This window comes from Corynebacterium lipophiloflavum DSM 44291 (genome assembly GCF_000159635.1).
GTDB classification, from domain to species: Bacteria; Actinomycetota; Actinomycetes; order Mycobacteriales; family Mycobacteriaceae; genus Corynebacterium; species Corynebacterium lipophiloflavum.
On sequence record NZ_GG667191.1, the window covers coordinates 1 to 51159 of the forward strand.

General features: G+C 64.8%; 48 protein-coding genes and 2 tRNA genes. 31 read left to right on the forward strand and 19 right to left on the reverse strand.

From position 1 onward, the window contains the following. On the forward strand, nucleotides 1-257 hold a 257-nt coding region (locus HMPREF0298_RS12535; protein ID WP_211205407.1), incomplete at its 5' end, for a hypothetical protein. 1183 nt (nucleotides 258-1440) lie between these two features. On the opposite strand, the gene HMPREF0298_RS00010 is transcribed toward HMPREF0298_RS12535, so the two are convergent. The 4 genes from HMPREF0298_RS00010 to HMPREF0298_RS11455 all read right to left on the reverse strand — a co-directional run bounded on the left by HMPREF0298_RS00010 (nucleotide 1441) and on the right by HMPREF0298_RS11455 (nucleotide 5965). Continuing rightward, a complete protein-coding gene (locus HMPREF0298_RS00010) occupies nucleotides 1441-1650 on the reverse strand; it encodes a hypothetical protein (RefSeq protein WP_006839002.1) in 210 nt (69 codons plus the stop codon). Between the two features lie 735 nt (nucleotides 1651-2385). Next, complete coding sequence (locus HMPREF0298_RS00020) at nucleotides 2386-3819, reverse strand: DUF5129 domain-containing protein (RefSeq protein WP_006839004.1); 1434 nt, start codon at nucleotides 3817-3819, stop codon at nucleotides 2386-2388. Between the two features lie 20 nt (nucleotides 3820-3839). Continuing rightward, nucleotides 3840-5174, reverse strand: coding sequence for a hypothetical protein (locus HMPREF0298_RS00025; RefSeq protein ID WP_040422066.1), 1335 nt, complete (start codon nucleotides 5172-5174; stop codon nucleotides 3840-3842). Nucleotides 5175-5254: 80 nt separating this feature from the next. Then, nucleotides 5255-5965 (reverse strand): hypothetical protein, encoded by a 711-nt coding sequence (locus tag HMPREF0298_RS11455; protein WP_006839007.1) that lies wholly within the window; start codon nucleotides 5963-5965, stop codon nucleotides 5255-5257. A gap of 113 nt (nucleotides 5966-6078) precedes the next feature. Between HMPREF0298_RS11455 and HMPREF0298_RS00035 the strand changes: the two genes are divergently transcribed. Next, nucleotides 6079-7200, forward strand: coding sequence for an ABC transporter ATP-binding protein (locus HMPREF0298_RS00035; protein ID WP_006839008.1), 1122 nt, complete (start codon nucleotides 6079-6081; stop codon nucleotides 7198-7200). A 57-nt stretch (nucleotides 7201-7257) separates the two neighbouring features. On the opposite strand, the gene HMPREF0298_RS00040 is transcribed toward HMPREF0298_RS00035, so the two are convergent. Further along, entirely contained in the window at nucleotides 7258-8502 is a 1245-nt protein-coding gene (locus tag HMPREF0298_RS00040; RefSeq protein WP_006839009.1) for a dicarboxylate/amino acid:cation symporter, read from the reverse strand. A gap of 66 nt (nucleotides 8503-8568) precedes the next feature. Between HMPREF0298_RS00040 and HMPREF0298_RS00045 the strand changes: the two genes are divergently transcribed. From HMPREF0298_RS00045 to HMPREF0298_RS00090, 10 genes are all read left to right on the forward strand, one after another. After that, entirely contained in the window at nucleotides 8569-9018 is a 450-nt protein-coding gene (locus tag HMPREF0298_RS00045; RefSeq protein ID WP_006839010.1) for an SdpI family protein, read from the forward strand. A gap of 207 nt (nucleotides 9019-9225) precedes the next feature. After that, nucleotides 9226-10782, forward strand: coding sequence for an anthranilate synthase component 1 (locus HMPREF0298_RS00050; protein ID WP_006839011.1), 1557 nt, complete (start codon nucleotides 9226-9228; stop codon nucleotides 10780-10782). Then, the gene (locus HMPREF0298_RS00055; RefSeq protein ID WP_006839012.1) at nucleotides 10779-11393 is read left to right on the forward strand and encodes a glutamine amidotransferase-related protein; all 615 of its coding nucleotides are present in this window, start codon (nucleotides 10779-10781) and stop codon (nucleotides 11391-11393) included. The genes HMPREF0298_RS00050 and HMPREF0298_RS00055 overlap by 4 nt, the downstream gene beginning before the upstream one ends. 4 nt (nucleotides 11394-11397) lie before the next feature. After that, a complete protein-coding gene (trpD, locus tag HMPREF0298_RS00060; RefSeq protein WP_006839013.1) occupies nucleotides 11398-12423 on the forward strand; it encodes an anthranilate phosphoribosyltransferase in 1026 nt (341 codons plus the stop codon). Between the two features lies 1 nt (nucleotide 12424). Continuing rightward, nucleotides 12425-13828 (forward strand): bifunctional indole-3-glycerol-phosphate synthase TrpC/phosphoribosylanthranilate isomerase TrpF, encoded by a 1404-nt coding sequence (gene trpCF, locus HMPREF0298_RS00065; protein WP_006839014.1) that lies wholly within the window; start codon nucleotides 12425-12427, stop codon nucleotides 13826-13828. A gap of 10 nt (nucleotides 13829-13838) precedes the next feature. Then, the gene (gene trpB, locus HMPREF0298_RS00070) at nucleotides 13839-15089 is read left to right on the forward strand and encodes a tryptophan synthase subunit beta (RefSeq protein WP_006839015.1); all 1251 of its coding nucleotides are present in this window, start codon (nucleotides 13839-13841) and stop codon (nucleotides 15087-15089) included. Between the two features lie 2 nt (nucleotides 15090-15091). Continuing rightward, nucleotides 15092-15934 carry a tryptophan synthase subunit alpha gene (gene trpA, locus HMPREF0298_RS00075; RefSeq protein ID WP_006839016.1) on the forward strand — a complete coding sequence of 281 codons (843 nt, stop codon included), beginning with the start codon at nucleotides 15092-15094 and terminating at the stop codon, nucleotides 15932-15934. Continuing rightward, nucleotides 15931-16305, forward strand: coding sequence for a Rieske (2Fe-2S) protein (locus tag HMPREF0298_RS00080; protein WP_006839017.1), 375 nt, complete (start codon nucleotides 15931-15933; stop codon nucleotides 16303-16305). Before trpA ends, HMPREF0298_RS00080 begins: the two co-directional genes overlap by 4 nt. A 24-nt stretch (nucleotides 16306-16329) precedes the next feature. Continuing rightward, the gene (locus tag HMPREF0298_RS00085; protein ID WP_006839019.1) at nucleotides 16330-17289 is read left to right on the forward strand and encodes a bile acid:sodium symporter family protein; all 960 of its coding nucleotides are present in this window, start codon (nucleotides 16330-16332) and stop codon (nucleotides 17287-17289) included. A gap of 11 nt (nucleotides 17290-17300) precedes the next feature. Next, nucleotides 17301-17606, forward strand: a complete 306-nt coding sequence (locus HMPREF0298_RS00090; RefSeq protein WP_006839020.1) for a hypothetical protein — start codon at nucleotides 17301-17303, stop codon at nucleotides 17604-17606. Between the two features lie 26 nt (nucleotides 17607-17632). Here HMPREF0298_RS00090 and HMPREF0298_RS00095 read toward each other — a convergent pair whose 3' ends face one another. Together HMPREF0298_RS00095 and HMPREF0298_RS00100 are read right to left on the reverse strand one after the other, a co-directional pair. Next, the gene (locus tag HMPREF0298_RS00095; protein WP_006839021.1) at nucleotides 17633-18241 is read right to left on the reverse strand and encodes a YqgE/AlgH family protein; all 609 of its coding nucleotides are present in this window, start codon (nucleotides 18239-18241) and stop codon (nucleotides 17633-17635) included. Continuing rightward, complete coding sequence (locus HMPREF0298_RS00100; protein WP_040422233.1) at nucleotides 18234-19691, reverse strand: CCA tRNA nucleotidyltransferase; 1458 nt, start codon at nucleotides 19689-19691, stop codon at nucleotides 18234-18236. The genes HMPREF0298_RS00095 and HMPREF0298_RS00100 overlap by 8 nt, the downstream gene beginning before the upstream one ends. 111 nt (nucleotides 19692-19802) lie before the next feature. On the opposite strand from HMPREF0298_RS00100, the gene HMPREF0298_RS00105 reads away from it, so the two are divergent. The 9 genes from HMPREF0298_RS00105 to HMPREF0298_RS00145 all read left to right on the forward strand — a co-directional run bounded on the left by HMPREF0298_RS00105 (nucleotide 19803) and on the right by HMPREF0298_RS00145 (nucleotide 31814). After that, nucleotides 19803-20744: an NUDIX hydrolase gene (locus tag HMPREF0298_RS00105; RefSeq protein WP_040422070.1), complete on the forward strand. Its 942-nt coding sequence runs from the start codon at nucleotides 19803-19805 to the stop codon at nucleotides 20742-20744. Next, nucleotides 20741-23281: a hypothetical protein gene (locus tag HMPREF0298_RS00110; protein WP_006839024.1), complete on the forward strand. Its 2541-nt coding sequence runs from the start codon at nucleotides 20741-20743 to the stop codon at nucleotides 23279-23281. Before HMPREF0298_RS00105 ends, HMPREF0298_RS00110 begins: the two co-directional genes overlap by 4 nt. Before the next feature lie 30 nt (nucleotides 23282-23311). Further along, nucleotides 23312-26743: a murein biosynthesis integral membrane protein MurJ gene (locus tag HMPREF0298_RS00115; RefSeq protein ID WP_006839025.1), complete on the forward strand. Its 3432-nt coding sequence runs from the start codon at nucleotides 23312-23314 to the stop codon at nucleotides 26741-26743. A 123-nt stretch (nucleotides 26744-26866) separates the two neighbouring features. Beyond that, complete coding sequence (locus HMPREF0298_RS00120; RefSeq protein ID WP_006839026.1) at nucleotides 26867-27430, forward strand: sigma-70 family RNA polymerase sigma factor; 564 nt, start codon at nucleotides 26867-26869, stop codon at nucleotides 27428-27430. Between the two features lie 171 nt (nucleotides 27431-27601). After that, the gene (locus HMPREF0298_RS00125; protein ID WP_006839027.1) at nucleotides 27602-28732 is read left to right on the forward strand and encodes a hypothetical protein; all 1131 of its coding nucleotides are present in this window, start codon (nucleotides 27602-27604) and stop codon (nucleotides 28730-28732) included. Then, complete coding sequence (locus tag HMPREF0298_RS00130; protein WP_006839028.1) at nucleotides 28726-28983, forward strand: hypothetical protein; 258 nt, start codon at nucleotides 28726-28728, stop codon at nucleotides 28981-28983. Before HMPREF0298_RS00125 ends, HMPREF0298_RS00130 begins: the two co-directional genes overlap by 7 nt. A gap of 225 nt (nucleotides 28984-29208) precedes the next feature. Then, on the forward strand, nucleotides 29209-30231 hold the full coding sequence (gene trxB / locus HMPREF0298_RS00135; RefSeq protein ID WP_006839029.1) for a thioredoxin-disulfide reductase: 1023 nt from the start codon (nucleotides 29209-29211) through the stop codon (nucleotides 30229-30231). Between the two features lie 5 nt (nucleotides 30232-30236). Then, complete coding sequence (gene trxA, locus HMPREF0298_RS00140) at nucleotides 30237-30560, forward strand: thioredoxin (protein ID WP_006839030.1); 324 nt, start codon at nucleotides 30237-30239, stop codon at nucleotides 30558-30560. A gap of 69 nt (nucleotides 30561-30629) precedes the next feature. Continuing rightward, nucleotides 30630-31814 carry an N-acetylmuramoyl-L-alanine amidase gene (locus HMPREF0298_RS00145; protein WP_040422072.1) on the forward strand — a complete coding sequence of 395 codons (1185 nt, stop codon included), beginning with the start codon at nucleotides 30630-30632 and terminating at the stop codon, nucleotides 31812-31814. A 7-nt stretch (nucleotides 31815-31821) separates the two neighbouring features. Here HMPREF0298_RS00145 and HMPREF0298_RS00150 read toward each other — a convergent pair whose 3' ends face one another. The 8 genes from HMPREF0298_RS00150 to rpmH form a co-directional block, all read right to left on the reverse strand. Continuing rightward, nucleotides 31822-32448: a hypothetical protein gene (locus HMPREF0298_RS00150; protein WP_006839032.1), complete on the reverse strand. Its 627-nt coding sequence runs from the start codon at nucleotides 32446-32448 to the stop codon at nucleotides 31822-31824. Between the two features lie 39 nt (nucleotides 32449-32487). Further along, nucleotides 32488-33567, reverse strand: a complete 1080-nt coding sequence (locus HMPREF0298_RS00155) for a ParB/RepB/Spo0J family partition protein (RefSeq protein ID WP_040422076.1) — start codon at nucleotides 33565-33567, stop codon at nucleotides 32488-32490. Between the two features lie 4 nt (nucleotides 33568-33571). Next, nucleotides 33572-34579: a ParA family protein gene (locus tag HMPREF0298_RS00160; RefSeq protein ID WP_006839034.1), complete on the reverse strand. Its 1008-nt coding sequence runs from the start codon at nucleotides 34577-34579 to the stop codon at nucleotides 33572-33574. 7 nt (nucleotides 34580-34586) lie between these two features. Next, nucleotides 34587-35225, reverse strand: coding sequence for a 16S rRNA (guanine(527)-N(7))-methyltransferase RsmG (gene rsmG / locus HMPREF0298_RS00165; RefSeq protein WP_040422078.1), 639 nt, complete (start codon nucleotides 35223-35225; stop codon nucleotides 34587-34589). A gap of 82 nt (nucleotides 35226-35307) precedes the next feature. Continuing rightward, on the reverse strand, nucleotides 35308-36285 hold the full coding sequence (gene yidC, locus HMPREF0298_RS00170; RefSeq protein ID WP_006839036.1) for a membrane protein insertase YidC: 978 nt from the start codon (nucleotides 36283-36285) through the stop codon (nucleotides 35308-35310). A 15-nt stretch (nucleotides 36286-36300) separates the two neighbouring features. Continuing rightward, on the reverse strand, nucleotides 36301-36597 hold the full coding sequence (gene yidD, locus HMPREF0298_RS00175) for a membrane protein insertion efficiency factor YidD (protein ID WP_006839037.1): 297 nt from the start codon (nucleotides 36595-36597) through the stop codon (nucleotides 36301-36303). After that, complete coding sequence (rnpA, locus tag HMPREF0298_RS00180) at nucleotides 36597-36962, reverse strand: ribonuclease P protein component (RefSeq protein ID WP_006839038.1); 366 nt, start codon at nucleotides 36960-36962, stop codon at nucleotides 36597-36599. The genes yidD and rnpA overlap by 1 nt, the downstream gene beginning before the upstream one ends. 26 nt (nucleotides 36963-36988) lie before the next feature. Next, on the reverse strand, nucleotides 36989-37126 hold the full coding sequence (gene rpmH / locus HMPREF0298_RS00185) for a 50S ribosomal protein L34 (protein ID WP_006839039.1): 138 nt from the start codon (nucleotides 37124-37126) through the stop codon (nucleotides 36989-36991). 799 nt (nucleotides 37127-37925) lie between these two features. Here rpmH and dnaA point away from each other — a divergent pair. The 6 genes from dnaA to HMPREF0298_RS00215 all read left to right on the forward strand — a co-directional run bounded on the left by dnaA (nucleotide 37926) and on the right by HMPREF0298_RS00215 (nucleotide 46196). After that, the gene (gene dnaA, locus HMPREF0298_RS00190; RefSeq protein ID WP_006839040.1) at nucleotides 37926-39530 is read left to right on the forward strand and encodes a chromosomal replication initiator protein DnaA; all 1605 of its coding nucleotides are present in this window, start codon (nucleotides 37926-37928) and stop codon (nucleotides 39528-39530) included. 506 nt (nucleotides 39531-40036) lie between these two features. Then, nucleotides 40037-41257 carry a DNA polymerase III subunit beta gene (dnaN, locus tag HMPREF0298_RS00195; protein ID WP_006839041.1) on the forward strand — a complete coding sequence of 407 codons (1221 nt, stop codon included), beginning with the start codon at nucleotides 40037-40039 and terminating at the stop codon, nucleotides 41255-41257. Nucleotides 41258-41273: 16 nt separating this feature from the next. Continuing rightward, nucleotides 41274-42458 (forward strand): DNA replication/repair protein RecF, encoded by a 1185-nt coding sequence (gene recF, locus HMPREF0298_RS00200; RefSeq protein ID WP_006839042.1) that lies wholly within the window; start codon nucleotides 41274-41276, stop codon nucleotides 42456-42458. Beyond that, nucleotides 42451-43056, forward strand: a complete 606-nt coding sequence (locus tag HMPREF0298_RS00205; RefSeq protein ID WP_006839043.1) for a DciA family protein — start codon at nucleotides 42451-42453, stop codon at nucleotides 43054-43056. Before recF ends, HMPREF0298_RS00205 begins: the two co-directional genes overlap by 8 nt. Before the next feature lie 132 nt (nucleotides 43057-43188). Further along, the gene (gene gyrB, locus HMPREF0298_RS00210; protein WP_040422081.1) at nucleotides 43189-45258 is read left to right on the forward strand and encodes a DNA topoisomerase (ATP-hydrolyzing) subunit B; all 2070 of its coding nucleotides are present in this window, start codon (nucleotides 43189-43191) and stop codon (nucleotides 45256-45258) included. Between the two features lie 80 nt (nucleotides 45259-45338). After that, on the forward strand, nucleotides 45339-46196 hold the full coding sequence (locus tag HMPREF0298_RS00215; RefSeq protein WP_006839045.1) for an alpha/beta fold hydrolase: 858 nt from the start codon (nucleotides 45339-45341) through the stop codon (nucleotides 46194-46196). Between the two features lie 3 nt (nucleotides 46197-46199). On the opposite strand, the gene HMPREF0298_RS00220 is transcribed toward HMPREF0298_RS00215, so the two are convergent. From HMPREF0298_RS00220 to HMPREF0298_RS00235, 4 genes are all read right to left on the reverse strand, one after another. Next, on the reverse strand, nucleotides 46200-46637 hold the full coding sequence (locus HMPREF0298_RS00220; protein ID WP_040422248.1) for a DUF6918 family protein: 438 nt from the start codon (nucleotides 46635-46637) through the stop codon (nucleotides 46200-46202). Between the two features lie 59 nt (nucleotides 46638-46696). Continuing rightward, entirely contained in the window at nucleotides 46697-47008 is a 312-nt protein-coding gene (locus HMPREF0298_RS00225) for a hypothetical protein (RefSeq protein ID WP_040422083.1), read from the reverse strand. A gap of 259 nt (nucleotides 47009-47267) precedes the next feature. After that, nucleotides 47268-47537, reverse strand: a complete 270-nt coding sequence (locus tag HMPREF0298_RS00230; protein ID WP_006839047.1) for a hypothetical protein — start codon at nucleotides 47535-47537, stop codon at nucleotides 47268-47270. Next, nucleotides 47524-47748 (reverse strand): hypothetical protein, encoded by a 225-nt coding sequence (locus tag HMPREF0298_RS00235; RefSeq protein WP_006839048.1) that lies wholly within the window; start codon nucleotides 47746-47748, stop codon nucleotides 47524-47526. The genes HMPREF0298_RS00230 and HMPREF0298_RS00235 overlap by 14 nt, the downstream gene beginning before the upstream one ends. An 82-nt stretch (nucleotides 47749-47830) precedes the next feature. Here HMPREF0298_RS00235 and gyrA point away from each other — a divergent pair, with 82 nt between their 5' ends. From gyrA to HMPREF0298_RS00255, 4 genes are all read left to right on the forward strand, one after another. After that, nucleotides 47831-50437, forward strand: coding sequence for a DNA gyrase subunit A (gyrA, locus tag HMPREF0298_RS00240; protein ID WP_006839049.1), 2607 nt, complete (start codon nucleotides 47831-47833; stop codon nucleotides 50435-50437). Nucleotides 50438-50440: 3 nt separating this feature from the next. After that, complete coding sequence (locus HMPREF0298_RS00245; protein ID WP_006839050.1) at nucleotides 50441-50779, forward strand: DUF3566 domain-containing protein; 339 nt, start codon at nucleotides 50441-50443, stop codon at nucleotides 50777-50779. A gap of 124 nt (nucleotides 50780-50903) precedes the next feature. Then, nucleotides 50904-50977 (forward strand) — tRNA-Ile (locus tag HMPREF0298_RS00250). A 13-nt stretch (nucleotides 50978-50990) separates the two neighbouring features. Next, nucleotides 50991-51063, forward strand: a tRNA-Ala gene (locus HMPREF0298_RS00255). Nucleotides 51064-51159: the final 96 nt, after the last annotated feature.

The window sequence follows — 51159 nt, forward strand, 5'->3', positions numbered from 1 at the left end:
AGGAACCATCAGAGGAGTTAGCACCCAGCGGGGAGGAGAGTTCCGGAATCAGTTTCGAAGAACCAAGAAGGCTATCACTGGATTCTCCGACTGAACCGAGGTATGTAGAGCTGAGGTCGGCCGAGCCGGCATGGGAAGAGGCATCTACGACAGAGCTGAGAGAGCTCAGACCGCCGGTAGAGCCATGGACCGGAAAGAGAGGGGTGCTACCGGGACTAGAGCTCAGAGCGATCAATGGGAGAGCACTAGTGGCGTGAGCGTTAGTAGGAACGGCAGTTGCTGCACCGGCGAGGGCTAGAGAGACGACACCAGCTTTGAGGGTGCGGCCCGTCTTGTTCGGGGTAGAGTGACGCGGTTCGTACGAGTGCGCCGAAGGATTTTTTGTCATGTTGTACCTCTCGCAATAACTGAAGTCATGCTGGTTGGAAGGGTCTTATCGTTGACGAAAGTATGGTCGCCCCCAGCCATTAATATAGGTATTCGGGGCAAAATTGTTTTTTCTGCACTATTTTCCTCTGAGATTACCCCATATTGGGGGTAATTCCATTAGCTATCTTGCATTACATCTCCAATGGTGATATTACTCACGGAGCCCTAACATGGACCTGGGATTTACAGTGAGGGATGAGTTACGAACGTCCGCAGATGAGGCTTTCCCGCAGGCGGGAAGCTCACGAAGTCAAAAGCGACGACGAGAGTTCGCCGACTATTACGGGTAGCATCTCCGATTCCAAGCCATGGTCGCACTCATGGGTATACACCTCCAAAGCCTCCGAGTTCTGCGCCGGCGATCGCCTTTCATGACAGGCCAGGGCTGTGGAGAAACCAATCGCGTAGACCTGCATCCTCGAGCTCGTAAACAACCCGTTGACCGGTTCGACGCCCCAGAATCAATGACGGAGCTGGCCTAGGATCTTGAGTTGCCTTGCAATTAGTGTGTCACCGTCTAAATTCGGGACTGGCGGTGCGGTGGTGGCGAGGCACTCATAGTCAAGCGGACTGGCCTCCCCATCCAGTCAGAGGAACCGGCACCCTAAGGCGCGGTAGGTCAACCTCGGTTCGAACTGCACCTGATCGCCTGAACGTCCCCTCGATCCTAACCCTTAAATTCGAGACCTGTTGGCGGTTGCCGGATGGCCCGATCCACCTTTGTCATCCGCCAGGGGTTACATCACCAGCCCGACAAGCGTGCTCAGATTAAGGGGGTTCAACAGTGCGAAGTTCACCGAACAAAGGCGCCGCTTCGGCTACCGGCACATCCGAATACTGATGCGAGCAAAAGGCTGAATCGTGCCCAACTAGCTGTAGTACTTTACGCTCACGACAAACGGGACTGAAAACCAAGTTTCATCCAGCGCGAAGGTCCTAGTCCAACCTCGGCAGCGCCAACCACATTGCCACCATTGTCGTGGACCGAGGCACCGAAGTAGTCGCGGCCAATCACGCGTGGAACATTGATGCCACCGAGCTCAGGGTCACGGGCAGGAAGATTTGCCCATTTTCGACCATGGACCTGATCGACCGCTCGGTCATCTCCCATGCCGTGTCTCGGTCACCGTCGTCGGCGTTGACCGCGACATCATCGTCCGACGCGCTAGCCTTGGGCGAGTGCTGCTGGTCTGCACCGATCAGGTGTCCCAGTACCAGCACGCCACGAGGCGCGAGTTCATTCTGGCTGAACCAGCATGCAGGCCATGCCACTCAATAGCAGCTGTTACGACTCTTTCACGACGATGCGGTAAGGGAAACAATTGCTTCTGGATCGTACAGTCCGCAATGCTCCACCGCGAGTGCTTCACCGGTGGGGAATATTTCAACTAGAATACCACGAAACGAGTTCAACAACGGCTCACGAGCCCGCGTCTGATGCAATACCGAAAATAGATCCTCGGAACCACACCCGCAGTGGAGCCAGCTGGTCCACATTCGAGGGGCGGGTTCACTTGCTCAGGTCGTGCGCCGAGGAGTGGCCCGGCTGTACGCCGACGCTGACGATCGCACCATGGTGCGCAATTCCCACGCCAGGCCGGGGACTGTTCCATAGTTCTTTCCGCGGATCGCGCGGAGTTCGTGAGCCACCGCGGCTACCGAGGAAAGCGCGTCCCCACCGAAAAAGGCGACCGGAGTGATGTTGCCGAGCAAGAGTATGAACGAAAGGGTCAGCAAGGTGCCGAAGACCCCATGCTTAGACCGGCCCCCCGTACTTTGCCCGGCCGTCACGGTGATACCCCAGAACACCGCCATGCGCGCACCCTAGACTCAATCCCAATCTCGGCCACAGCGAGCCAAGGAAACCACCTGCCAGAATCGGGTAACGGCGCACTCTGCACACCCGGCAAGGGGAGCGGGGGCCAATGGGAGAACCCTGCCCCGAGCACAGCCGCGTTAGTAGCTGCTCGAGCCGCCGGACGCGGAGAACCCCGAGCTAAATGACGTATTCGTCCCCGACGACGAACCTTGTGCGGCCTGCGCAGCCTCAACGTTGGAGGTGTGCCAGCTATTGAGCGCCATGTAAGGAACATAGTTGGAGTAGAAGTAGTTCGGCTCGTAGATCGCGGGCTGCACCAGTGGATTGCGCTCCTTGACGTCGCTGAACTGCTTTGTCTTTACGGCATCGAGAATCACCCGGTATTCACCGAGCACGCGGACGAACTTGTCCAAGAACTCCGGGTCGTCTGGGTTGCGGTCGAGCTCCTCGACGCGGGACTTCAGCACTTCGAGCTCCGCCTTGAGCCCCTTGTCCTTCACCCTGAGGCGGGCCTCGTTGATGTCATCGAGGATGGAGGTGAGGTCTGAGCGCCGGGCTGCGGCATCACCGTTTTCGATCTTGAACAGGCGGTTGATGTTGTCCTCGGCGTTGGAGGTGTGGCGGACGGTCTCCGCGGCGTCGCCAAGTTTGACGCGGTTTTGCCAGACCTGCTTGTCGTCGTTGATGTCGATGCCGCCGATGCCGCCCGCACCGGACACGCTGTCGTGCATCCTGAGGAAGCGATCGCGCACTTCAGCCCACTGCTTGCGCATCTCGTTGTCCGCAAACGCGCTGGTTAGAGAGTTCGCACGGATGTCAATCTCTCCGAGTCGTTGGCCGAGTTCGGCGTACTCCGTGGTGACGAGCTCGTAGTCCTCGCGACCCTGTTCAATGGCCTTTCTGCGTCTGTTGGTGGCCATCACTGCGGCCGCGCTGTCTCCGAAACCCACACCACCGGCGACGAGGCCACCCGCGATGCCGGCCCCTGTCCGGTTGTCCTGAGCTTCTTCGAGGATGTAGTTCTCAACGGCAGCAGTATCCATCGCTGCCCTCGCTCCCGCGAACATCGCAGCCGGGATGTTTCCGTCTCTCATCCCCGGTTTGATTTCCTCGTTAACCTCTTCCAGACGCTCTCCGGTGCGAAGCTTCAGCTGCTCGGCGACGTCCTCGCCGGCAAACGTCGCGACCTTCCGCTGTTCGGTCCCGGCCGCGACAATGAGAACACCGTCGGCGAACTTGTCGGTACCGATTTGCTCCGGGTAGTTGTCGCGCATGAACTCCTCGATGGTGTCGTTGAAGTTCTCGTGGGACTGGTTGAACACCATCCAGTGCAGGACACGCACGGTGTCCGGGGCGGCAAGGTTCGCGGAGTCGCGCAGCAGGCGTGACTCGTCGTCAGGCGAAAGCAGGTCGTGAGGGTCATCACTGACAACCGACGGCGCGCCGACGGTGCGGATGGAGACAGATTCCGGGGCGGGCACATCGACTTGAGCGACCCCGAATAGTCCTCCGCCGACGCTGAGAAGTGCGGTGATGGCCGCGACCGCGCCGATGTGACCTAAGTTCGCCATATTTCTTGATGGTACAGGGGTTAGGACTGCTCAACCTGTGCGATTACCTCGCCGCTTGCGGCTGTGATGTCCAGGCCGGAGAGATCGACCCCCTCCCCGTGCAGGTGCACGCCGTCCGAGCCCATACCTTCGGCGCGGACGCCTCCGTCGACGCTGAGCGCATTGATCTTGCCCGCCACTTCCAGCGTCGCAACGTTGTCGCCCGTGGTCACGAGAGCGCCGCCGATGCGCAACGTTTCTACGGCGCCAGACTCCTTGACGCTCAAGGCAATTGCCTTCAGTGTTACTTGTTCACCGCGCACCAGGCTGGTTCCTTCTCCGCCGGAGGTGGTCACATCGCCGTGCACCTCCAGGTGAGGCAGCGGCTTGGACACCTGGATGCCCAAGGACCCGTCGCCGGTGGTGGCGATGCTGTGGAACACAGCGGAGTTCAGGGAGCCGTCGTACAGGTTGAAACCGCGGGCGTCGTCGCCGGTCGTGGTGATGGGGGCGTCGACAACGAGAGAGTCGATGTCGCCGAAGTTGACAAACCCGATGCCACTTGCGCCGTGCGAGGTCACCGCCTCACGTGCCGTCCATTGCTTCACCGCGCCCCAGTTGTCCAGCACCATGTCGTTTTGGCCGTAGGTGGTCACCTGGCCGAGGTTATCCACTTCATCCACGTTCGCACCGGAGATGACGAAGACGCCGCCCGAGATCAGGTCCGCGGCCCCCTCGGAGATACCGCCGTCGGTATGTATTTCCCCGGTAGACAGCCGCTGAACTGAGACGGTTCCGCCGTCAGGTTGGCCTTCAGAATCGCCGTGGCCACCAACGAAGATTCCGGAACCTCGTACGGGCTCCTTTTCCGAACCGGCGGAAAGGTTCACGAGCTCGGCGGAGAGCCGGACAGCCTCGTCGGGCTGGCGGTTCCACAACGTAAAGGCGCCTTGGAGAGCGTCGACGCCGAAACCGTGGGGCCGGTGGTAGCGTCCCCGCACATCGGCGGCCTCGACACGAACGTTCTCGGCTCGCACATGGCCGGCCCGCACGTTGTCCTCCGCGATTATGGCGATCTGCCCGCGGGTGGTCACGTCCTTGAGCGTCAGCGTGCCGAAATCAGCTACGGAGGTGTCCAAGAGGATCGCGGTCTCCGTCACGGGGACCCTGATGGTTACTCCGTCAAGGGTGTTGTTCTTGGTCAGGCGCACCCCGCGAGCCCCAAACACGAGGGTGCCGCCGCGAAGGGTGGTTCCCTCCGGGAGGGTAATCATGGGTGATCCCGAGATCTCGCTGATAATCTCGATGACCTCGGCTGCGTCCTCGATGGCCTGCTTCAGTTCCTGTGGGTCTTTGACTTGCGCGATTTTACTCATAATGCCCGTTATCATCCGCCTGCGCTGCGCCGCAACCGTCTTGTCCCGGGCCCCGCACCCGGAAATTCGGGTGCGCGCCCCTAAAATTCCTCCGCTACGGCTCGTCCAATGACAACCATGCCGGGCTCGATGATATCGGTCAGGTTCGCCTCGACTGTTTCGATTGTGTCCGCGGTGAGGAACCACCCGACCCACGCCTCCTTGCCGGGGGAGAAGACCCGGTCCCCGGTGCCGATGAGGTTCAAGGTGGCATCGCGCACCCAGAGCGGACCGACGAGCGAGGCGTGCTCGGTGCCCTCCAGGAGTGCAAGCTCCGGTTGGTAGGCGACGACGTGGGAGCGCGTAATGAGGGCGTCGAAAAGTACGTGCACGTGCGGGGCCGCGGCCTCGGCGCCAAGGTAGGCGACGGTGACCAGCCGCAGGGGCGAGGCGCCGATGGGATCGCGCAACTCCAGACCCGTCAGCCCGCCGAGCGTCGAAGGATAGCGGGCGATGACGAAAGAGTTATCCATGAAGAAGGCCTCGATGCGGGAGTCACGGTCGAGGCCGGCGAAATCGACCAGGGCGTTGAGTTCGAAAAGCTGCTTGGCACCTGGGTCGCGGAGGTTGCCGTAGGCGGCTTCGGTGCGCAGATCCCAAAGAATGAATTCATCGTCGACGGGACGCGGGGCGGGGGAGAGGGCCAACACCTCCACCCCGCTAGCCTCGACGCGCTCGTGCCAGACGAAGTAGGCGCCACCGAGGTCACCGCGGTGCGCGATGAAATGGGTGGTGACGATCTCGGCGACCATGCGCCCAAGGATAGCGCGGCATGTTTCACGTGAAACATCGCGTGTAGGTTGGTGAGGACACCTACCACTTAAGGAGCGTTCGGCACGTACCTGCCGATGGAGGAGAATTTCCCATGGCCACCGTCAACTTCGACAACGCAACACGCGTCTACCCCGGGGCGAATAAGCCCTCGGTCGACGCGCTGAACCTCGAGATCGCGGACGGGGAGTTCCTCGTCCTCGTCGGCCCGTCCGGCTCGGGCAAGTCCACCGCGCTGCGCATGCTCGCTGGCCTGGAGGAAACCAACAGCGGCCGCATCCTGATCGGGGGCAAAGACGTCACGGCGCTGGAACCCCGCGACCGCGACATCGCCATGGTGTTCCAGAACTACGCCCTCTACCCGCACATGTCCGTGCGCGAGAACATGGGGTTTGCGCTGAAGCTAGCAGGCATGGACAAATCGCAGATGAACGAGCGCGTCGAGGAGGCCGCCCGCACCCTCGACCTCACCGAATACCTCGACCGCAAGCCGAAGGCCCTGTCGGGCGGACAGCGGCAGCGCGTGGCAATGGGCCGAGCCATCGTCCGCCAGCCGCAGGTCTTCCTCATGGACGAGCCGCTGAGCAACCTCGACGCCAAGCTGCGCGTGCAGACCCGCACGCAGATCGCCAGCCTGCAGCGCCGCATGGGCGTGACCACCCTGTATGTCACCCACGATCAGACCGAGGCGCTGACCATGGGCGATCGCATCGCCGTGCTCAACTTCGGTGTCCTGCAGCAGGTGGGCACCCCGCGCGAGCTTTACGACGCCCCCCGCAACGTGTTCGTCGCTGGCTTCATCGGTTCCCCGGCCATGAACCTGGCCACCTTCGCCGTCGATCGGCCCTCGCGCACCGCCCGCGCCGGCGCCGCGAGCATTCTTCTTGACGACGCCCACCTCAGCGCCCTCACCGCCGGCGAGGACACCATCGTGCTCGGGTTCCGTCCAGAGGCCGTCGAACTCGTCGGGTCGAGCGGGACCGGCACCCTGCCGATCCGGATCGACTTCGTCGAGGAGCTCGGTTCCGATTCCTACCTCTACGGCCACCTAGACGGAGGCGGCTGGATCGCACAGGGTCAGGCCGACGACGCCACCGGAAGCATCGTCGTGCGTACCCCGCCGCGCACCGACGTGCGCGAGGGCGAGCTCATCCACGCCCGAGTGTCCCCGGGCGGCCTGCACGCATTCAGCGCGACGACGGGGGAGCGGATCTAGGCCTCGATACGAAAACGCCCGATGTTTTACGTGAAACATCGGGCGTTTTTCCTTGCGCTACTTCAGTGTGGCGCGCCCGCCGTCAGAGGGGGCGTCGGCAAGCTCGTGCTCCTCGTCGAGCATGTAGCCCTCGATGCGACCGGCCGCGAAACGGTTGACGATGAGCGCGATCGCGCCATCGCCCGTGACGTTTGCCGCGGTACCGAAGGAATCGACCACGATGTAGGCGGCGATCATCAAGGAGACCGCAGACTCATCGAACCCGAGGTTGGCCTGCAGGAGACCGACGGCTGCCATGATCGCACCGCCCGGCACCCCCGGCGCGGCGACCATCATGATGCCGAGCAGAAGGAGGAACCCGAGGATCTGCGCGGGCGCGATATCCATCTGCCCCATGTAGACGATCGCGAGGGCGTACAACGTGATCTTCATCATCGACCCCGACAGGTGGATCGTCGCTCCCAGCGGGATAACGAAGCCGGCGACGTTCTCGTCCACCTTGTTCTTCAACGCCGAGGCGTAGGTCACCGGAATGGTCGCCGCCGACGAGGAGGTGCCCAGCGCCGTGAAGTAGGCGGGCAGCATATTGCCCAGCGCAGTCAGCGGGTTACGGCCGGCGACAACGCCCGCGACAACGTAGAGCAGCAGGATGATCACGATGGTCATCACCACGGACAGCACCAGCACGGTGCCGAAGGCTGCCATGGTGGAGCCAAGGTTGTCGTTCATGCCCAGGTTGAGGAAGGTGCCGAAGATGTAGATCGGCAGCAGCGGGATCACGAACGAGGTCACCACCTTCATAATCACCGACTGCAGCTCATCGAGCACGCGGTACAGGGTGGTGGACTTCACCGATGTCATGGCGATGCCGATGACAAACGCGAGCAGCAGCGCCGACATCACGGCCAGCGGCGCGGCCATTTCCACCTCGAAGTACGGCGCGAGTCCGCCGGCCTCGGGGTCGGCGACATCGGTGTTCAGTGTGCGGTTGCCCAGCAGGGTGGGGTAGAGGACCGAGGCGGTGCCCCAGGCGATGAGCCCGGAGACCAACGTCGACGCATACGCGATGCCGGCGGTGACCCCCAGCCACTTGCCCGCGCCTTTGCCCAGACCCGCGATGGCCGGGGCGATGAGCGCGAAGATGAGCACGGGCACGAAGAACCCGATGAAGTTGGCGAACAACCCGTTGAAGGTGACAAAGACCCGAGCGAGCCATTCGGGGAAGAAGAGGCTGCACACGATGCCCAGGAGGATCGCGACAACGATCCAGAACAGCAGCGAGCCGAGGATTTTTGATTTCATGCCAGCAATTGTCGCTGATGGCTTTGGCACACCACAACTAACGGGGCCGGGGTTTATGCTGGTTGCATGACAGCAAACCTAGTCGTTGGCATCATCTATCTCGTTCTCGCCGTGGTCCTCGTCGTCGTCGGTGCGATGTCGGTGGCGGGCAAGCTGCCCGGTAATCCCATCTTCGGGCTGCGCATCGCAGCGGTGCGCAAGGACAAAGCCATCTGGGACCAGGCGCACAAGGTCGCGGGCCCCTTCGTGCTCTTCGCTGGGGTTGCGCTGGCGTTCGGCGCGGCGTTCGCATTCATCGCCGCGGGCTGGATGTGGGTAGCGCCCGTTGTTGCCCTCGCCATCGCGGTGGTAGCCCTATCCGTCGCGGGGAACTTCGGCGCGCGAGCCGCGACACTTGTCGACGCCGCCCGCAACGACACCTCATCCCAGGGGCAGGAGCCCCAGGCTGCGCCGCAGGTTAACCTCGATGCGCTGCGCAACGCGGCAGCGAAGGCGGACGGGGGCAAGGACGCGTGAAAAACGGTTGCACCGTTCCACAGCTTGGACTAACATTCCATTGCATGACATCGACGAACTCCTCCACCCAGTGGTGGTGGCGCGCGTAACCGGCGTGCCAGATGCGTAGTTGTACCCTTTCGGCCCGCCGGCTTGGATAACCCAAGCACCGCGGGTCTTTTGCTACCAGTACCCTCGGTGCAGAGAACCCGAACCAAGGATGAACTGATGAGCAACCCCCCACCCGAGGTCGCGCGCGTGGACGTGAAGTACCACGCCAACGCCTCAGCGCTGTTCGCCTACCTCGACGGCACGTCGGCGACCGACTCCGTGCTTTTGGAGTCCGCGGATATTTCCACCAAGTCGGGGTTGCAGTCCGTGGCGGTGCTGCGGGCGTCGTTACGCGTGACCTGCAACGGCACCCGCGTCCACGCCGAGCCCCTGACCGCCTCGGGCGAGGTGCTGGCCGAGCGGCTGCGCGTCCAGCTTGGTGATTACTACGTCGGCAACGGCGTGTTCGACTTTCCCCCCTCCAACGCCGCAGACGAGCGCGACAGATTGACCGCCGTGTCGAACGCGGAGGTGCTGCGCGCGCTTTCCACCGGCGCGGGGTACAATAGCGGCGACTTCCCCTTCCTCGCCGGGGGGATGGCGTTCGACTACCTCGATACCTTCGAGCTGCTGCCCGAGGTCGCGGACTCCGCAAACGCGTACCCCGACTACCAGTTCGTCGTCGCGGAGACCTTGCTTCGCGTCGACCACGAGTCCGGCACCGCCTATCTCACGGGCATCACCCACGACGGGTCGGCCCCGCAGCTCGACGAGCTCGCTGAGCGCATCCGCGTGGCTGACCCCGACGACGAACACGCCTACGAGCCGGCGGAGCACCCGGGGGAGACGCTGACGGTCACGGCGGATATTACGGACGAAAATTTTCGCGCGGACGTCGACAAGCTCAAGGGCGACATTTACAACGGCGACATCTACCAGGTTGTCCCGGCCAGGACATTCAGCACCACCTGCGTTGACGCCTTCGCTGCGTATCGCATGCTGCGGGAGACCAACCCCTCGCCGTACATGTTTTACGTGCGAGGCATCGGCCGAAACGGCCAGCCCTACGAACTCTTCGGTGCCTCACCCGAATCGAATCTGAAGTTCAACGCGGCGACGAGGGAGATCCAGCTCTACCCGATCGCGGGCACCCGCCCGCGCGGGCTCAACCCCAACGGCAGCGTCAACTACGAGCTGGACACGCGCATGGAGCTGCAACTACGCACCGACTCAAAAGAGGTCGCAGAGCACACCATGCTCGTCGACCTCGCGCGCAACGATCTCGCCCGCGTCGCCGAGCCGGGCAGCCGCCGCGTCGCGGAACTGCTCCAGGTCGACCGCTACTCGCGCGTGATGCACCTGGTCTCCCGCGTCACGGCGACCCTGGCAACAGACCTCGATGCGCTCGACGCGTACCGGGCGTGCATGAACATGGGCACGCTGACCGGCGCCCCGAAGCTGCGCGCCACCGAGCTGTTGCGCCAGCTCGAGGGCTCCCGGCGCGGGTCCTACGGCGGGGCGATCGGATACCTCACCGGCACCGGCGACATGGATAACTGTATTGTCATCCGCAGTGCCTACGTTTCCGGCGGCGTCGCTGCGGTGCAGGCCGGCGCGGGCGTCGTGCGCGACTCAAACCCGCAGGCCGAGGCCGATGAAACCCTGCACAAGGCGTACGCGGTACTCAACGCCATCGCCCTGGCGGCGGGAGCCAAGCTGGAGGTAGTGAAATGAGCGGGGTTGTACTCCTCGACAACCAGGACTCCTTTGTTTACAACCTGGTTGACGCGATGCGCCAATTCGACGCCACCGTCTATCGAAACACGGTGCCCACCGAACTCATCATGGCGGCGGAGCCCGACCTCATCGTGCTCTCGCCCGGCCCCGGTTACCCGGTCGAGGCGGGCTCCATGATGGAGCTCATCGCCGCCGCCCAGGGCCGCGTCCCGATCTTCGGCATCTGCCTCGGCTTCCAGGCGCTCGTCGAACACTTCGGCGGCCGGGTGCAGCCCTGCGGGCCCGTCCACGGCCAGCAGATCGGCATGCAGCTTGCCGACGCCGGCGTGGCCAGCGGGCTTTTCGACGGCCTGACCAGCGACGATACCCCCGATAGCCCAGGGCGAACGGTGCCTGTCGCGCGCTACCACTCGCTCGGCACCGTGGAGCTTCCCGAAGGGATGCACGCGCTGGCCCGCACCCACACCCAGCTCGGCGACGTCGTCATGGCCGCGCGCAGCGACGACGGCATGTCCATCGGTTTGCAGTACCACCCCGAATCCATCCTCACCCCCGCAGGTCCGATCATGATTGAGCGCTGCGTGGCCGAACTCATGAAAGGACGCTAGACACATGGCGAGCGACAAATCCCTCGACATCTTAAGAAGGTTCCTAGACAACAGGGCCCCTACCCTCGAGGAGGCGATCGAGGCGTTTACCCCTCTGACCGTGGGTGATTACGACGACGTTCACATCGCGGCGTTGCTGGCCACGGTGCGCACGCGCGGGGAAACCTTCGCAGATGTCGCGGGAGCGGCGCGAGCCTTCCTCGCGGCGGGCCGGCCGTTTCCCGTTACTGGTAAGGGCATCATGGACTCCGCTGGCACCGGGGGCGACGGGGCGAACACCATCAACATCTCTACCGCTGCCTCCCTGACGGCCGCGGCCGGGGGAGTGAAGATGATCAAATGCGGCAACCGCTCGGTGTCCTCGAAGTCCGGCTCGGCGGATGTGCTCGAGGCGCTCAACATCCCGCTCGACCTCGATCCGGAGCGCGCGGTGCGCCAGTTTGAGGTGTCGAACTTCACCTTCTTGTTCGCGCCCGCGTACAACCCGGCGATCGCGCACGTCCAGCCGGTGCGCAAGTCCCTCGGAGTGTCCACGCTGTTCAACACCATGGGTCCGTTGCTCAGCCCTGCCCGCCCGGAATTTCAAATAATGGGTATTGCCCAACCTTCTATGGGGCCCATTATCGTGGAGACCATGAAGGAATTAGGCAGATCGCGCGCACTTGTCGTCCACGGTGCTGGAACCGATGAGGTCGCCGTGCACGGTGAAACCGAGGTGTGGGAGCTGCGCGACGGCGAGATCACGAACTACCGCATCAGCCCGTCAAATCTTGGGGTGTCCACCCACGCACTCGCAGATCTGCGCGGCGGCGACGGTCCGGAGAACGCGCGACTGATGCGTGCCACCTTTGCGAGCGAGGGCCCGCAGGCGCACCGGGACGCGGTGGCGGTGAACGCCGGCGCGATGTTCTACCTCGCTGGCCTGAACGACAGCATCCGCGACGGCGTCGAGCGCGCGCTGAGCATGCTTGGGGACCGTTCCGTGGATACTTGGCTGCGCACCCACGAGGAGGCCGATTACCGTGACTAGAATGCCCACCGTTCTAGAGGGGATTGTGCAACAGCGTTTTCGTCACATTGACGAAATTAAGGCGCGCCTCAGTGGCGTCGATCTGAACGCCCTGCCGCCCTCCACGCGCTCCCTGTACGACGCGCTCGCCCGCGAAGGCACGCAGTTCATCATGGAGTGCAAATCCTCCTCGCCCTCTCTCGGAATGATCCGCGAGCACTACGAGCCCGGTGAGATTGCCTCCACCTACTCGCGCTACGCGGCTGGCATCTCCGTGCTCTGCGAACCGGACAAGTTCGGGGGAGACTACGACCACCTGGCGACGGTCGCTTCAATCACCCATCTGCCCGTGCTGTGCAAGGACTTCATCGTCGACGAGATCCAGATCTACGCGGCGCGCTACTTCGGGGCCGACGCCGTCCTGCTCATGCTGAGCGTGCTTGACGACGCCCAGTACCGCCACCTCTCAGACCTCGCCGCGCGCTTGGGCCTCGACGTGCTGACCGAGGTCATCGATGAGGAGGAAGCAGAGCGCGCGGGCCGCCTCGGCGCGAAGATCTTCGGAATCAATCACCGCAACCTGCACGACCTGTCGATCGACCTGGAGCGCTCCGCGCGCCTCGCGCCGCTCGCGCCGGAGGGTGCTCTCATTGTCTCGGAGTCCGGGATCCGCGACGTCGCCACCGTGCGCCGGTTGGGCGGGCACTCGGACGCGTTCCTCGTCGGCTCCCAGCTCACGAGCCAACCCGACGTGGATTGGGCAGCACGGATGCTCGTGTACGGCCCGAACAAGGTGTGCGGCCTCACCACCTCCTCAGCCGCCCAGGCCGCCCGCGCGGCCGGCGCGGTCTACGGTGGTCTCATCTTCGAGGACGCCTCCCCGCGCAATGTTTCACGTGAAACATCCTCCGACATCATGGCGCACGAACCGCACCTCAAGTACGTCGCCGTCTCCCGGCGCACCCGCGGGTGGGCCGAGCTCGCCTTCGACGGGATTCACGCAGTTCAAGTCCACGCCCGCTACCAGGGAAGCATTGAGGCGGAGTTCGACCTCGTCGACGCCGTCCGCAACGAGGTCGGCGATGGGGTAGAGGTCTGGCGCGCGGTGTCCATGACCACACCCGAGGGCGCCCAGACGGCGACAGCACTTCTTGGGAGCGTCGATAAGCTTGTGCTCGATGCGTACGACGGCGGCTCGGGAGCCTCCTTCGACTGGGCCGACATCCCCGAAGAGGTCAAGGACCACGCGCTGCTGGCCGGGGGAATCGGCCCCGACAACGTCGCCGACGCGCTACGCGCAGGCTGCCTCGGTGTCGACCTCAACTCCGGCGCCGAGTACCCCAGCTCGGCGGGCCAGTGGGCCGGGCACAAAGACGCAGGCGCTTTGCGGCGCACGTTCACCACCATCCGTAACTTTCACACCTAAGGAACTGACCATGACGCAGACCAACAAGGACGGCGGAAGCACCATCCTGCCCGCCTACTACGGCGAGTTCGGCGGCCAGTTCGTGCCCGAATCTCTGCTGCCCGCCCTCGACGAGCTCGAGCGCGCCTTCGTCGCCGCGTTCAACGACGAGGAATTCATGGCGGAGTACCGCGAGCTGTTGCGCAACTACCTCGGCCGGCCCACCCCGCTCACAGAATGCCGGAACCTGCCCCTGGGAGGAGCGAACGCGAGGATCTTCCTCAAACGCGAGGACCTCGTACACGGCGGCGCCCACAAGACCAACCAGGTCATCGGGCAGGCGCTGCTGGCCAAGAAAATGGGCAAGACCCGCATCATCGCCGAAACCGGCGCCGGCCAGCACGGCACCGCAACAGCCCTGGCGTGCGCCCTGCTCGACCTCGACTGCGTCGTCTACATGGGTGTGGAGGACATGGCCCGCCAGGAGCCCAACGTCTACCGCATGCGCCTGATGGGCGCTGAGGTTGTGGGCGTCAACTCCGGCTCCGGGACTCTGAAAGACGCCGTGAACGAGGCGCTGCGCGACTGGACCGCCACCTTCCACGATTCGCACTACCTGCTGGGCACCGCCGCGGGCCCGCACCCATTCCCGAAGATGGTCAAGGAGTTTCACCGGGTCATCTCCACCGAGGCTCGCGCTCAAATGCTCGAGCGCATCGGCGCGCTGCCCGACGTCGTCGTCGCGTGCGTCGGTGGCGGATCCAACGCGATCGGCATGTTCGCCGACTTCATTGACGACGACGGCGTTGAGCTCATCGGCACCGAACCGGGCGGTGAAGGCGTCGGCGTGGGCAAACATGGCGCGGCCATCGCTGCCGGCACCATCGGCATCCTCCACGGGACGAAGTCCTACCTGATGCGCAACTCCGACGGCCAGGTGGACGAGTCCTACTCCATCTCCGCGGGCCTGGATTACCCCGCTGTCGGCCCCGAGCACGCCCACCTCGCCACAACCGGCCGCGCAACGTACGTGCCCGTCACCGACGGTGACGCGCTCAAGGCGTTTCAGCTCCTGAGCAAGTACGAGGGCATCATCCCGGCGCTGGAGTCCTCGCACGCCTTCGCCTACGCCCTTGCGCGCGCCGCCGAGGCCCCAGCCGAAGGCGAGCCGCTGAACATCCTCGTGTCCCTCTCGGGACGCGGGGACAAAGACATCGCGCACGTGCGCAACAACCTGGAACAGCACCCCGAGTTCCGCATCGACACAGCAAGGGAGCAGTAAAGATGAGCCGCTACACCACCACGTTCGCCGCGCTCAAGAAGAAAAACGAGGGTGCCTTCGTTCCGTTTATCATGCTGTGCGACCCCACGCCCGCAGACTCGATCGAGATCATCACCGCCGCTGTCGAGGCCGGAGCCGACGCGCTCGAGCTCGGCGTGCCGTTCTCCGACCCGGTCGCCGACGGCCCCGCCATCCAGCGCGCCCACGTCCGCGCCCTCGACGGCGGATCCACCGTGCAGGACGCGCTCGACGTCGTCCGTGATATCCGCGCGCGCTACCCCGAGCTGCCCATCGGCATGCTCATCTACGCCAACGTCGCCTACGTCCGCGGCGTGGACTGCTTCTACCGCGAGTTCGCTGAGGCCGGCGCGGACAGCATCCTGCTTCCCGACGTCCCCGTACGCGAGGGCCGCCCCTTCGACGCCGCGGCCGCCGAGGCCGGGATCGAGACCATTTACATCGCTCCCGCCAAGGCGTCACCGGCAACGCTCGAGGGGGTAGCGCAGCACTCGAAGGGCTACATCTACGCCATCTCCCGCGACGGCGTCACCGGCACCGAGCGCGAGTCCTCCGTCGACGGCCTGCGCGACGTCGTAGACAACATCAACAGCTACGGCGGCGCGGACGTGCTCCTCGGGTTCGGTATTTCCTCGCCCGAACACGTCCGCGCGGCGATCGAGGCGGGTGCCTCAGGCGCGATCTCCGGCTCGGCGATCACGCGCATTATCGACGCCCACACCGAGGGCGAGCACCCCAATCCGGGGCGGATCACCGACATGGGCGCGCTGAAAAACGAGCTGGGTTCATTCGTCAAGGCGATGAAGCAGGCTACGATCGCGTCATGACCTGCTCTCGACGCCTCTTTCTCCTTGGCACCGCGACCACCTTCGCCGGCGCCTTCCTCGCCGCGTGCGGCCAGGAGCCGACCGACGATGTGGCCAAGACCGCCGTCCCGGTCGGCGGCTCCGTCATCCTGGACAAGTTCATCATCGCCCAGCCCACCGCGGGCAACTACGTGGCCTACTCCTCGACCTGCCCGCACGAGTTCAAGAAAATCACCGTCGCCCAGGGCGACACCGTGCGCTGCACGGCGCACGGTTCAACCTTTAACATTGCCGATGGCTCCGTCGTCTCCGGCCCCGCCATACGCGGGCTGCGCGAGGTTTCCCTTCAGGATCAGGGAGAGCGCCTCGCCGCCTCCGACCCGCAGTCCTAGTGCCGCGCTGCCTAGACTGTCGGAATGTTCTCATTCCTCAAAGACCCGCTGATCCAGGGAATCATTCTCGCCTCCGTGCTGGCGTTCTTGCTGCCGGCAATCGGTACCTTCGCTGACGTCTTTGACGTTGTAACGAAGCTCGCCATCGCATTCTTGTTCTTCCTCTACGGCGCGCGGCTTTCCACCGCTGAGGCGCTGCGGGGGTTGACGCACTGGCGTCTGCACCTGATGATCCTGTGCTTCACCTTCGTGGTGTACCCGCTGATCGGTCTAGCTGTCCGGCCGGCGACAGCGTTTATCAGCGAGGGGATGTATCAGGGCATCCTCTACGCCATGCTTGTGCCGTCGACGGTGCAGTCCTCGGTGGCGCTAACGGGGATCGCGCGCGGCAACGTGTCTGGCGCCGTCGTTGCCGCGAGCGTGTCCAGCCTCGTGGGTGTTATTGCCACGCCGCTGCTCGTGATGCTGCTGATGGGCACGGGGGAGGGGATCACGATCGACGCGGGAGTGTTCATCGACATCTCGCTGCAGCTGCTGCTACCGTTCGTGCTGGGTCAGTTCGCACACAACCTCTTGCCCAGTGTGCGCGCCTTTGCTGCGAGGAAAGCCACCAAGCAGGTGGACCGGACTTCCATTTGGATGGTGGTCTACGCCGCGTTTTCCAAGGCCATGGTCGCCGGCGTGTGGGGCGAGGTATCGGGGTGGGAGATTGTCTTCCTCATCATTTTCTCGCTGGCCCTGGTCTGCGCCATGCTGTGGCTGACCAGGGCGGTGCCGCGGGCTCTGAGGTTCAACTACGAGGACACCGTGGCAATTCAGATGTGCGGCACCCAGAAGTCCCTCGCTGCGGGCCTGCCCATGGCCTCGGTGATCTTCGGCGGCGCCGCCCTCGGGCTGCTGATCGTTCCGCTGATGATTTACCACATGATCCAGCTCATGATCTGTTCCTCGCTGGCGGCGCGCTACGCGCGAACGCATAAGTAGGAAGGTTTCACATGAAACTCTATGTCCGCCTCGCCTACCACGTTCCGGAACTCGGTGGCGAGCTACTAACCGTCGCTGAGCTCGAGGAGGTGTCCGCGGCGCAGTGCACTATGCTGCGCATGATCGAATTCGACTCGGCGGAGTCCATTACGGGGGTCTACGTCGACGGCCGCGTCATTGGCCGGGCGAACACTCCCATGGAGATCGTCGCCCATCCGGACACCTATGCCGCGTACGAGGGCGTGAGCTCGACGCGGATTACCCAACCCGAATTTGAGGGACTGTGGCAGGAAGCGCTGCAGAAGTTTCAGGCATAGGGCGATGTTTCACGTGAAACATCGCTTTAGTTGTCATCCAGGTTCGCCGGGAAGGTCGCATACAGTGGCAGGGGCATGGCTTGACGACGCATCACGTCGCCCCACAAGTCAACCGAGGCGGGAGCAACAACGTCCGAGGGCAACGCGGGCGCGATGAACCAATCGCCGCGTTCGATCTCCTCATCGAGCTGTCCAGGCGCCCACTCCGCGTAACCCAAGAACAGGCGCAGCGAATCGACGACCTGCGCCACGTCGCGGGGGTCGGCGCGCAGATCCACCTGGGCGAGGCGGTTGGCCAGGCGCGTGAGCACCGGATGGTCGTCGATAAGCACGCCGCTTCTGGTGACGCCGATGCCGACCACCGACGTCGCCCCGACGGGCCCGCCGAGGTACATCGCTTGGGGCTCGGCGACAAGGTCCACCCATGCCGGCATCGCGTTGTCCACAGCGATTTCGCTGCGGGAATTCAGGATCACCCCGAGGGTGGAATTGACCCCGTGGTCGACGATGAGCACGACCGTGCGGGCGAACTCCGGAGAGAGCATGCCCGGCGCGGCGAGAAGCAGCATGCCGGGCGCGGGTTCACCTCGCTCCAGTCCGTTAAACAGCCGGTCGGAATAAGAAAAATCAGGCATTTTCGCTCTCCCACCAGGCCTTCAGCTCGGCGACGGCCTCGTCGTGCTCGAGACTGCCGCGCTCCAAGCGCAGCTCCTTCATGAAGTTCCACGCCTTGCCCACCTCCGGGCCCGGCGACAGTCCGAGGATGGACATGATCTCGTTGCCGTCGAGATCGGGCCGCACACGCGCGAGGTCCTCCTTGGCCGCGATCTGATCGATGCGCTCCTCCAAGTGGTCGTAGGTGCGCTGGAGGCGCTTCGCCTTTTTCGCGTTTCGCGTGGTTGAATCCGCACGGACCAGCTTGTGCAGCTTGGGCAGCAACTCGCCGGCGTCCGTGACGTAGCGGCGCACCGCCGAATCCGTCCACTGCCCCTCGCCGAAGCCGTGGAACCGCATGTGCAGGTAGACAAGCTGGCCGACGTCCTCGATGACGTGCTTGGGGTACTTCAGAGCGCGCAAGCGTTTGCGCGTCATCTTCGCCCCGACGACCTCGTGGTGGTGGAAGGACACCCCGCCGCCCTCCTTGACGGCCCGGGTCGCGGGCTTGCCGATGTCGTGCATCAGCGCGGCCCACCGCAGCTCCAAATCCGGCCCGGAATCCTCCAGCTCGGTCGCCTGGCGCAACACGGTCAACGAGTGGCGGTACACGTCCTTGTGCTGCATGTGCTCGTCCGTCTCTAGCTGCAGCGCGGGAACCTCCGGCAGGATGTGCTGGGCAATGCCAGTCTCAACAAGTAAGTCGATGCCCTCCCAGGGCAGCGTGCCGAGCATCAACTTGTCCAGCTCCGCCTGCACGCGCTCCACGGTAATGCGGTTGATTTCACCCGCCATCTCACACATCGCGGTAAAGACGCGGTCGGCGACGGAGAACCCGAGCTGGGAGGCGAACCGGGCGGCGCGCAGCATGCGCAGGGGATCGTCGCGGAAGGAGATTTCCGGAGCCTGCGGCGTATCCAGGACCCGGTGCAAAATGTCATCGAGACCACCCACGGGGTCGTGGAATGCGGGGGAGAGGGTGCCGTCTCTAAGCGAAAGCTCGATGGCCATCGCGTTGCAGGCGAAATCGCGGCGCACCAGGTCGCCCTCGAGCGTGTCACCGAACGTGACCTCGGGGTTGCGCGTCACGCCGTCGTACAGGTCTGAGCGAAACGTGGTGATCTCGACCTGCTGGCCGCGCTTGATGCTCGAGACGGTGCCGAACTCAATGCCTGTGTCCCACGTTTTCTCGCCCCAGCTACCGAGGATCTCCGCGATCACCTCTGGGCGGGCGGAAGTGGTGAAATCGAGGTCGTTTCCCAGCCGCCCGAGCATCGCATCGCGCACGGGCCCACCGACGAGGTAAAGCGACTCGCCGCGCTGCGCGAACAGCGCCGCCAGCGGCTCAAGCAGCCCCGAGAGCTCGCTGACTGCCGCGTTAGCCCGGGCTAGCAACGCCGCGGTGGCGTGCGGATCGTCGTGGGAGGGCAGTCCGAAAAGCGGGGGTCGGTTCACATCTGGTGTCACCCGCCCAACGATACCCGGCGCGCACACGCACCTATAAATACCGAAAACCCAGTGCAGGCGGATACGATAAAGCGGATGACTGATAATTCCCGCGCCACGCCGGGCCAAGGCCCGAATGAGGCCGGCTCCGGTGGTGGCGGTGACCGCAGCCCACGCCCGCGCAAACGGCGCCGGCGTGGCTCTCGCCCTGCCTCGAGTGCCACGGGTTTAGCGGGCGCGCCGGGTGGCGACAACGCGGGGGACCACGCTTCGGGCGGATCGGGCAACGACACGTCCCAGTCCGCTCGTTCCGGGCGGCGCAGGCGCGGGCGGGGCAAGAGATCCCAGCAGGGCCAGCAGCCTCAGCAGCCTCAAAAATCCCAGAAGTCCCAGAAGTCGCAGTCCGGCGGCGACAACTCGTCGAGAAAGCGCCCCTCCGGCAGGAGCCGCGGCGCGGGGCGCGGGCGCAACCAGCGGCAAAACACCACCCAGTACAGGCAAAACCAGCGCTACCCGCAGCACTCCGACTCGACCATTGAAACCCGCGACGAGACGTCGGCGGGCGGCCTCGTTGTGTCCGGGATGGCCGAGGCCGTCGGGCCGGGCGGCCAAGTCGACCTTTCCGAGATCTACGTCGCGCTGATCGGCCGGCTCGACCGCCGCGGCAGGCTCCTGTGGTCCATGCCGAAAGGGCACGTGGAAAACGGCGAGCACCAGTGGGCCACCGCAGAGCGCGAGGTGTGGGAGGAAACCGGCATCAAGGGCGAGGCCTTCGAGGAACTCGGCGTGATTGACTACTGGTTTGTTTCCGAGGGCGTGCGCATCCACAAGACCGTGCACCACAACCTGCTGCGTTTCGTTGACGGCATCCTCAACGACGAAGATCCCGAGGTCACCGAGGTCACCTGGGTGCCCATGAGCGAGCTGATTGAGCACCTCGCCTACGCCGACGAGCGCAAGCTGGCCCGAATCGCCTACGACCGGATGCCGGACCTGGCCAGAAAGGAAGCCGACGCCGGAAGGGCAACCCCGCGATGAGGCGCCTACCCGCCATCGCGCTCGCGGCCTGTGTCGTTATCGGCGTCTGCGCGCCCCAGGCGCCCTTCGCCATCGGGCAACCAGCGCAACCAGCGCAACCAGGGCAACAGCCCACGATGCCCATCCCGCTGCACCCAACCAACCCGGCGGTATCCGAAGCCTGGGTTAACCCCGCCGTGCGACCCGGGGAGGGCGAGAAAGCGCAGATCACGCTTGTCGACGCCCCACGCGCGCTCAACCCGAACGAGCCAGTCACCGTGACCTTGCTGGTCACCAACACCTCCGGCGAGCGCCTCGACGGGCTCACCGTGACACCCCGGCGCGGCCCGGCGACGGGATCAGTGGTAGATCAACGAATCGCCACCGTGGCCAGCCCGCTCGATTACGAGGTTGTCGGCCCGCAGGTGGGCGTCGATACGCAGCTGCAGCCGGGGGAGAGCACCGAGCTGGAGCTCGCGTTTAGCCAGGCCGTGCTGCCACTGCCGGGCGTGTCCACCTACCCGCTGATGTTCGTGCTCAGCGCCGCCAGCGGCGAGCTGCTCGACACCGAGCGCTTCCACCTGTCCATCCGCGGCACCCCCGACGGTGTCCAGCCCGCGGGCATGAGCGCGCTCTTTCCCATCTCCGCCCCCGTCGACATCGTCCCCGGCGAAACGGGAACCGCACCCGGGGAACCGCCGCTAATCCTCGCCAGCGAGCAGCTCGCCGACCAGCTCGCGCCGGGCGGGCGCTTGAGCTCGCTTCTCGACGTCTACACCAACGCCACCGCCAACCCCTCTGTCGCCGGTGCCACCTGTCTCGCCGTCGACCCCGCCGTCATCCACACCGTCGCCCGCATGGCGGAGGGCTACACCGTCGCCGGTGAGCGCCCGGACCTCGTCGAGCCGCCGCAGCGCCTGCGCGATTCCTGGGGTGGCTCCGACAAAGAGACCGAGGGTGAGCCGGGGCGGGGCGCGGGCGACGCGCAGGCCTGGCTGGAACGAATGAGGGAACTCGCTGCCGCGCGGTGCATCATCGCGTTGCCGTGGGCCAACTCCGACCTCAACGCCGTTGCCCGCACCGGTGACGTTTGGCTGATGCGCGAGGCCGTGGAGCGCGGGCCCGCCACAATCACCGAGGCTCTGGGCACCGCGGGGGTGACAAACGCCGTGGTCACGCCTGCCGGTTACCTGGTGCCCGGCGTGCCCGCCGCGCTGGGATGGGCTGACCACTCCCGTTCCACCATCGCCACCGAGGGGATGCAGGGCGCCTGGGAGCGCGCCCAGAGCGGGGATGCGATCCAGGGTTCCGGGCCGGTGGGTGCGGACGCGCTGCCCTCGCTGGACCGCGGCGACGTTCCCGCCATCGCCGCCGCAGCCGCGCCCGAACCGGTGCGCACCGTGCGCGTGCTTGTCAGCGACAACACCGTGGAGCGGGCGGACGCCACCAACCGTTTCGCGTGGGTGTCGCCAGGGGTCATGGCCGTGACCTTCCAGGACTCGCTGGCCACCGTGCTCGCCTCCGTGGACGAACACCCCGCGATCACCGGATACTCCGCACCCGGCCTGCGCTTCAACTACACGCAGGACTCCGCCAAGGCGCGCTCCGTTAACGCCGCCGGCGCGGTCCATCTTGCCGCCCAGTCCGCGTGGACATCTCCGGAGCAGCCGGAGGCCCAACCCGTCCTTGTCAACCCCCCGGCCACCTGGGATGCGGCCGCTGCGACCGACATCATGGGCGCCGTCGCCGACGTTTTTGACACCCAAGCTGCGCGGCCGCTCTCGTTCGAGGACTACCTCGCCGTCCCCGACGGCGAAGACGTCCCTGCCGCGGGTTCTGTAGGCACCCCTTATGTCGATCCCACCGTGTTCAGCAACACCGAGATCCTCACCGCCAGCCAACAGGGTCGCTTCATCGACGAGCTCTCCAGCCTGCTGGTTGCCGACCCGGCAATCGCGCTGTCGCGCTACGGGTTCACCCTCCCGCTGCGGCGCGACCTTCTCACCGCCCTTACCATGAGCGGCCGCCGCTCCTACACGTTCTACCCGGTTGCCGAGGAAGCCACCCGCCAGCGCCTCGCGGGCAGCCGCGACACGCTCAACGCACTGCGCTCCGCGATCGCCCTGATCCCCCCGGGCAACGTCTACACCCGGACCTCGCCATCGTCGCCGCTGGTCATCGTCGCGCGCAACGGCCTGCCACTGCCGGTGGACACCACGATCCGCTACCACGGCGCAGACGGCGCGCGCCTCAACGTGCCCACTACCTTGCGCATCCCCGCATACGGGTCGCTGACCGTGTCCATGACGGCGGATCTGCCAGCAAACAACGGCGAAACCGACCTGCGCCTCTTCCTCGCCTCACCCCAGGGTGCGCAGATTTCCGAGCCCGTCGACATCACGGTGCGCACCTCCGGGGTCGCTCTGCGCGGCGGGGTGATCCTCGCCGCACTGGCCGGGGCGCTCGCCCTGATGCTGCTGATCACGGTGGGCAGACGGCGCGCAGCGAGACGCAAGCACCCACCACCACATCGACCACCACACAACCACAGGCCCTAAAGCCCCACGTCGAACAGGAGAACACCCCCAGTGACCCAGCAGGACCCGACCCAGCACCAGTCTGGACTGCGCCGGCGCATTGTCACCCCGGCGCCGCCGGCGCCCGTGCCAGCGCCTCGGTCGGCCTCGCCCGCGCCGAGCACAGACACCCTGGATCAGGACCGCTCCGCGCTCACGATCAGCCCTTCCGGTGAAGCGCTCGACGTCCCGCGCGCGCCGAAGGTGGCGGAATCATCCACCGAGGGCGAGCAGGCGCAGTCCTCCTCGACCGACGTCGTGCGCTCCACCGGGTCGATGGCGATCGCCACACTGCTGTCACGCATCACAGGCTTCATCCGCACCGTCCTCATCGGCGCGGCGCTCGGTGCGCCGGTGGCGTCCGCGTTCAACACGGCCAACACGCTGCCCAACCTGATTACCGAAATCGTCTTGGGATCAGTGCTCACTGCGCTGGTTGTTCCTGTGCTGGTGCGCGCGGAAAAGGAAGACCCGGACAAGGGAGCGCGGTTTATTCGCCAGCTCTTCACCCTGGCGCTGAGCTTGCTCACCGTTGTCACCATTGCCGCGGTCGCAGCCGCACCGTGGCTGACGCGCACCATGCTCGAAGGCGACGGCAAGGTCAACGTCGTCCAGGCCACCTCGTTTGCCTACCTGCTTCTGCCGCAGATCTTCTTCTACGGCATGTTCGCGCTGTTCATGGCCATCTTGAACACCAAGGAGCACTTCCGCCCCGGCGCGTGGGCCCCGGTGGCCAACAACATTGTCTCCATCGTGGTGCTGGCACTCTACATGGCTGTGCCTGGGGCGTTGGACCCGGCCACGCCGGCGTCGATAAGCAATCCGCACGTGATGCTGCTCGGCCTCGGCACGACCCTGGGCGTGATCGTGCAATGCGCGATCATGCTGCCCGCGATACGCAAACTCGGCATCGACCTGCGGCCGCTGTGGGGCATCGACGACCGGCTGAAGTCCTTCGGCGGGATGGCCGCGGCGATCATCGCATATGTCGCCGTCAGCCAGCTCGGCTACGTTGTCACCACCCGCATCGCCTCCGCCGCCGACAGCGCAGCGCCCTTTATCTACCAGCAGCACTGGATGTTGCTGCAGGTGCCCTACGGCGTGATCGGGGTGACCCTGCTGACCGCGATCATGCCCAGGCTGTCACGCAACGCCGCCGACGGCGACGACCACGCAGTGGTGCGGGACTTGACCCTGGCCACGAAGCTCACCTTTATTGCGCTGATCCCCATCATCGTGTTCATGACCGCGCTTGGCCCCGATATCGGCCAGGGCCTGTTCGCCTACCGCGACTTCGACGTCGAACACGCCCGGATCCTCGGCCTGGCGATCAGCTTCTCCGCCTTCACGCTCATCCCGTACGCCCTGGTCATGCTGCACCTGCGCGTGTTCTACGCGCGCGAGGAGGCGTGGACGCCGACGTTTATCATCGCCGGCATCACGGTGACCAAGGTTGTGCTCTCGCTCGTCGCCCCACTGATCGCGGTGAGCACCTCGTCGGTGGTTATCCTGCTCGCCGCGGCCAACGGCTTCGGCTTCATCGCCGGCGCCGTCATCGGCGCGTTCTTGCTGCGCCGCAAGTTGGGCACGCTCGAGATGGCCTCGGTGATCCGCACCAGCTCGTGGGCGCTCGGCTCGGCCCTGGCCGGCATCGCCGTAGTGCTCGGCCTGAAGCTGCTGCTCAAAAACGGCCTCGGCATAAACGTGCCCGTCCTTCTCGGCTCCGGGTTCGGCAGCAGCGGGCTGGAATCGGTAGGCTACCTCATTGAAATCGCGTTGCAAGGTGTGCTCTTCCTCATCATCACCGGCCTAGTGCTTTCGCGCTCCGGGCTTCCCGAGGTGCAAAACCTCGGCCGCGCGCTGACCCGCGTGCCGGGCCTGGGCCGCTTCATCCGCCCCGACGAGGACAAGGCCCTCGAGGTCGGCGAAGTCGACCCGCGCGACGTCTCCACCCAGTTCCTGGCCTCCGACTCCTTCAACGCCTCCCCGGTCCCGCCGCCGATGTCCGCCGGCGTGGTTCGCGGGCCTCGGCTAGTGCCCGGCGCCGCCGTGTCCGACGGACGCTTCCGACTGCTGCGCGACCACGGTTCGAGCCAGTCCGCGCGTTTTTGGCAGGCCCGCGAACTAGCGACCGGGCGGATGGTTGCGCTGACCTTCGTGGATACCTCCGGAACCGCCCCGATGGCGCCGCCGACCCCGCGCGAGGCCGCCATCAACGCCGCCGGCGTGGCGCGCCGCACGCGTAAACTGGCGAAGCTCAACCACCCCGCGGTGGCGGACAACATCCAGATCCTGTCCTACCGCTCGGGCGCGCTCGTGGTGGCGGATTGGATCACCGGCTCCAGCGTCAAGGCGGTCGTCGAAGCGGGCCAGACCCTGCACACCCAGGCCGTCGCCCACGCCCTCGCCCCTCTTTCGAGTGCGCTTGGCGCCGCCCACGAGGCCGGTGTGCCGCTTGGTCTGGACAACCGCAACCGCCTCCGCGTCTCCTCCGATGGCGTGGTGCGCCTGGCGTTTCCCGCCGTGCTCCCGGACGCCTCGCCCGAGGAAGATGCGGACTCGTTCGCCTCTGCGCTGACGCTGCTGTCGAGCAACGTCAACTCCACCGGCCTGGAAGAGGTCACCGCCGCCGCCCGCTCGCTTGCCGACGCCCCCGCCACCGCCCCGGACGACTTTCGCGCCATCGCCCACACGCTTACGAAGCTGAGTCACTCCCCGGACGGCCAGGACGCGGACGGCACCGTTGAGGCCGATGAGGCCGTTAACGCCGGTGCGGATCCGGAGCCGTTTGTGGAACCTGCGCCGGAGCCCGAGGTGGAGCCGGCGGCCCTGCGCGGCGGGTTCGGCCGCCGCGACTACCGCCCGATGACGCTGCTGGTGATCTTGTTCTCGGCGATCACCGTGGTCGTGCTCATCGCCGCGCTGACGGCGTACGTGGTGCGCACGATCGGCAGTGAGGCCACCAACACCCCCATTGCCCAGCAGCCGACGACGGCGCAGTCCGAAACGAGCGAGCTCGACGGCCCCGACGTGGTCATCCGTGACCTCGACGCGGAGCTCACCGGCACCGGCACCGCGGCGGAGGCGCAGCTGGCGTTCGACGGCGATACCGCCACGGTGTGGACGGGCTCGCGCGGTGCCGGCGTTGTGGCCACCGCCCAGCCGGATCTGACCTTCGTGCTCACCCAGGTCATCGTCGCGGCCCCCACCGCGGGCGCCGACTACGAGCTCTACGGAATCCCCGCCGACGCTCCCGATGCAGAACCGGCCGAGCGCATTCAGCTCACCAGCGGGCGCTTCCAGACGGGTCGAAACACCATCGACATCGACGCCGACCAGCGGTTGCGCGCAGTGGTTATGCTCTTCCCGGACTCGGGCGCGGCCTCCGCCCCGGAGGAAATCGAGCTGGGCGAGATCTCTCTGGTGGGCAAGACCTACTTCTAACCCTTCTAGCCCCGGTGGGCAGTGTCACTGAAATGTACCTCGGCGCGCTGTGCGCGGCGCGCGCTTCGACCACACTAGGTAGGGCAGGTATTACGGGGGATTTCATTGGGGGGTTAGACGGTCATGGAGCTTTCAGATCAGCAGCTGGTCGAGGCCTACAAGGCGGGAGATCCGCAGGCGTTTGCCGCCATCGTGCGCAGGCATAAGCCACGGCTCGCGTACATTGCGCGTCGATACGCGCGCAACGAGCAGGACACGCAGGACATCTTGCAGGAGGCGTTGTTTAAGGCGTCGCGGAAAATGCACACGTATCGCTCTGAAGCGACACTGTCGACGTGGCTGCACAGGCTGGTGATGAACTCCGGCTATGACTACATGGCCGCGGGCCAGAAACGGATTCGCGACATCAGCATCGACGACTCCGACCGCATCTCGGTAGACGCCAACCCGATGCTCTCGCACGATCCAACGCCGGCGGTCGACCGCGCCATCGTCATGCGCCAGGCCATCGAGGCCCTGCCCGCGGCCCAGCGCACCGCCCTGTTGCTTATCGACGTCGCCGGCCTCACCGTCGAAAACGCCGCCCGCGAGATGGGCGTGAAGCCAGGGACGGTGAAATCGCGGCGCTCCCGGGCCCGCGACGCCGTGCTCAAGGCCGTCGATGAACGCGGCACCGCGGCCGTGTGAGGGTACCGCGGCACACTACTCACAACTTGAGCGGTGACGCGAAGCTTTCTCGTCGCCGCCCTTACACTGATTCGCACGTGTGTGTCACTAAAGTGTGCAAAGAATCTTGCTGTGACCGTTGCTGGGGAATGTGTGTGCGATTATTATGGGGGGTGGTGAAAGGGGGCGCACATGGATGCGACACACGCCGCGGGGGAGGAAGGATTCTTCCGCACACAACGACCAGGCGACGAGGTGGCGCGGCTGGGCCAACGCAAACGCGATGTCGAGTTCGCGTTGTTTTCCGCATGGGCTGACGCGTCGTTTACGGTCGAGGACTTCGAGGTCGAAATCACCCGGGTGCAGGAGGCGCTGGGGGAAAGTAAAACAATGGTGGAAAAGGCCGTGTTCGCCTACCGGCGCCTCGCCGACCTGCCGGGGCTTCGCCGCATCCAACAGGCCACGCGCCTGCTGGATATCAAACGCCTCTGCAGCATCGACACGGTCATCGCCGAGCTCGGCGACGAGCCGCCGGCAGGCAGCTACGCGAGTATCGACGCCTACCTGGTGGCCATGTTCACCGCGACGAAACCCAACCAGCCACTGGTTTGCCCGAAAGCGATTGCGCACCGGCTGCGCCGCTTTATTGCCCAGATCGATCACACAGTAGGCTACGACGCGGCCACACGCGCCCGCCGCACCCGCCCCGACGACGCGGTTGTCATCTACGACTACGAACTCGGCGCACGCAGTGGCACAACCATCGAGTGCGACAACGCCACCTATGCGCTGATGCGGCAGTACCGCAGCCAGGTCGCGGCGGACAACAACATCACCGAAGCCGAAGCAGCACGACTGATCCTCACCGGGGAACTAACCTCACACCCCAGTGTCACCATTTTCGGCTTCGCCGCCCTGACCCCGGACGGGGACATCGACCCGGCAGCGTCGGTGTTTTTCCCCGGCAGCGGCTGGACCGACACCTACGGCAGTGCGGTGGCGCACAAGCACGCCTCGCGCATTGTCGATCTCGGCGACGTTGCCTCCCACGAGGTGGCAGGATACGTGCCGACAGCGGGGATGAGGGCGTTTGCGGTTGCGCGTGACGGCACGTGCGTGTGGCCGGGATGCCAGCGTGGCGCGCAGCACTGCCAGTTGGATCACCGTGTCCCCTACACCGAGGGGGTGCAACAACCCCGGCGAATCTCTTCTCACTGTGTCAGCGGCATCATAACGTCAAGACAGATCGGCGTGCCTACTACATTGCCGACCCCGCCACCGGTGATGTGGTGTGGCTGTTTCCCGACGGCACCTACATGTTGAGCGAGCCTGACGGTTTCGTCGCCGCGCAGTTAAATGCGGCTAACCCGCGGTGGAACGACAGTGTCGACCAACGCCGCCGCCGCCGCGATCACGTGGCCGCTTTTATGGCCAAGAGCCACACACTGCTCGACGACTTCGACACCACCGGCAACTACACCGCCTGCATCCACGCCCTGAAACAGTTGGAGAAACACTACGGCATGACCTTTCCCTTCCGCCCCCACAACAACCCGGAAGCTAACTCCGGTTGATCGCTCGCTGACGCACCCACCGTCCACTGTGGTCGGCGTTCTCGCGTGGGCGTGGTCCCTTTAACCGACAAGCATGGAGTCGTGATCGAACGGCGGCTCTGCGCTGCCCATCAACGGCTCGTTGTAGAAGGCGTGGTTGCGCTACTGACCAAACTCGCACTAGTCGGGGCGGGAAGTAGACTGGCACGCGAGATATCCGCAAATGCTGAAAAGAGATCTACCGCTATGACCAACCCAGGCTTCAACTTCGTCGTGCCCTCCGCCGGCGACACACCCGCCGAGAACACCTCCGCGCAGGACGCACCGACGCAGGCGGTGCCGGGCGATGTGCGCGACCTGATCATTGTCGGCTCCGGGCCGGCGGGTTATACCGCCGCGCTCTACGCTGCGCGCGCCGAGCTCGCACCGCTTGTTTTCGAGGGATACGAGTTCGGCGGCGAACTGATGAACACCACAGAGGTGGAGAATTACCCCGGGTTCCAAAACGGCATCATGGGCCCGGAGCTGATGATGGAGATGCGCTCGCAGGCCGAGCGCTTCGGTGCCGAGCTCACCCCCGAGCTCGTTGACCGCGTTGAGCTTGACGGCGACGTGAAGAAGGTTTTCGTTGGTGAGACGGAGTACCGCGCCCGCGCCGTGATTCTGGCCACTGGCGCCGCGCCGCGCCACCTCGGGGTGCCGGGGGAGACCGAGCTGACCGGCCACGGCGTGTCCACCTGCGCCACCTGCGACGGGTTCTTCTTCAAAGATCAGCACATCGCCGTCGTCGGCGGCGGCGATTCCGCGATGGAGGAGGCGAACTTCCTCACCCGCTTCGGATCGAAGGTTTCCCTGATCCACCGCTCCGAGAACTTCCGCGCCTCGCAGATCATGCTCGAACGCGCCCGCGCCAACGAGAAGATCAAGTTTGTCACCCACACCATCGTCGAGGAGGTGCTCGAAAACGCCGGAAAGGTCGCCGGGCTGAAGGTGAAGAACGTGCAGACCGGCGAAAGCTACGTGCTCGACGCCACCGCGATGTTCGTCGCCATCGGCCACGATCCGCGTTCCGGGTTCCTCGACGGCCAAGTGGCCACGGACGAGGCCGGCTACGTCGAGGTGCGCCAGCCGTCGACACTGACATCGCTGCCGGGCGTGTTTGCCTGCGGCGATCTGGTGGACAACTACTACCGACAGGCGATCACGGCCGCAGGCTCAGGCTGCCGCGCGGCCATCGACGCTGAACACTACCTCGCCGGTCTAGAATAAGGGGCATGAATACGCCCATTGACGTCACCCAGTCCACCTTTAAGTCCGAGGTAGTGGACTCCGACATCCCGGTAGTTGTCGACTTCTGGGCCGAGTGGTGCGGCCCCTGCAAGAAGCTCAGCCCGATCCTCGAGCAGATCGCCGAGGAAATGGATGGCCAGGTCAAGGTGGCCAAGGTTGACGTGGACACCGAGCGCACGCTCGGCGCGATGTTCCAGGTGATGTCCATTCCGACGGTGATGATCTTCAAAGACGGCGCAGCAGTGGACACCATGATTGGTGCGCAGCCGAAAAACGAGATCGTCTCGCGGATACATCAACACATCTGAGGCACCCGGTAAGTAATATAAGATTTTTGTTGTCCCATACTCGATGAGCTCCCTAAAGGAAGGCGCGAAGTGACTGACGTTTACCGTGTTGGCGATTCGAGCGCGCGCGTCGCTGAGGTGCGGTCGACTCTCGCACGGCTCGGCATGCTTGACGGATACGACGGCAAAGTCGGGGAGTGGAACTCGCGTCAGTTTTCCCACGAAGAGATGCTTTTCGACGCCCATCTCGCGGAGTCTCTCAAAGCCTTCCAGCAGTCTCGCGGCATCGTGCCCACCGGTGACATCGACACCGTCACTCTGCGCGAACTGCGCGAGGCCTCCTACACGCTTGGGGCGCGCGTGCTGTCGTTCCAGCCGAACCAGATCATGGTCGGCGACGACGTTCGCCGGCTCCAGGAGCAGCTCCAGGAGCTCGGCTTCTACTCCCACCGGGTAGACGGCCACTTCAACAGGCAGACCCATAAGGCGCTGGTGAACTACCAGATCAACTCCGGCTTGGAGGGCGACGGCGTGTGCGGCTCGGCCACCCTGCACGCGCTGAGCCTTCTGGGCCGGCGCATTACGGGCGGATCCGCCCACGCGATCCGCGAACGTGAACGCGTGCGCCAGGCCGGCCCCCGCCTGTCCGGCAAGCGGGTCGTGATTGACCCGAGCGTGCACTACTCGGCGAACGGCACTACTGTGCGCGGCCCCTACGGTGATATCAGCGAGGAGGAAATCCTCTGGGATCTCGCCCAACGGGTGGAGGGACGCATGGTCGCCGCGGGGATGGAGACCATCTTCTCTCGCCCACGCGGGGACAACCCCTCCGCGAAGGAGCGTGCCGAGCTCGCCAACAGTTTCAACGCTGACTTGATCATCTCGTTGCAGCTAGATCGCTACCACAACGATCTGGCCAACGGGGTGGCCACCTTCTACTTCGGCTCAGAATCCGGCGCGTCCTCACTCACCGGCGAGACGCTCTCCGGGTTCATCCAGCGCGAGATCGCGGCGCGTACCGATCTACGCAACTGTTACAACCACGGCCGCACGTGGGACTTGCTGCGCCTGTCGAAGATGCCGGCGGTCGAGGTCGTGGCGGGCTACGTGACCAACCCGCACGACATCAAAATCGTTGCTGACCCCCGAGAGCGCGACAGTATCGCCGAGGCCATCGTTGTCGCCGTGAAGCGTCTCTACCTGCTCGAAGAAGACGACAAGCCGACAGGCACCTACTCGTTTACCGAGCTTTTGCGCCACGAACACGCCATGTGAGGCTTGTTCAACCGCGCACTGGGGCGTCGGCAAGCAGCTCGGCCACTTCCGTGGCGCTGAGCAGCTCGTGGGCGGGCGGCAGATCCACACGCAAGCGGGGTATTACGGGGTGGTCCCGGACCACTTTGAACCCCGCCGACTCGAGCACGGGGACCTCCACGATCCCGATCAGTGCCCGCTGACGGATGATGCCGCGGCACAGCTCCGAGGATGCTGTGGCGCCGGGGCGCAACCCAAAGACCTCTAGCGCCGCGGCCCCACGCTCCGTGGCGGCCATGATGACGGCGTCGAGTAACACCGATTCCCAGCCGCGGCCGCGCGAGGCGGGCTCGATGTGCAGGCTGGTGACCAGCCACGCGTCGCGACTCGGCGGCGCCGTGGGCATGCGCACCACACCGGGGGCGTCGGCAGCGGGGCAAAACAGCACCGTGGCCAGCGCGCCCACGGTCGACGACGCCTCGGCAATGCTAAACCCCACCGTGGACTGGCGCAGGGCTCGCTGCACCAACCAGGCGCCCTTGTCGGCCTCCGACCGGGCGCCCGCGTACGCGCTGTGCAACGGGTCGAGTTCCCAAAACGTCGATGCCGCCGTGTGGCGGTGGATACGCTCGAGGCTATTGTAAGTGAGAGCCACAAGGGTTACTTTGGGTGCAGCCACCGCCACATACCTTTGTTATTGGCCCTGGATGAGCGACAGAATGCGCTCTAGGTCGTCGCGGTCGCCGAACTCCACGACAATCTTGCCCTTGCGCTTGCCCATGGTCACCGAAACCTTGGTATCCCACTCGTCGGCAAGACGCTCGGCTGCGTGCGAGAGGAACTCCGGCTGCGGGGCGGGCTCGCGCTTCGGCTTTTCCGCGGCGGCGCCGTGCTTGTTCAGCAGCGTGACGGCTTCTTCCGTCGCGCGCACGCTCAAACCCTCGGCCACGACCCGGTCGGCGAGCTTTTCCTGCTGCTCGGCACCGACCTTGACCCCCAGCAACGCGCGCGCGTGACCGGCGCTGAGCACGCCGGCGGCCACCCGGCGCTGCACCGCGACGGGGAGGTTCAAGAGGCGAATCGAGTTGGTGATACGCGGGCGCGAGCGCCCCAGCCGATCCGCCAACTGCTCCTGGGTCACCCCGAACTCCTCCAAAAGCTGCTGGTAGGCGGCCGCTTCTTCCAGGGGGTTGAGTTGAACACGGTGGATGTTTTCCAACAGCGCGTCACGGAGCATATCGGCGTCGTTCGTCTCACGCACGATCGCGGGGATGTGCTTCAGACCCGCCTTCGACGACGCCCGCCAACGGCGCTCGCCCATAATCAGCTCGAAACCCTCGTCGCTTTCGCGCACGACGATGGGCTGCAACAGCCCGAACTCCTTGATCGAATGCACCAGCTCCGCGAGCTCGTCTTCGTCGAAAACCTGGCGGGGCTGCTTCGGGTTGGGGAAGATCTCGCCGACCGGGATTTCCTGGTAGCGCGCCCCCATGCCGATGGGTTGCTTCGGCCGTTCGGCCTGCGGCACCACCGTTGGGGCACCGGGAATGCGCGGGGCACCGGGGACGGGCTTCGAAGCGCGCTTCGCTGAGTTTGATGTGGCTGCGCCGTTGGTGCCGTTGGTGCCGTTGGTGCCCTTGGTGCCGCCCAGGATGACGTCGGCGGCGCCGTCGCCAAGCCGGCCGGTCTTGCCCGTCTTATCAGCAGATTCGGTGCTGGAGGGGATCAGCGCCGCGAGACCGCGGCCCAGCCCGCCCTTGCGTTCCTGTGCCATGTGCTTAGTCTCCATCCTGTCCGGTGTCCTGGGCCCTGTCGAACTGCGCTGCCACCTCGGGGCTGACACCGATGGGGCCTGTGGTGGCGTGCGGCTGGAAGTCCCCGCGCGTGGCCAGCTCGCGCGCCGCGTCGAAGTAGGCGAGCGCCCCGCGGGAACCCGGATCATAATCAATCACCGTCTGCCCGTACCCCGGGGCCTCGGAAACCTTCACCGAGCGGGGGATAACGTTGCGCAGCACCACCTCGCCGAACTGGGAGCGCACCTCGCCGGCGACCTCCTCGGACAACCGGGTGCGGGCGTCAAACATCGTGAGCAGGATCGCCGAAATGTGCAGGTTGTTGTTTAGGTGCTCGCGGATCATTCCGATATTGCCCAACAGCTGGCCGACGCCCTCGAGCGCGTAGTACTCGCACTGAATGGGGATGAGTACCTCGTCGACCGCGGTCATCGCGTTGATGGTGAGCAAACCGAGAGAGGGCGGGCAGTCGATGAAGACGTAGTCGAACTTGTGGTCCTGGATGAATCCGCGACGGATCGCGTCGTGCAGCCGGTACTCGCGGCGCACGAGGCTGACCAGCTCGATCTCCGCACCCGCTAGGTCGATGGTGGCGGGGATGCAAAACAGGTTGTCGTTTCCCGGCGAAGGCGCCATCGCATTCTCCGCCCGGGCCTCCCCGATAAGCAGTTCGTAGCTCGAGGTTGTGCCCGCGCGGTGCTCCACGCCCAGCGCAGTGGAGGCGTTGCCTTGGGGGTCGAGGTCAATCACAAGCACTTTCAGGCCCTGGCGCGCGAGCGCCGCCGCGAGGTTGACCGAGGTCGTGGTCTTGCCCACCCCGCCCTTTTGGTTGGCGACCGTGAACACGCGCGGCTGCTCGGGGCGCGGCAGGGTCGAGCTGCCCGACACCACCCGCGCAGCGCGACGCGCCGCCGCCGCGATGGGAGTATCGTCCCACTGCTGGTCGTCGTTGTGATCTTCGATCATGGCCGCGCCTTCCCGGTTGATATCCATGACAACTCTAGCGCGTGCGCGGGATCCTGATCAGCGTTGTGGGCTGCTCCAGGAGGTTGTCGCCGACGGTGAAAATCTCCGCTTCGCCTCCCTTGGCGCGCTTGATCTCGGCGGCGTCGCGCTCGAGCTCCTCGGCCACGGACTCGCCCTTCATCGCGATCATCGCCCCGCCCGGTTTGACCAGGGGAAGTGACCAGCCGGCCAGCTTGCCCAGCGGGGCGACGGCGCGCGAGGTGACGACGTCGAAAAGCGCGCTGCTCTGCTCCTCGGCGCGGCCGCGCACCACGGTGACGTTTTCGAGGCCGAGCTCGTCGACCACCTCCGACAGGTACGTCGAGCGTTTCAGCAGAGGCTCAATGAGCGTGACGCTTAAGTCGGGCCGCGCGATCGCCAGCGGGATGCCGGGCAGTCCCGCGCCGGAACCGATGTCCGCGACCTCCAGGCCTTCATCGAACGCCTCAGAGATCACCGCGCAGTTGAGCAGGTGGCGCGACCACAGGCGCTCAACCTCCTTCGGCCCGATGAAACCGCGGGAGGCGGCAACGGTCGCCAGCGACTCGTGGTAGGCCTGCGCGAGCGAGAGGCGGTCGCTGAAAACGGCGGAGGCGTTGGCCGGCACGGAGGAAGGGGGCAAAGGCTGCGACATGGTACCGACTCTAGTAAACAGCCCCGACATGCTCTAAACCGCCGTCCCAGCGGGTGCGGGCGGCGGTTTAGGCAAAATCGAATCAGCTTTCTTTCTTGCGCTGCTTCTTGGTGCGCTTGTCCACCTTGCGGGCAGCGACTTGGGGGGCGGTAGCGCGCTTTGCTTCGCGCTTTTGCTCCTCCTCCATGGCCTCTTCCTTGTCCATCTTGTCAAACACGATGCGGGTCTGGAAGAACGTCCACACGTTGTTGGCCAGCATGTAGAACAGCAGGCCGACGTGCCAGAGGAAGCCGGAAGCCAGAATCATGATTGGGAACACCCAAAGCATCATCTTGTTCATGATCTGCATCTGCTGCTGCATCATTTCCGCCTGGTCGCCAACCGGTGCGGCGACCTTTCCGGCGGCGCGGCGCTCGTTCTGGCGCTCAATCGACAGGCGGGCGTTGAGGTGGGTGAACACCGCCGAGAGGATCACCAGCGGCATACACACCAGGATGATGTCAACGCGGGTGAAGTCGAGGCCCGTGAACGCTGAAAAGGCATCAGCCGGCATGGACATGTAGGCCGACAGCGGCACGCCGAAGAAGTCGGCGTCGAGGAAGGAGCGGACATCTTCGGGGGAGAAGATGTAGTTCGCGGTGTTGCGGTTTTGCTCGACGCTCATGCCCAGCTGGCCCGGACCGGTTCCGGTGCGGTTGAAGGAGCGCAGGACGTGGAACAGGCCGATGAACACCGGCATCTGCACCAGCGGGACGATGCAGGAGGCGAGCGGGTTGGTACCCATCTCCTTATACAGCTTCTGGGTCTCCTGCGCCATCTTCTGCTGGTCGCCCTTGTACTTGGCGCGGATCTCCTGCATCTTCGGCTGCATTTCCTGCATCCGGCGCATCGAGCGCATCTGGTTGACCATCGGCTTGACCAACAAGACGCGGATGGTGAACGTGAGGAAGACGATGGCCAGGATCCAGGCGATGCCCGAGTCCGGCGCAAAGATGAATCCGAAGATCTTGTGCCAGAACCACAGCACCGCTGAGATTGGCCAGTAGATGAAATTCAGCACTTGAAGACGAAACTCCTAGCTTGTCGCGGGTTCGGCCAGCTCGACGCTGCCCGGCACGGGGTCGTATCCGCCTGGGTGCCACGGCCCGCACTTGCACACGCGGGCGCCGGCCATCAGGCTTCCCTTCGCTGCCCCGTGGCGAGAAACTGCCTCCAGCGCGTAGGCGCTGCAAACAGGCACGAAGCGGCAGGTTCCACCCATCTTAAGGGGCGAGACGTACTTTTGGTAAAGGCGCACCACTTTCACCAGCACTTTGGCTGGCGCGGAGCCCGCCTCAGGAATCTCGGCACCGAGGAAGTTGTAGTAGGCCACTAACTCTCCTTGGAGCGAAGCTTTTTCAGTGCGGTCGCCAACGCTTGTTCGTAGTCACGGGCCAGCTCGGCGCTTGTCGCGGTCGCGGCCGGCGGCAGGGCACGCACGACGACGTCGGTATCGCGCGCGAGCGTATCGACGCCCGACACAACCACGTGCCGCAGCTTGCGCGAGACACTGTGGCGGGTCACCGCGTTTCCGACCGCCTTAGAGACGATCAGCCCGAACCGGGGCCCGCCGGACAAGGCGAGCTCGGTTCGGGCTGCGACGTGCACCACCACGGTGCGCGACCCTGCGCGGGTGCGCGCTGCCATCGTCCGGCGAAACTGCTCCGGCGAGGCCAGCTTGTTCGCTTTGGGGAGCACGAGCTTGCTGGTGTGCGGGAATGCTCTTACGCCGTGAGGCTGGAGCGACCCTTGCGGCGACGCGCGGAAACGATGGCGCGGCCGGCGCGGGTGCGCATGCGGGCGCGGAAGCCGTGCTTGCGGGCGCGGCGGCGGTTGTTGGGCTGGAAAGTCCGCTTAGACACGGAAAACTCCTTGAGTTAGGTGCGACGGCCAGCGGCTGCGCTACCCAATGCCGGGTGTACGCAGCCTCCCGGGGCAGAGGCCGTCCCGGTGAGGATTATGTAGCTGAGATGCGACAGTGGCTCCGCGTGGAACGGCGGAGACGTTATCGCGCGCCCCACCTGCGCCGACTCACCACGTTCTCACGGTGGCCCGGTGCACTGCGCGGGTGGTGCTCTCAAGCACATCGGTATGAAACCAATGTGACAGACCATGCCAGACTACGTGACTTTTCGTGTGAGGTACAAATCGCCACGCGGCTCGGTTTGACGCGTCAAGGGTGGGTGCCCCCGAAATTACAGCACTGTATTTTTACGCAGTTCAGGCCGCGAATCGCCGGCGCATCCTGCAGTGCAGCGCGGCAGGTTACGTAGACACCTGTCCTGGAGGGTTATCCACAGAAAGTCACCGCCGGAAAGTTTGGACACGCAGCGCACCGAGGGGGTAACAATAGTTGCCTAGACAAACAAACTCACAGCTATGCACATAGCGACTGTGGATAAGTCTTAACAACCGGTTGAGACTTTTCGCTTTGGGACCACTAAACCCGAGGTGAAAGGACATATTTTACGCCGCATATTTATCCACAGCTACGCTTCACTCCTGTGGATAGAACCCGAACAGGGAACTATCCACAATTGTGGATAAAGTTGTGGAACACAAGGTCGTCGGCGCCTCACAGGCGTTCCGGGGGTGTGGAAGACACCGCCGGCGCGCTCCACAGGCAGACCGCAACAACGAAACAAGGAACCAAACGCAACCGTGGTAGACCAGCAACTTGCAGCGCTCTGGAGGGACATCGTCTCGGAGCTGCTCACCCTCTCCGAGCGCCCCAACTCGAACGTTCCCACGCTCACGCACCAGGAACGCGCCTACCTGCAGCTGGTAACGCCCGTCATGCTTGTCGATGGCTACGTCATCCTTGCCGCACCGCACGCCGCGGCGAAAACCGTGATCGAAAATTCGCTGGGCACCCACATCACCGCGCTGCTGTCGCGGAAGCTCAACACCACGTGCACTCTGGCGGTGTCCATCCAGCAGCCCGAGCCCGTCGCCAACGAACAGCCGCGCCCGCTGGACAGCAAGCCGGAGCAGACCTCCGTGCCGGACTGGTTTTCCACCTCAAGCAGGCCGCCCGCCTTCACCGAGGACGCCACGCCGGGAGAGGTCGGCGAACAGATCCCGATGGGCCTCGATGAGTTGGCGCGCCTGCACTCCCAGCACCAGGCGGAAGCGAAGGGCGCGTCGGGGGGGCGTCGACAAGCAAGCGCGCACCCCACCGTGCCGCAGCGGCTGCCGCGGGAAACGCCCGCGCACAACCCCGACCGCGAGGCGAGCCTGAACCCGAAGTACACCTTCGAAAACTTCGTCATCGGCTCGTCGAACCGCTTCGCCAACGGCGCCGCGGTCGCCGTCGCGGAAAACCCCGCCCGCGCCTACAACCCGTTGTTTATCTGGGGCGGGTCCGGGCTGGGCAAAACCCACCTGCTGCACGCAGCGGGAAATTACGCCAAGCTGCTGCAGCCGAACCTGCGCATCAGCTACGTCTCCTCCGAGGAGTTCACCAACGACTACATCAACTCGGTGCGCGACGACCGCCAGGAATCCTTCAAGCGCCGCTACCGCAACCTGGACATCCTCATGGTTGACGACATTCAGTTCCTGGAGGGCAAGGAGGGAACCCAGGAGGAGTTCTTCCACACGTTCAACGCCCTGCACCAACAAAACAAGCAGATCATCCTGTCCTCCGATCGCCCGCCGCGGCAACTGACCACTCTCGAGGACAGGCTGCGCACCCGCTTCGAAGGAGGGTTGATCACCGACGTGCAGCCGCCGGACCTGGAGACCCGAATCGCGATTTTGATGAAGAAGGCCGCGGCCGACGGCACCCACGTCGATCACGCCGTGCTCGAACTCATCGCCTCGCAGTTCGAGTCCTCCATCCGCGAGCTTGAAGGCGCCCTGATCAGGGTGTCGGCCTACTCCTCGCTCATTAACGAGCCGATCACGCTCGAGGTTGCCCAGGTCGCGTTGCGCGACCTGCTGCCCAACGGCGGCGAGGTCACAATCAGCGCGGCCGTGATCAAGGAGGCGGCGGCGGAATATTTCGATATCTCGCTCGATCAACTCACCGGTGCCGGCAAGACCAGACTGGTGGCGCACGCGCGCCAGCTCGCGATGTACCTCTGCCGGGAACTGACCGACCTTTCCCTGCCCAAGATCGGCGACGAGTTCGGCGGCAAGGACCACACGACCGTGATGTACGCCGACCGGAAAATCCGCAAGGAAATGACCGAAAACCGCGGCACCTACGACGAAATCCAGGTGCTGACCCAGATGATCAAGAACCAAGCGCGCTCGCGCTGACTACATGTTCCCACCCCGGCCACAAACGGCCGGGTTTTTCTTATCCACAAAGTTACTCACAGCTGTGTAATTCCAAGAATGTAACTTGGTGACCTTGGCCACAGCTGAACCCGACCACCCGAAAATCCCGGTTGTGGACAAACAGCGCCGGAATGTGAAAAGACAGTGTGCAACGGGCCGGGAAGTGTGAATGCTTTACCCGGCCGAAAAACTATCCACAGGACCCCCGAGTTATCCACACCTTGTCCACAGCGATGGGCACATCCCATTTTTCCGCGACGACCACCACGGACAAGGCCTCTTCCACAGAGTGCACAGGACTTACTGTTACTACCAGAGATTTCATTCGAAATTACTAGGGGGAAATGGGGATGTGGACAGCCCGCCGACGCCGCGCCACCGCGCCCCCGATGAGCCGGGGCTTTTAATGACAAAGAATGGGTGCCCGCCTAAGGTAGAGCGGAGTTACATGTAATTCGGGGGAAAACGCGCTAAGGAGTGCTGCCATGGATGACAACTCGATGGACACCAACGCTGGTAACGCCAGCACCAACGTGTCATTTCGCGTCCACAAGGAAGACCTCTCCGACGCCGTGGCCTGGGTCGCGCGCAGTTTGCCGACGAAAAACACGCAGCCGGTGCTGCGCGCCATCGTCATCACCGCCGACGACTCCGGGTTGGAATTCGCCGGATTCGACTACGAAGTTTCCTCCCGCGTGCGCATCGGCGCCGAGGTGTCCCAGCCCGGACGCGTCGCTGTCGCCGGCAAGCTCATGGCTGACATCGTGGCCAACATGCCGGCTAAGCCGATGGAGGTCTCCACAGACGGCTCAAAGATGCTGCTCCAGGGCGGCTCTGCGCGCTTCGAACTGCCGCTGATGCCCTTGGACGACTACCCGCAGCTGCCAACGCTTCCCGAGGTCACGGGTCGAATCTCGCCCTCGGCTTTTGTCGGCGCGGTCACCCAGGTCGCCTCGGCCGCCGGGCGCGACGACACCCTGCCGATGCTGACGGGTGTGCACATGGAGATCTCCGGAAACGCCCTGCAGCTCACCGCAACCGACCGTTTCCGCCTTGCTATTCGACGCCTGCAGTGGGAGCCAGCATCGGATGACGTGGAAGCAAAGCTCCTGGTTCCGGCCAAAACCCTGCTGGATAACGCCCGCACCCTGGACACCCACGTCGAAGAGCCCGTCGAGATCGCGGTCGGCGCCGCCGGCAACGTCGGCGGCGATGGTCTCTTCGGCCTGCACTCCGGAAACCGGGAAACCACGACCCGCATGCTCGATGCCGATTTCCCGAACATTCAGCCGCTCCTGCCGAAGACCCACACGTCGATGGCAAGCGTTGAAATCGCCCCGCTCGTCGAGGCGATCCGCCGCGTCAGCCTGGTCGCGGACCGCAACGCGCAGGTGCGCATGCACTTCCACCCCGGCGAAGTCACCCTGCACGCCTCCGGCGCTGACTCCGGCGAGGCGAGCGAAACCGTTGCTGCCGCGTTTTCGGGAGCCGACGAGCTTCTCATCGCGTTCAACTCCGGCTACCTCAAGGACGGCCTGGCCGTGATCGGGACCAACCGGGTGGTGTTCGGATTCACCGAGGCCTCCCGACCGGCAATCATGATCCCGGAGCCCGAGCAGTTGCCGGAGGCCGAGGCGGACGGCACGTTCCCCACCCCGGCGACGGACTTCACCTACCTGCTGATGCCCGTGCGCCTACCGGGCTAGGCCCGCGGAACCGCCCGTGTACGTACGCGATCTCGATCTACGCGACTTTCGCTCCTGGCCCGAACTTACCCTCACCCTCGAGCAGGGGGCGACGGTGTTCGCCGGGCGCAATGGCCACGGCAAAACGAATATCGTCGAAGCGCTGCACTACACCAGCACCCTCGGCAGCCACCGGGTTTCCACGGACGCCCCGCTGATCCGCTCCGGATGCTCCGACGCCCGCGTGTCCGTCACCACCGTCAACGACGGCCGCGAGCTGACAACGCATTTGCTAATCAAAGCCAACGGCGCCAACCAGGCCCAAATCAACCGCACGCGGTTGAAGTCGGCGCGCGAAGTACTCGGCGTGCTGCGCACCGTGATGTTCTCACCGGAGGATCTCAAGCTCGTCGCGGGCGAGCCAGCGGAGCGGCGCCGGTTCCTCGACGACCTCGCGACGTCGCGCGCACCGCGCCTCGGTGGGGCGAAGGCGGACTACGACAAGGTGCTGCGCCAGCGCAACGCCCTGTTGCGCAGCTCCGCCCACGAGCTGCGCCGCGGCTACGGCGACGACACCGGCGCCAGCGCGCTGGCCACCCTGGACGTGTGGGATCTGCAGCTCGCCCGACTCGGTGCGGAAGTCACCGCCGGAAGGCTCGAGCTTCTCGACGTCCTCTCCCCGCACATCGCCGAGTCCTACGCTGCAGTCGCCCCCGAATCACGCCCCGCGTCGGTGTCCTATTCCTCCACCGTCGACGACGCGGTGCGTTCGCTTGCCGGCGAGCCCAGCCGGGACCCCGGCGTCATTGAGGCCGCCATGCTCACCGAGCTGGCGCGCCGGCGCAGGGAAGAAATCGAGCGCACCACCACGCTCGTTGGCCCGCACCGCGACGACATGGTTTTGATGTTGGGCGACACCCCGGCCAAGGGGTACGCCAGCCACGGCGAGACCTGGTCGTATGCGCTCGCCCTCCATTTGGCCGAGTACGAGCTGCTCGCCTCCGAGGGCTCGCACCCGGTGCTCATCCTCGACGACGTTTTCGCGGAGCTCGACGCGCTTCGCCGCCAGCGCCTCGTCGCCGTTGCTCACAGCGCCGAACAGGTGCTGATAACCGCAGCGGTGGGCGACGACTTGCCCGACAACCTCGCGGACGCCGTTTCCGCCCGCTACCTTGTGAGCATGCACGAGGCGAACTCAACAATCGAGGCCAACGATGGCTGACCTCGTTTCCTCCACCTTCGACACCCTTCGCGCTACGGCGCGCCAGCGCGGAGGGCGGGTTCCGGACCTGCGGCGCCAGGGTCACTCGGAGATGCCGCGCCGGGCGCGCGTGGTGTCGCTCAGTGACGGCGTCGAGGCGGCGTCGATACGCGTGCCGGGTCTCAAACTGGACGACGTTGAACATAAAACCTGGTCAAAACGGGAACTACCAACGGGGCCGGACGGGCGCGCCTTACCGCGAAGCATGCAGGTCAAGGGCTTCGGCGCGCTGGTGCGCACGGAGATCAACAAGCGTGCGTGGACGGAGAAGATGGCGTTCGGATGGGTCATGGGAAACTGGGCGGGCCTGGTCGGTGAAAAGATCGCCCAGCACACCGAGGTGCAGATGATCAAAGACGGCGAGGTGTTCATCGCATGCGACCAAACGGCCTGGGCCACAGAGCTGAAGTACATGCAGGCCACCGTGCTGTCGGAGATCGCGCAGAAGATCGGTCCCGGGGTGATCACGAAACTGCACGTCTACCCCCCGAAGACGAAAAATTGGCGCAAGGGTCCACTCCACGTCAAGGGCCGCGGGCCGCGCGACACATACGGGTAAGAACGAAACACACCCCGAAATTCGCGCGAGAAACGCCCTCTCGCAGGATTGGCTGGTGCGGGTAATTCCCCCTACAGGGTGTAGGATTGGACGGGTTAAAACCCCCTTAGCGCGACAGGAGACTCCCACATCGTGGCTACCAAAGAACCGCACTATGATGCGTCATCGATCACCATTCTCGAGGGCCTCGAAGCTGTTCGCAAGCGCCCCGGAATGTACATCGGTTCCACCGGCGCACGCGGCCTCCACCACCTTGTTTGGGAAGTGGTGGACAACTCCGTCGACGAAGCCATGGCTGGTTACGCCGACCGCGTCGACGTCACGCTGCTTGCCGACGGCGGCATCGAGGTCATTGACAACGGCCGCGGCATCCCGGTGGAGATGCACCCCTCCGGTGCGCCCACCGTCCAGGTCGTCATGACCCAGCTCCACGCCGGCGGCAAGTTCGACTCCGAGTCCTACGCTGTCTCCGGCGGCCTGCACGGCGTCGGTATCTCTGTCGTCAACGCTCTGTCCACCCGCGTAGAGGCGGACATCAAGCGCGACGGCAAGCACTGGTACCAAAATTTCACCAACGCTGTTCCCCACGAGCTCGAGCAGGGCGGCAATGCCCGCGGCACCGGCACCACGATCCGTTTCTGGCCCGACGCCGAGATTTTCGAGACGATCGAGTTCGACTACAACACCATTTCGCGGCGTTTGCAGGAAATGGCGTTTTTGAACAAGGGCCTGACAATCACGCTCAAGGACGAGCGCGTCACCGACGAAGAGCTCGAGCTTGAGGCGATCGTCGAGGAAGGCGACACCGCAGCGCTTGTCGACGGCGACTCCTTCGACGACACCGTGGTGGAGGAATCCACCGGCGACGATGCCGGCGCCGAGGTCGCTCCCGCCGTGCAGAAGAAGCGCGAAAAGAAGGTCACGTACCACTACCCGAACGGGCTGATCGACTACGTCGACCACCTCAACAAGTCGAAGACCCCGATCCACCCTTCCGTGATCGGGTTCGAGGCCAAGGGCACCGACCACGAGGCCGAAGTGGCGATGCAGTGGAACAACGGGTTCAAGGAATCCGTCCACACCTTCGCCAACACGATCAACACCCACGAGGGCGGCACCCACGAGGAGGGCTTCCGCGCCGCGCTGACCTCGATCATGAACCGCTACGCCCGCGACCACAAGCTTTTGCGCGAGAAGGAACCCAACCTCACCGGTGAGGACTGCCGCGAGGGGCTGTCCGCCATCGTGTCGGTGCGCGTCGGCGATCCGCAGTTCGAGGGCCAGACCAAGACCAAGCTCGGCAACACCGAGATCAAGGGCTTCGTGCAGCGCGCCGTCAACGAGCACCTCTCCGACTGGTTCGACGCCAACCCGGCCGAGGCGAAGGTGATCATCAACAAGGCCGTCTCCTCCTCGCAGGCGCGCCAGGCCGCCCGCAAAGCCCGCGACCTCGTGCGCCGCAAGTCGGCGGGCGACATGGGCGGGCTGCCCGGCAAGCTCGCCGACTGCCGCTCCAAGGACCCGAAGGCCTCTGAGCTGTTCATCGTGGAGGGCGACTCCGCTGGCGGTTCCGCGAAGCAAGGCCGCGACTCGATGTACCAGGCGATCCTGCCGCTGCGCGGCAAGATCCTCAACGTGGAAAAGGCCCGCATGGACCGTGTGCTGAAGAACGCCGAAGTCCAGGCGATCATCACCGCACTGGGCACTGGCATCCACGACGAGTTCGACATCTCGCGGCTGCGCTACCACAAGATTGTGCTTATGGCGGATGCCGACGTCGACGGCCAGCACATCGCCACCCTGCTCCTGACCCTGCTGTTTCGCTTCATGCCGGAGCTCATCGAACAGGGCCACGTCTACCTAGCCAACCCGCCGCTGTACAAGCTCAAGTGGGCAAAGGGCGAGCCCGGATACGCGTTTTCCGACCGCGAGCGCGACGCGCAGCTCGCCGAAGGCCAGGAGGCCGGCCGCAAGATCAACACCGACGACGGCATCCAGCGCTACAAGGGCCTCGGCGAGATGAACCCGAGCGAGCTGTGGGAAACCACACTCGACCCGGAGCACCGCATTCTGCGGCGTGTCGACGTCGAGGACGCGCAGCACGCCGACGAGCTGTTTTCCATTCTCATGGGCGACGACGTCGCCGCGCGCCGGTCGTTTATCACCCGCAAGGCGAAAGACGTGCGCTTCCTCGACGTCTAAGCGTCGTCAAGCGGGTGCGACGGGTGTTGATCCCGCTGGCCGATCGGTGCAGATAGGGCAGCGTTGTCTACACTTTTGCCATGGCGAACAACGTAGATATCACCCTTCCCGACAACTCGACGAGCACCGTTGCGCTGTACCCGGCGCCGAACAGCGGAAAGCCTCTCGTGGTTATCTGGCCAGGGTTCGGAATGGGCGCCCGCTACTACCGCCCCATCGCGGAGTGGCTGGCGGAGAGGGGTTTTCCCGCTGCTGTCGGTGAGCTTCGCGGGCAGGGAACGAGCACGGCGGTTGCGAGCCGGAACCAATCGTGGAGCTACCACACCATGGCGACGGAGGATTACCCGCTGACAATCACGGCGGCAAAGGACAGCCTCGGCCTGCCCCACGACCACCCGGTGATTTTCTTGACCCACTCGATGGGTGGGCAGATTGGAACCCTGTTCTTCGCCAATAGTGTGGCACAGGAGCTCAACGTTTTAGGTCTGATGGGCGTGGGCACGGGCAGCCCGTACTTCAAAACTTTCAACCCGGCGACCAAGCGACGCCTCTTCGTCGGGGCGCGGCTCATGGCCGCGGTCTCGCGCGTGCTGGGCTACTGGCCGGACGGCCCGTTGGACATCGCCGGGTACGGGCGCCAGTCGGGCAAGCACGTGGGGGAGTGGGCGAGGCTGTCGCGCACCAACTTGGTGGACCACATCGACGGCAACGACTACACAAACGCGCTGCTGGATGTCACCGCACCCGTGCTCTACACGCGGTTCAACAACGACGAGGACTGCACCATTGCGTCTGCCGAGGCGTTGGCCGAGCACATCCCGACGGCTCACCCCAAGGTTGAGGAGCTCAGCGGCGACCTCGGGCACAACCGCTGGGCGCGGGAGCCGGAGATCGTGGGCCGGCGGTTCGTCCGGTTCTACGAGGAGAACTTCGCCTAAGCGCTACTTGGCGTGGCGCTCGATGATCTCGCCGAACTCGGGCAGAACCGGCGCGATTATCTTGCCGGCCTTGCCGCGCAGGCTGGAGTAAACCTTCTGCACCGCCGCGGGGCCCTGCTGAGCGAAGCGGTCGCCGAGGGAGAGAACGTCGCGGGTGACCTCCTCCTCGCGCGAGGCGAGGTAGTTGCCGAACCCGGCTGAGGTCTCCGGGTTGTATTCGTTCCAATAGGGGGTGAGCGATTCGATGATGGAAGGCAGGGCGCGGTCGACGCTCTTGGAGATCGCATCGGCGTTGGCCTTCTTGATTCCCGCAACAGCGGACTTAATCGCCATCCCGGTCAGGCCGGACTGGGATTCGATTGTGCGGTTGGCCAAGTCGGCGAGGTCGTTGACCACGGACGGTCGGGTGGTGTCGTCGAGGAGTTTTGTCAGGTCGCTCATTTCATCGAGCATAGACGGATTGCGCGAACCTGCGGTGGCAACGGGGTTTGGTGGGCGGGCTAGGCAGCCAGGCGGATCAGGGAGCTTACCCCGGCGACGGGCGCGCTCGAGGTGAGGATGTTGTAGATGGCGAGGGCCGCGGAGATGCCCTTGCCGCCGTAGACGACGGAGTCGGCGGCAATCTTCAGGGCCTGCTCGGTCTCCTCGCGGGACACCGGAGAGATGCCGGCGGCGAAGTCGGTGACGAAAGCGGGGATCTCCACGTCGGAAGAGGGCTCGGGGGCGACGATCTGGGCGTTGGCGTAAGCCGGGGAACCGGCGACGAGCAGGGCGGATGCGGACACAGTGGCAACGACGTTGCGAACTTTCATGGGGCTCTCCTTGACACGGGTGGTCTATGTCTAAGCCAATCATAAGGTAGACCACAGCTAACCGCCGTACGACGATGAATGCGCTGCACAACATAGCAAAGGGAGCGCGTGCGCCACTCAATGCTCCCGTCGGAAGCAGGCGGCGCACGCGCAGGTTGCAGCTCTTCCGCCACAGTGCCCAGCGGAAATCACACAAGCAACTGCTGCCACAACTGCATCAAAAATAACATGCGTAACGCAGGGGCGCCAGCGCTGGCCCCTAGTGCTGTTCCACCCAGTCCAAGTAGACCCGGCGAACCACCTCCGCGAAACCCGCATTTGCACCGGTCAAGGGCTGCAGTTTCGAGACGGTGGCGGCGAGCGCTGCGGCCGCAGCGGGGGCGGAATCGAAAACCGGCACCCCGTGCACGCGCGCGCCTGGCACGGCCGCGGCCGCGCACAGGCTCGGAAATGACCTCACGCGCACCCGCGCGACCTCGCAGTACTCGTCGGCAATCGCGAGGAGCTGTTCGGGGCTAAGGGGTCTCATCGCCGCGTGACTGCCGGATCCGCGCCTCGGTCGCGGCGTAGGCCGCCGAATGGGTGCGTGCGAGTGCGGTGACGTGGGCGTCGTCAAGCAAGCGCGCCGCAGCGGTGACCACCGACCGTCGCGCCGCTTCCTGCTTCGAGCAACCCCACGCCGAAGCGAGCAAGACAAGCGCCTTGTCCTCGTCTGCCGTGAGCCTGAGTGTCATTGCCATACCACTGTGATACCGCACGCCGGTGCCGAAAACCCGCACAACGCGGTAGAATTCGCCTGATAACCAAACAGAAAGGTGACCAATGAGTGACGACACTCTCACTGGTGACGGCTTCGACCGCATCCAACCCATTGACATCAATGACGAGATGCAGACGAGCTACATCGACTACGCCATGAGCGTCATCGTCGGGCGCGCCCTGCCCGACGTGCGCGACGGTATGAAGCCCGTGCACCGGCGCGTGATCTACACCATGTACGACAGCGGCTACCGGCCCGAGCGCTCGTATGTGAAGTCCGCAAAGCCCGTCGGTGAGACGATGGCTAACCTTCACCCGCATGGCGACTCCGCGATCTACGACACCCTCGTGCGCATGGCCCAGCCGTGGTCGATGCGCTACCCGCTGATCGACGGCCAGGGCAACTTCGGCTCCCCGGGCAACGACGGACCCGCCGCGATGCGCTACACCGAGTGCAAGATGACGCCGCTGGCCATGGAGATGGTTCGCGACATCCGCGAAAACACGGTCAACTTCTCGCCGAACTACGACGGCAAGACCAAAGAGCCGGACATCTTGCCCTCCCGCGTGCCTAACCTGCTGATGAACGGCTCCGGTGGCATCGCCGTCGGCATGGCCACCAACATCCCGCCGCATAACCTGCGCGAGCTGGCGGAGGCCATCTATTGGATACTGGACAACCACACCGCGGACGAGAAGACCACCCTCGATGCCGTCATGGAGCGCGTCAAGGGCCCCGATTTCCCCACCTCCGGCCTCATCGTCGGCGACACCGGGATCAAGGACGCCTACACCACCGGCCGCGGCTCGATCCGCATGCGTGGGGTCACCGAGATCGAGGAGATCGGCTCGCGCCAGGTCATCGTGATCACGGAGCTGCCGTACCAGGTCAACCCGGACAACTTCATCGCGAACATTGCTGACCACATCGCCAACGGCAAGCTGCCGGGCGCTTCGCGTATCGACGACGAGTCCTCCGACCGCGTGGGCATGCGCATCGTTGTCTCGCTGAAGCGCGACGCCGTGCCGCGCGTGGTGCTCAACAACCTGTACAAGCACTCGCAGCTGGAGACGAACTTCTCCGCGAACATGCTCTCCATCGTCGATGGCGTGCCGCGCACGCTGCGCCTCGACCAGATGCTGCGCTACTACGTCAAGCACCAGATCGAAGTCATCGTCAGGCGCACCCAGTACCGCCTCGACGAGGCCGAAAAGCGCGCCCACATCCTGCGCGGCCTGGTCAAGGCACTCGACATGCTCGACGAGGTCATCGCCCTGATCCGCCGCTCGCCGACTGTCGACGAGGCGCGCACGGGCCTGATTGAGCTTCTCGACGTCGACGAGATCCAGGCCAACGAAATCCTCTCCATGCAGCTGCGCCGCCTCGCCGCGCTCGAGCGCCAGAAAATTGTCGACGACCTCGCCGAGATCGAACGCCAGATTGCCGACCTGAAGGACATCCTGGCCAGCCCCGAACGCCAGCGCGCAATCGTGGGCGACGAACTCGCCGAGATTGTCGAACGCTACGGCGACGACCGCCGCACCCGCCTTATCGCCGCCACCGGCGACGTCTCCGAGGAAGACCTGATCGCCCGCGAGAACGTCGTGGTCACGATCACCTCCACCGGCTACGCCAAGCGCACCAAGGTCGACGCGTACAAGGCGCAGAAGCGCGGAGGCAAGGGCGTGCGCGGCGCCGAGCTGAAGCAGGACGATGTGGTGAAGAACTTCTTCATCTGCTCCACCCACGACTGGATCCTCTTCTTCACCAACTTCGGCCGCGTCTACCGCCTCAAGGCCTATGAACTGCCGGAGGCGGGGCGCACCGCGCGCGGCCAACACGTGGCTAACCTGCTGGAGTTCCAGCCGGAGGAGCGCATCGCCCAGGTGATCCAGATTCACTCCTACGAAGACGCTCCCTACCTGGTGCTGGCCACCCGCGAAGGTCGCGTGAAGAAGTCGCGCCTGACCGACTACGAGTCCGCACGCTCCGCAGGACTGATTGCGATCAACCTCAACGAGGGCGACCAGCTCATCGGCGCTGCGCTGGCGTCGGACGAGGACGACGTCCTGCTCGTCTCGGAGCAGGGCCAGGCGATCCGCTTCACCGCCGACGACGAGCAGCTGCGCCCGATGGGCCGCGCCACCGCCGGTGTCAAGGGCATGCGCTTCCGCGGCGACGACCAGCTGCTCGCCATGACGGTCGTGCACGACAACGACTTCCTGCTCGTGGCCACCTCCGGCGGCTACGGAAAGCGCACCGCGATCGGTGAGTACGCCACCCAGGGTCGCGGCGGCTTGGGCGTGATGACGTTCAAGTACACCCCGAAGCGCGGCAAGCTGATCGGCGCGCTGGCCGTGGAGGAGGAAGACCAGATCTTCGCCATCACCTCCGCCGGCGGTGTGATCCGCACCGAGGTCGCCCAGATCCGCCCGAGCTCGCGCGCCACGATGGGCGTGCGCCTCGTGGACCTGGGTGAAGACGTTGAGCTCCTCGCCATCGACAAGAACGTCGAAGACGAGGGCGAAGAGGAAGCGACCGCCGTGGCAAAGGGTGAAAAGACCCTCGCCGAGGCCCAGGAAGTGACCTCCAGCGGCGCCCCGGTCAACGTCAACAGTGTGGAGACGGACCCCGTCGGCCCGACTCACGATTACGAAGATGAGGAGTAATCCATGGCCGCGCGAAAATTGACCGTGTCCCACATCAACCCCGCCTCGGCGTTCAAGGTCGCGTCTCTCATGGCGCTGGCGGGGTTTGTCGCCTGGATGATCGGCGTGGCGCTGGTCTACTTCTTCCTCGCTCAAACGGGCGTTGTCGAATCGGTGAACTCGCTGATCGCGGGCGTCGGCGGTGAGCCCGTCGTGGATGCGGCGCTCGCGCTCTCCACCGCCGCCCTGTTCGGGCTAGTCGGCGTCGTGGTCGCCGCGGTGCTCGCGCCGCTGGCGGCGGTGATCTACAACGCGATCGCCAACCTCACCGGCGGGATCACGGTCACACTGACTAACCGCTAGCTCGCTTATCGACGCTCAACCCAGCGTGGCGCCAAAAGTTACGGGGAAACGGTGGCAAGAGCGTCGATAAGCAGGCGATTTGTTGTTCGCGATACCGGTTGGGTAATGTTCTAACTCGTTCCCAGGGCCTATAGCTCAGTCGGTTAGAGCGCATCGCTGATAACGATGAGGTCGCAAGTTCGATTCTTGCTAGGCCCACAGGAACAAAAAAGGGGCATTAGCTCAGTTGGTAGAGCACCTGCTTTGCAAGCAGGATGTCAGGAGTTCGATTCTCCTATGCTCCACAGGGAACAAAACCGCTGGTCAGCAAAGACCAGCGGTTTTTCCGTATTTACCCTGGTTGGAACGGTGATACCCTCTTGCCCCAAGCGGTCACATTC

Coding starts and splice junctions, on each gene's coding strand:
- HMPREF0298_RS00020 (WP_006839004.1), bottom strand. CDS start 3,819: ATGGCGAACTTAGGTCACATCGGCGCGGTCGCGGCCATCACCGCACTT.
- HMPREF0298_RS00025 (WP_040422066.1), bottom strand. CDS start 5,174: ATGAGTAAAATCGCGCAAGTCAAAGACCCACAGGAACTGAAGCAGGCC.
- HMPREF0298_RS11455 (WP_006839007.1), bottom strand. CDS start 5,965: ATGGTCGCCGAGATCGTCACCACCCATTTCATCGCGCACCGCGGTGAC.
- HMPREF0298_RS00035 (WP_006839008.1), top strand. CDS start 6,079: ATGGCCACCGTCAACTTCGACAACGCAACACGCGTCTACCCCGGGGCG.
- HMPREF0298_RS00040 (WP_006839009.1), bottom strand. CDS start 8,502: ATGAAATCAAAAATCCTCGGCTCGCTGCTGTTCTGGATCGTTGTCGCG.
- HMPREF0298_RS00045 (WP_006839010.1), top strand. CDS start 8,569: ATGACAGCAAACCTAGTCGTTGGCATCATCTATCTCGTTCTCGCCGTG.
- HMPREF0298_RS00050 (WP_006839011.1), top strand. CDS start 9,226: ATGAGCAACCCCCCACCCGAGGTCGCGCGCGTGGACGTGAAGTACCAC.
- HMPREF0298_RS00055 (WP_006839012.1), top strand. CDS start 10,779: ATGAGCGGGGTTGTACTCCTCGACAACCAGGACTCCTTTGTTTACAAC.
- trpD (WP_006839013.1), top strand. CDS start 11,398: ATGGCGAGCGACAAATCCCTCGACATCTTAAGAAGGTTCCTAGACAAC.
- trpCF (WP_006839014.1), top strand. CDS start 12,425: ATGCCCACCGTTCTAGAGGGGATTGTGCAACAGCGTTTTCGTCACATT.
- trpB (WP_006839015.1), top strand. CDS start 13,839: ATGACGCAGACCAACAAGGACGGCGGAAGCACCATCCTGCCCGCCTAC.
- trpA (WP_006839016.1), top strand. CDS start 15,092: ATGAGCCGCTACACCACCACGTTCGCCGCGCTCAAGAAGAAAAACGAG.
- HMPREF0298_RS00080 (WP_006839017.1), top strand. CDS start 15,931: ATGACCTGCTCTCGACGCCTCTTTCTCCTTGGCACCGCGACCACCTTC.
- HMPREF0298_RS00085 (WP_006839019.1), top strand. CDS start 16,330: ATGTTCTCATTCCTCAAAGACCCGCTGATCCAGGGAATCATTCTCGCC.
- HMPREF0298_RS00090 (WP_006839020.1), top strand. CDS start 17,301: ATGAAACTCTATGTCCGCCTCGCCTACCACGTTCCGGAACTCGGTGGC.
- HMPREF0298_RS00095 (WP_006839021.1), bottom strand. CDS start 18,241: ATGCCTGATTTTTCTTATTCCGACCGGCTGTTTAACGGACTGGAGCGA.
- HMPREF0298_RS00105 (WP_040422070.1), top strand. CDS start 19,803: ATGACTGATAATTCCCGCGCCACGCCGGGCCAAGGCCCGAATGAGGCC.
- HMPREF0298_RS00110 (WP_006839024.1), top strand. CDS start 20,741: ATGAGGCGCCTACCCGCCATCGCGCTCGCGGCCTGTGTCGTTATCGGC.
- HMPREF0298_RS00120 (WP_006839026.1), top strand. CDS start 26,867: ATGGAGCTTTCAGATCAGCAGCTGGTCGAGGCCTACAAGGCGGGAGAT.
- HMPREF0298_RS00125 (WP_006839027.1), top strand. CDS start 27,602: ATGGATGCGACACACGCCGCGGGGGAGGAAGGATTCTTCCGCACACAA.
- HMPREF0298_RS00130 (WP_006839028.1), top strand. CDS start 28,726: ATGTTGAGCGAGCCTGACGGTTTCGTCGCCGCGCAGTTAAATGCGGCT.
- trxB (WP_006839029.1), top strand. CDS start 29,209: ATGACCAACCCAGGCTTCAACTTCGTCGTGCCCTCCGCCGGCGACACA.
- trxA (WP_006839030.1), top strand. CDS start 30,237: ATGAATACGCCCATTGACGTCACCCAGTCCACCTTTAAGTCCGAGGTA.
- HMPREF0298_RS00155 (WP_040422076.1), bottom strand. CDS start 33,567: ATGGCACAGGAACGCAAGGGCGGGCTGGGCCGCGGTCTCGCGGCGCTG.
- HMPREF0298_RS00160 (WP_006839034.1), bottom strand. CDS start 34,579: ATGGATATCAACCGGGAAGGCGCGGCCATGATCGAAGATCACAACGAC.
- rsmG (WP_040422078.1), bottom strand. CDS start 35,225: ATGTCGCAGCCTTTGCCCCCTTCCTCCGTGCCGGCCAACGCCTCCGCC.
- dnaN (WP_006839041.1), top strand. CDS start 40,037: ATGGATGACAACTCGATGGACACCAACGCTGGTAACGCCAGCACCAAC.
- HMPREF0298_RS00205 (WP_006839043.1), top strand. CDS start 42,451: ATGGCTGACCTCGTTTCCTCCACCTTCGACACCCTTCGCGCTACGGCG.
- HMPREF0298_RS00215 (WP_006839045.1), top strand. CDS start 45,339: ATGGCGAACAACGTAGATATCACCCTTCCCGACAACTCGACGAGCACC.
- HMPREF0298_RS00220 (WP_040422248.1), bottom strand. CDS start 46,637: ATGAGCGACCTGACAAAACTCCTCGACGACACCACCCGACCGTCCGTG.
- HMPREF0298_RS00225 (WP_040422083.1), bottom strand. CDS start 47,008: ATGAAAGTTCGCAACGTCGTTGCCACTGTGTCCGCATCCGCCCTGCTC.
- HMPREF0298_RS00230 (WP_006839047.1), bottom strand. CDS start 47,537: ATGAGACCCCTTAGCCCCGAACAGCTCCTCGCGATTGCCGACGAGTAC.
- HMPREF0298_RS00235 (WP_006839048.1), bottom strand. CDS start 47,748: ATGGCAATGACACTCAGGCTCACGGCAGACGAGGACAAGGCGCTTGTC.
- gyrA (WP_006839049.1), top strand. CDS start 47,831: ATGAGTGACGACACTCTCACTGGTGACGGCTTCGACCGCATCCAACCC.
- HMPREF0298_RS00245 (WP_006839050.1), top strand. CDS start 50,441: ATGGCCGCGCGAAAATTGACCGTGTCCCACATCAACCCCGCCTCGGCG.